Consider the following 57,671-nt stretch of genomic DNA (forward strand, 5'->3'; position numbering starts at 1 on the left):
ATCCATTCGGCAGCACTCTTAGCTGTCATTTCCCGCGGACCAACCAGATAACTGGCTCCCCATAGTCCTATGGTCATCTCCACGCCACAATAAAATAGAAAAGCGACTAGAGTAGGTTTCACACCTTTGATTTGTAGGATATTTACCTTCGTTACAGTTGAATCGACCAGCTCACGATCTGGTTTATTTGGAGTTCCACTCATTCTTGAACGTTCTTCATCACGCTTGGCAGCCACACGTTTCCAAAGAGGAAGCGTAACAAGCAATATAACAACGAGTGAAAACTGAACAATGGCTACCGCAACATATCCTCCCCTCCAGAAGTCGTTATCCCCTATATAGCCTGACATTACGATTGGACCCATTGTAGCCCCAACTCCCCAGAAACAATGGAGCCAATTCATATGATGAGCTTTGTAATTTTCAGCTACATAATGATTTAAAGCAGCATCAACAGATCCACCACCGAGTCCAAGAGGAATAGCAAAAATAATGAGCCACACCATTGAAGGTGAAATTGAAAATCCGAGTAACGCTCCTGCTGTTAATAAACAACTGATTAGAGTTACTTTTCCGGTACCAAGACGTTTCACTATAGCACCACTAGCTAAACTTGACACGATGGTCCCAGCGGCTATAGTCATTGACACAATTCCCGCCGATCCCATTGATGTCCCTAAGTCCTGCCACATTACAGGCCAAGCTGATCCAAGCAATGAATCTGGAAGACCAAGGCTGATAAAAGCAAGATATATAATGATTAAAAACCATGTAGCCATATTATTTCCCCTTAAATTGAAGCAATGTATAACTTGCCAATCATCGTTAAATGAATCTCTTTCATTACGTGTTTAGGACTCTAAATCCGGAATCACACGGCAATCTGCCAACACTTCCGGTTTAAACTCCATACTGTCCGCTTGTGTAATCTGGCGAATTACTCTGCATGGAACACCTGCAGCAAAGGAGCCTTCTGGGATATCTTGAGTCACCACACTACCCGCTCCTATAACGCATCCGTCTCCAATCGTAACACCGCCGCATACCGTTACATTCGCTGAGAGCCACACATCGTTTCCGATCGTCACAGGCTTGGCGTAGCATAGCGACTTAAGATCACCATTTTGATCAATCATCTGCCTGCGTTCAGAGGCGATGAACGGATGAATGGGTGTAACAATCGTTACATTAGGCCCAAAGCTGACATTATTCCCAATCGTAACCTTTGCATCGTCCTGTACGGTAAGATTGTAGTTGCCAAAGAAGTGATTTCCGATTTCTGTGTGAACCCCGTAATGAAAGAAGATAGGCCCCTGAATGAAGCTACGTTCCCCCAGCTTGCCAAGCAGCTGTTCAAGTATCTCTTTGCGTTCCTCTGTCTGTTCCTCAAAAGTGCGACTATATTGACTGCTAAGGTTATGTGCACGAAGCTTTATCGCCTTTAACTCAGGATTACCAGGACTAAATAAAATTCCCTTAAAAATCCGTTCTTCTTCAGTCATATTTTCATCTCCAATTTATTCGATCGAAACAATACTATTTTTACCATTCCACCTGATCAAAACGCATGTTTTTGTAATAAAAGATTTTGTCTTGATCCGTAATCTCTCGGAGGACTTTGCAGGGATTACCGACTGCTATTACATTGGCTGGAACATCTTTAGTTACTACACTTCCTCCCCCAATGACGCTTCCCTTTCCGATCGTAACACCCGGTAAAATGATTGCGCCGCCACCGATCCAAACGCCATCCTCTATAATGACCGGTAAGGCAAACATTCCACCTTCTTTGCGCTTTTCCGGGTGTACTGGATGGTTGGTCACAGCAATCGTTACATTTGGACCAAACATTACGTCATTTCCGATCGTAACCTTATAGTCATCAACAACCGTTAAATTAAAGTTGATATACACATTATTACCTACCGTAGTATTCGACCCGTAGGACATACGGATTGGGGGCTCCATCCATACATTTTCACCCATGCTCCCAAACAGCTGTTTCATCAGAATTTTCCGTCCATCCAGATCATCGGGATGCAATTGATTAATTTCGTAGCACAGAGTTTTGCCACGCTGGCGTGCACGAGATAGAGCAGCAGCTTCCTCTGGGTAATTAGAATCGTGATCGGTGAACAATTGACCGTTCTTCATTCGCTCTTGAATATTCATTCATTAGTCTCCTCTGGATATGACTTATACCAATTTCTTTAATGAGCTTGTTCAAAGTTTCTTGTAATATTGTTCAACCATTTGTATTGACGATATCTGATATAAGAAACAGGAAGCTTAACGACCTCATCCAAGCTAATTACGAGATACAACACGATGGGAGGTACTTGGTAAACAAAAGCACATAAGTAACCAAGTGGCAATATTATGCCCCACATCACAACCGTATCGCACCAAAACCCAAATTTAGAATCGCCGCCAGCAGTAAATATACCCGCAATGATCGTGGCATTCATCGATTTGGCAATACAATAAAAAGCACTGATATACAGCATGCCATCCAAGTAATTTTGTGCAGTAGTATTCAGGCTCACGATGGAGAAAACAAGTGGTTTTAGCGCCAAAATCGTGCAGCCAGCAATAAATCCAAAAACTAAAGCGTACAGGCTCATCCTGTTACCCGCATGCTTCGCTTTCTCAATCTCACCCTGCCCCAAGTATTTACCAATTAATACAGATCCACCGCTGGCAATACCTCCACATAGTACAACAGCCAGATTTTTGACCATAGATGCCACGGAGTTAGCTGCAACCATGTCAGAGCTTACATGACCGATAATGGCGGCTGTCGCAGTTAAAGCAATGCCCCAGACCATATAATTGCCTAGGATAGGCAAGGTGTATTTCCAGAAATCTTTTAACAAATTAATCTGGCTGCCTTTAGGTGTAGGAAGCCGGAAGCGAATCGTCCCTCTGGTAACGGAATGTACAATGCAGCAGGCAAGTTCAATGAAACGAGCTAAAACCGTTGAAAGGGCAACAGCCGCAACCGCGAGCTTAGGCATCGTCGGAAAGAGAAAAAAGATGCAGATTGCATTGAACAATATGTTCAAAATTAAGCATATTGAGCTAATTGAAGCACTCAGTCGTGCTTTTTCCATGCTTCTAATTACGGTGAGATACATCTGTGAAAGACCCATTGCAATATACGAGAAAGAAATCATTTGTAAAAACCTTGAACCATATTCTATTAATTCGTTATCCTTTGTAAAAAATCGCATTAGCGTTTCCGGAGCAAAGAACGTAACTGAAAAAAATATAACAGAGATACATAGCGAGAATGTGCAAGCTATACTGAGAACGCGCTGTATCGTTTCTAGATCTTTCTTGCCCCAATACTGCGCAGTAAGAACACCCGCTCCTGTTGCCATTCCCATGTAAAACAAGGTCAACGCAAAGGTAATTTGTCCTGCGAGCGATACAGCCGACATCGCAGTTTGGCTAATCATGCCCACCATGACCACATCTATTGAAATGACCAAAGCTGAGATCAGATTTTGCAATGCAATGGGAATAACGAGAGTCATAAGCTCCCGATTAAAATCACGGTTCATGGGTGCTGTTAGTTGCATAGGATTTTTCACCTTATTCTACCCTCTCTCCTTCCTGTCAAAAATTGAATGATATCAATATAGAACAAAATTTTTGTCCAATCTATTAAAATTGACTATATTATTATAAGAATCGTATATAGATCAAAGGAGTGTTCAACTTGATTAAAAACTTAGAGGTGTTTTCGGATTTATCGGAACGCTTGAATTATAATCTTCCTGATTTGCCCCTTTATGTTCGTAAAGGAAGCTTGAATCAATTTAATAATTATGCTGCTGCAGCGCATTGGCACTTAGATATAGAGTTCATTTATGTTCTGAAAGGAGCAATGGATTTTTCTGTTAACGGACATATTACTCGCATAGAACAAGGGCATGGAATTTTCGTGAATAGCCGCCGAATACATTTTGGTTTCTCCCATAATCATTTCGATTGTTTATTCATAGTTGTTGTCATTCACCCCGCCCTTCTTGGCGAAGGTGTATCCCCACTTCAAACCTATTGGAACGAAAAATTCAGTCAAACCACAGACGACTTTGTATTACTCACAAACCATGTTGCCTGGCAACAGAGCATATTGCTGTCTCTTCAAGCGATTTATGATGAAATGCACGATAGCCATTCCCCAAATCCGCTTAGCCTCGCTTCACAAGCTTTAGCTTTATGTGCCTTAACCGGAGATCACCTACAACGGAAGGTAGGGCAATCTGAAGACATAAATTTGTGGACAAATGTTCAGAAAATGACCCATTTCATCCGCCAGCACTACGAGAAAAAAATAACGCTAGAGGATATAGCATCGGCGGGAACTGTTTGCAAGAGTCGCTGCTGCACATTGTTTAATAAGTTTGTAGGTCAAACCCCTAACACGTATCTAACTAGATATCGAATTCAAAAAAGCTGTGAAATGCTGAAGGAAACAAAACGATCAATAAGCGAAATAGCACTGGCTTGTGGTTTCCAAAGCGGTAGTTACTTCACATCTATTTTCCGAAAACAGCTTGGTTTGGTGCCACAAGATTATCGAAAACAATCAAAATGAAGGTATTTAGTAAGTGCGCATGAGTTATTCAGTCATTCCTTCTTCTGAAACAATTAACAACTCAACGTTGTTCTGTTGAAGAATCTCTACAAAAGCCTGTTCAGGCTGTTTATCCGTTATCAGCAAGTCAATGGCTTCAAGCCCACAGACTCGATAGAACATTTGTGTCCCGAATTTCGTATGGTCGGCTAACACGACAATTTGCTTTGCTCGTTTAATCATCTCACGTTTAACAAACCCATCCTCTTCATTCAGGTAAAAGAGTCCATCAGGTGTAATGCCACAAGCCCCAAGAAACAATTTGTCTACTTGATAATCCCTTAGTTTGTCGATTGTCGATTGTCCAAATAAGAACCTATGCTGAGGATGCAATTCTCCCCCAAGAAGATACGTTCGAACAGCAGGCTTCTTGGAGAGTACATCCGCATTATCGATTGAATTTGTAACAACGACTACATTAGTAGAAGTAAGATGTTCGGCAGCAAATTGGACCGTCGTTGAAGCATCCATCAGAATGAAGTCGCCATCGTTAACAAGAGAGGCCGCAAAAACCCCGATCCTATGCTTCTCTTCTGATTCACGTACCAGACGTTCTCTGTATTCATGAACCTCATTCGCTTGTTTAGGGAGAATGGCTCCTCCATGCGTTCTGATGACTTGACCGATCTCTTCCATCCTTAAAAGGTCACGGCGAGCCGTGTCACGGGATACTCCGAAAAGATTGCAAATGTCCTGAATGCTAACACGCCCATGCTGCTTTATATAATCAACAATTTTGTTGAGACGTTCTTCCTGATACATTGTACCCTCACCACCAATTGCAGATATTTAAGTACTTATAAGCCATTATAAGTGTTTATCATGCAATTACAACTTGTTTTTTTAAGGCATCATCTGCTACACTGATCACAACTTCTTAAAAACTTGATAAGCATAGTGCTCTTTTTCCTTACAGTTCAATATGCATTGTGATGAAAGGTAGGAGAATACATTGGACATACCGAAAATAAAGGATGTTTCCAGTTGGGGGCAACACGGATTTGTTGTTTATCCCAAAGCTGTGACTCACTTTTATGTTCTCCGTTATCTGCAATGGCTGATAAGTGGCGGAACGAATGCCGCGTATTCCACTCATCATCAATCGTTATGGGATATTCGAATGTATGAGCCTGTCTATAATGCCTTCAGCGAAGTTCTAGGTGAGCAGGCATTAATGGTTAGTCTCGATCCGAGCGAGACTAATCAAATTCGAGGAAGGATATGTCTGCAAACAGAGATAATGATTCATAAAGGCAACAGTCCTCAGAGGATTAATAAGTGCGATCTCATTATTTTCGATGCGGAAAGATGTCATCTTGACCTTGATTTAGACTTCGATTCATTTTGGCTCCCCCTGACCATGATCCCCGCTAACAAATTCGATGACGTGACCAAACAAGAAAGAGTGCAGTATTGGCATGCGAAACCGTTTTGGACATACCTCTCCCCATTAGGATGCAAATTGTTAGGACTCGAATCTTGGGAAACTTGATAATGAAGTGGATTCAAAGCGCTTTAAAAAATACAGCGGCGTCTGGAACATTAAAAACAATGTTCTAGACGCCGCTGCCGTAATTGGGCTAAGATGCTTGGATCAATAGAAGGTCATAGCTAGCAGCAACACCTCCCTGTATGCTGAACTTCCCCTCGTATTCCTTATACATGCTGGCGAACAGTCGTCGCGAGCTGAGACCACGTATAGTAACAGCCTCAGAAGTACTGGCTCCCATCGCTTTTACCGTGTGAAGAAAATCTCTTGCTGAAGCATACTTTTCCGTATGAATCGAGCTTTCTGATTGGATACTTGAAAATCCCGATTCCTTGAGCACGCTGTTCCATTCATTTGGCGATAGAAACCGCAGTCCGTGCCGCTGCGGCTCCATTCCATTGGCTCGATAAACTTCATTGAAAGCCTTATGCATCTCGCAAAATGTATCAGGCCCGAATGTCGTGAATATGAGCGCGCCTCCAGGACGAAGCATCCGCCGAAGGTGACCAAGTGTTTGCTTAGGATTGCTCAGCCATTGAAAGCAGGCGTTGGAGACGATGAGATCAAACGAGGATGTCGGAGCATTTTCCGCCCACATTTCAACATCAGCATGAAGAAAACGTAAACGATCCGGAGTCATTTTTCTAATGCGATTAAAGTTCGCTTCATCTAATAGGACACGTTGTTCAGCCAATTGGATCATCGCGGGCGCAATATCAATTGCAGTAATGCTCGCACTGGGCCATTCCGTGACTAGAATCTCGGTCAGCGCCCCCGTGCCGCAGCCGATCTCAACAATGTGGGGCCCGGCTATGTTACTTTTGTTCTTCCACCCTAAGAAAGATTTTGCAAGCCGATCTGACATCAAACGCTGAACATGAGCGTGAGCGTCATACGAATTGGCACTACGGTTAAATTGACGTCGGATATCACTTATCCTGCTGCTCATGCCACCATCTCCTAAGTTCATTAGCTATTTGGTCTTCCCTTCCTAAGAACGGGGCATGCCCGCAGGCAGGTATCGTCAATAGCTTTGCTTTTGGTAACTGGGCGATAAGCTCCAATGCAGCGCCATAAGGACAAATACTATCCTCAGTCCCGTGCACAAGAAATACTGGACAAGTGATGCTCTTCAGCTGAGACAAGCATTCCTCGCTTCGCAAGACTTGAAGACCTGCGATTAGCGCTGGGTTTGTCCAGCTACCGATTGAGGGAAGACATTCGCCTAGATGAGTCTTCCATTCTGACTCAGTGAACATCAGCTGTCGGAACTTTGATTCAACGCCTTGCCGATCCTTAACGAGCCCTGTAATCATTTTCCTAACGTATATATCTGCCCAACCGAGGTCAGACTCCTCTTTGGACCTCGTAAATTGAGCAGTTGCCCCGAACAACACAAGGCCATCAGCGAACCCTTGGATCGCTAGTCTCAGTGCCAGTAAACCTCCGAGAGACCATCCTCCGATCAACAGTGGACCGTGGAAAGCCTTTGTCCTACAAGCCTCTCCATCCAAATACAGAAGTTTTTTTACTGCTCTTTCAGTCAAGAGCAGCATTTCCTCTGGAGAATCAGCATCACTGTAATCTACAGAAATATGATGGAAATCCGGAAGTAACTCACGAGTCCGATCGAATATCGTATCCGGCATACTCCATCCGCACAGCCATAAAATGGTGCCGCTTGTCTGTGGCTGAGTTTTCACTGAATCAAAATCCAATGTAATCATGGACTCAACACCCGTAGTCGAAGTCCGATGCTGTGGATGCGTTCGGCTGCATTGATCAACTCCTTATCAGTGTGAACGGCTGATAAGGAAAAGCGAATGCGCGCTGTGCCATCAGGCACAGTAGGTGGACGGATGGCAACTGCTATGATCCCCTCTTCTTCTAGCGCTCGGCTGAAGCGTAAGGCCGTATCGTTATCGCCGACGATTAAAGGTACGATTGGGGAGTTGCCTGCACCGATGTTAAACCCGGCGTCACAAAGCGAGGACCGAAATAACCCGGCTGCCGCATAAAGCCTTTCTCGACGCCAGTGTTCCTTTTGTACCAAATCTAACGACTTTGAAATGCCAGCTACGATAGAAGGTGGCAACGCAGTTGAATAGATGAGCGGTCTAGCCTTGTTCACCAGCCATCGAATTAGCGTGCGGCTACCACAAATATAAGCGCCATAGACACCGAAGGATTTGCTGAATGTTCCCATATGAATATCCACATCATTCTGCAGCCCGAGCTCATGACACAATCCCTCGCCTCGCCCCCCGTAGATTCCCCCACTATGTGCCTCATCCACCATCAGCATCGCTCCGTACTCGCGTTTAAGCTCAGCTAGCACACGCAATGGAGCCTGATCGCCATCCATGGAGAAAACAGAGTCTGTAACGATCAGCTTACGCCTTTTATCACGATACTTGTTTAATAGCGTACGCAAATGTTCCATATCGTTATGACGGTACCGAGCATGCTCCGCACGGCTCAATACAATGCCGTCCACCATACTCGCATGGTTCAACTTATCGCTGAAAACAACATCTCCTCGGTCTACTAGTGCACTAATAACACCTGAATTAGCCATATATCCATTAGCAAAAACTAGCGCAGCTTCGCAGTTTTGCCAATCGGTCAGTGCTTCTTCTAGTCGACGATAAGACATGTGGTTACCTGTTACATGGCGTGAAGCTCCTGAGCCAGCTCCTTCCGTAAGCAGAGCCTCACGCATCACTTCAAGTATCGCAGGATGCTGGGAGAGTCCAAGATAGTCATTGGACGACATGTTGAGTAACACTTGTTCTCCGCGCAACGTATAGCCAGGAGATCCCGACACTGAGTTACTTGTACGCAAGGAACGCTCCAACGAAGCATCAGCCATTAATTCAAGCTCTTTTTCCATCCAGTACATCGTTGGCACCGCCTTAAAGGGCATTTAATTCAATCTCAAAGCCCAAATCCTCAATAATTTGATGATCAGCGGTAACGTCTTGGCCTGCTGTCGTTAAATAATCACCCACAAAGAGTGAATTTGCGGCGAACAGCGATAAGGGCTGCAGCGTACGGAGGTTGACCTCTCGACCACCTGCCACGCGGATTTCTTTAGAAGGACAAATGAAACGAAATAGAGCTAGTACCTTCAACGCTTTCATAGATGGCGTGCGGCCTGCATGCTCCAGAGGTGTTCCAGGTATCGCGTTCAGAAAATTGATCGGAATCGAATCCGCATCTAGCTCGCGGAGTGCATATGCCATTTCAACAATTTCTTGATTTGTCTCACCCATGCCGATAATGACACCAGAGCAAGGGGACATGCCGTGTAACTTTACCTTCTCCACCGTTTCAACACGTTGATCATAGGTATGGGTCGTCGTGATGGAAGGATAGTTGGCCTTACTGGTGTTCAAATTGTGGTTATAGCGATGTACGCCAGCTTCAGCAAGACGTTCGGCTTGATCGTCCTTGAGAATACCCAAGCATGCACAAATTTTCAGTGGCATTGTTTGACGGATTTCTCTAACCGCTTCCACTACTTGATCCAGCTCCTTGTTTGTTGGACCTTTCCCAGCCGCTACAATGCAATAGGTTCCGGCTTTGCGTGCCATCGCTTCACGTGCGCCTGAAAGCAACGTGTCTTTATCAAGCAGGGTGTATTTTTTAACCGGGGCCGTCGAAACAATCGATTGCGAGCAGTAGCCACAGTCCTCCGGGCAAAGGCCGCTTTTGGCGTTGATGATCATGTTCAGCTTCACTTTTTTTCCGTAAAAATGTTTTCTCACCTTAAACGCAGCCTGCATGAGCAGTAGTACCTCATCATTGTCGGCGTCGAGCACAGCAAGCCCTTCCTCTAACGTTAAACATTGTCCGTCCAATGCTTTTTGGGCAAGTGACAGCCAATCCATCTCCGCTGCAATAGTATTCATCTCAATCATCCTCCTATAGTTTGAACTGCTAATGCCTCTCTGATAGGCTCGAATTTTATGGTTTTTCGTACGGTATGTATCAACATCTCAGGCGTAGCTTCGGCTTGTAAACGGGGAAACCGACCGAGAACCTTAAGGCTGCTGTATTGTTCAATGAGTTGTGCATTCGTAGCAACGCTTGGATCATCATGGGGTTCCATTGACTCACCATCATTCAATATGACGCCAACAATCGGGACTTCACGATCCCGAAGGAAGGAAGCAGTCAGGAGTGTGTGATTAATTGTTCCTAAGCTAGAACGCGCTACAATTAATGCAGGTATCCGAAGCTCTGAGATTAAGTCCACCATGAGGGTGTCATCGGTCAGTGGGACAGCGACGCCGCCCGCGCCTTCGATGAGTAATGCCTCGTAACGTTTAGTGAGTGGTAAACCTGCGGCGATAATTTCCTTTAGCGTAAGATTTACCCCAACTTGCTTGGCGGCGAGCATTGGCGTAAGTGGAGCTTCAAATGTAAATGGTGCGACTGCCTCCGGCCGTTCGATGATTCCCGTGCTTTTCAGCAGCCATTCAGCATCGGTAAGTCCGCTACCAAGAAGAGCACCGGACTGAACCGGCTTCCAAACACCGGCATTCAGCCCTTCAGCTCGGAGCATAGCAGTAATGGCTGCCGTTACAACAGTTTTCCCGACGTCAGTGTCCGTACCTGTCACAAATAATCCGCGTATCGTTTCCATGCTCACTTTGTTCATGTAACCGAGCCACCTTCAGTGACGTGAATTATTGATTCCTCCAAAATATCTGTCATTGCATCAAGTTCAGCTTCACTACTAACAAGTGGAGGGATGAAGACGATCACATTTCCGAGCGGTCTCGTTAGCATTCCGAGCTCTCTGGCCCGCAAGCTCGTGCGAACACCAATTCGCTCTGCCCAATCGAACGTCTCACGTGATATCTTATCGCGTACGAGCTCTATTCCGATCATCAGTCCTTTTTGTCGGATTTCACCAACATGCGGGCGTTCTTTAAGCGCTGCGAGCTTACGCTCAACAAATGATGCCTTAGCTCTTACTCCTTCGATCATGTTGCGCTCTTCCATTAGCTTCAAGCTAGCCAAAGCAACGGCACAGCCGAGTGGGTTTCCTGTGAAGGAATGACCGTGGAAAAATGTTTTCTGCTCTTGGTAATCGGCATAAAACGCTTCGTACACCTCGTCAGTCGCAAGCGTCGCTGCCACCGGCAAATAGCCGCCGGTCAGTCCTTTCCCGATCACCATCAAATCAGGTGAAACATCTTCGAGATCACAAGCGAACATAGCCCCCGTTCGACCGAAACCAGTCGCCACCTCGTCAGCGATGAGCAGTACGCCATACTTGCGGCACAGATTGGCCATCTGGCTTAAACAGCCTGGTGGCATGACTATGATGCCACTAGCCCCTTGCACTATGGGCTCCACAATGAGAGCCGCAATTTCATCCGCCCGAGTCTCTAGCAAATGACGTAGTGCGGTTAGCGTATCTTCCAATGCCCCCGCCTCACCGCCATCATGGCGATATGAGTAGGGATATGGAATGACGTGGGAAGGAAATAACATGGGGCGAAACACGTCATGATACAGAGGTATTGCACCGACACTCACTGCTCCAACTGTATCTCCGTGGTATGCTTGATTCATCGTGATAAACTTCGTTTTACCTCGTATTCCCTTGTTATGCCAGTATTGAAACGCCATTTTGATTGCGATCTCGACCCCGGTTGCTCCTGAATCTGAGTAAAACACTTTATTTAATCCTTCCGGACTTACCCCCACCAGCTTTTCTGCAAGCTCGATTGCGGGTACATTGGACATTCCGAGAAGAGTGGAATGGGCGACTCGCCCTAACTGCTCCGTAATTGCCTGATTTAGCTCCGGAACATTGTGTCCATGTACGTTCAGCCAAACGGATGAGAAACCATCATAATAAGCGCGTCCTTGCACGTCATACAGCATGATGCCTTCGCCACGTTCAATAATGAGTGGATCAGAGTTGTTGTAATCTTTCATTTGAGTAAAAGGATGCCATAAGTGATCCTTATTCATCGCAGCAAGCCGTTCGTAATCCGTTATCACAAATTATCACCATCCGTTAATCATTTAATTGTTAACCATAATATTTTATATAGGTTAACAATCGGATTTGGTCATTCTAGCAGACCCAGACGCCTCTGTAAAGAGAATTCAAAGTGAAAGATGGAGAATTGGCATCACCCGCTGGTAGGAGAATTCTGTACCGTTACCAGTAAGACGCTCAAAAATTTGGGTAAACGAGGTGTCCAAAAACTAAGAAATAAAACATCAAAAAACCCTTCTGCATGAATCACAAAAGGGTCAATCTGGAAATATTTAAATTATTGATTTACGAACTGATATTGCGCTAATCTAGCATTATTTATCGATTGATCAGCGTCTTCTCGGAACCATCAAGCTTCATTCTGTAGTCCCCAGCAGGAGAACCTTTTGAATATTTTACATATCTCATATAGTCACCGTAAGCTCCCAACGGTAAAGTCGGATAATCTGTAAGTTTTTTCTTCCCGCTTCCGTCTATGCGAATCCTTGACATGGACCCGTTAACTAAATCCCCTTGCTGAAAATATGCCCAGCCGTTAAGTACCATCACGATTGCTCCGCGGCCATCCCCGAGCTTGCGAAGATTCGTACCGTCCACTCCAACACGATACATGTCGCCTAAGGATGAGGTCTTGCCTTGTTTATTAATGGTATTAAAATAAACGATGTCCGAATCGATGATAAGACTACCCGCAACAGGCATGGAAGCCATTTTTTTCTTGCTTTTCCCGTCCAACGTAGATCGGTAAAGGTAAAAATTATCGGATGAATTTATATAATAAATGTATCCGTTCTTTATCGCTAATGGCTCGTTAGCGCTGAGGTAAAAAGCCGTGAACTTGATTTCTTTATAACTCTTAGGCTCTGCTCTGAGGTTAATTTCTTCATAACCCGTAATAATTTTTTCAACCTTTCCGCCTTTAGTTGATATGCGGTAAAGATCCGATAAAGGTACGCCTTTTGCATTTCTTCTACCAAAACCCTGAATGTACACCCAGTCGTCTTGTATAGCAAGAACTCCACCGTCTTTAAGTGGCTTTCCATCATTCAAGGCTGCCAATTTAGTCTCTTGAGTCCCATCCTTCTTTATTCGATAGAAGAAGAATTCCGATTGCTGCTGGCCCTGATCATCAGGCCATCGATAGTAGTAAACCCATTCGCCAACGATATCATATATTGTCGTTAAATTATCCTTCGATAGTTGATCTAAAAAACTACCTTCTTCAAACAACTCGACAATGCTTTTGTCACGATTGATATAATAAGGCTTATTTACCTTCTGTTTGCCAGTACCGTCCGTATGAATTCGATATAGACTGGTCTGGTCCTTAACACTTGGCAAATAATAAATCCAACCATCTTTAATAGTAATGGGCAACCAAAGCTCTGTCATGAGTTTGGACAACTTAGTAGATGCGCTATCAGCCGCAAATGAAGGTTGTGGGATTAATAGTACAGTTACTAGTAACAAAAGAATAAGCCGATTTCGTCTTTTCAAGTTATATTCCTCCGCAGTTGATCGACAATAATATCCCTAACTAGACAGGATTAATTTTCATCTTAACATAAGTTAACACCCTTATCTGTCCCTCTATCTATCTATTTAAGCTATTCATATCTCTTATTTTTTGATTAATGTCATCTAAGGATCTTTGAATTGATTCCATCCTTTTAATTCCCGAATATTGATTACCAATAATCCCAACAAGTCCAATAATAAGTACAATAGTAAGAAGTACAACCATTTAATCTTCCCGTCCTTTGAGTGCTTTTTAAGTTTTGGCGTATCTTTCAGATGATGCTATATTCAAAAAGTTCATAAGATTATCCAACTCAGAAAATATTCGAGAAACGATTGAACTATCCTACCAGTTAGTTGAGCAAAATGGGCCTGCACTCCATGAGATTCTTTTGCCATATCGACACGAGATGGTCTTCAATGATTAACTATTTACCTCTTTAACTCTAAATAATTCATATTATAATCTTCTCCTAAGAAGTTCATCACTCCAGAAAATCCATTTAATTCCCACTCTCCACTTTTGTTTGGAGTAAAAATGTATTCTCTTTTCCAATCCTTTAACTTCTCATCATCACCAACATATTCTTCCTTAACGCTTAATCTAGTTTGATTAAAAAACTCATTCTCGAAGTAACTCTTATAGATGACCGCATTTGTTATCGTTATTCCTTTATGAAAGACAGTTGGGTATAATGTTTTCTGTTGTACATACATATCTGACTCGGGATTAGAATCCATATTATTGTTAAATAATATAGATAGAATATCCTTAGCATGGACTCCAAACTCTTCGGTAAAAGATTTCTCTAATTCCTTATACTCCAGTTTTGACACCTTTTCTCTCAACGCTAAATCAATGATCATTTTTTCTTTCTTCTCAACCATTTCAATTGCAGTGTTTATGTCGAAATCAATTGTTTCTTCTTTTATCGGCTTTAATTGTTCAGATTTTTGACAAGCCGATAAAAACAAAATAACCATAACAAGTAAAAATAAGTAGAACTTCCTCATAACTAGATACTCCCCTACAATTACACTCTTTTTTAATGTATATATATTATATTTTATACCATCTAATAAATAGTTGAACAAACGTGTCCCGTTAATGTCCAACGTTTTAATTACCATTTCTTTGATTTAGTTCTTCTAACAATAATCTTGCTGTGTATAGCACATTACCCTTATATGCTTCTAGTTCATGTAGCCTTTCACTTAAAGCATCTTTGTTCCACAAATGATAATGGGCAGGTAAAGGAATTTGAGACAAATTGGTATAATGCTCACCGAAATCTATTCCAATAAATTCATGACCTTGATGCCATAAAGCGTCTAGTTCAAGGCATCCAAGAATGATATTTGTCGTTCCATTTATCATATCATTGAGAATCTGGATTACCTTTTTTTTGACGAAATCATCTATCATTTACATGCTTCCTCTTAAAAGACTTTATTCCATTATTTTATACCTTAACTTATATTACCAGGCTGCCGACTGCGTCGGTAGCCTCGTTCTGGTTGCACAATGAGCTCTTGTGCCCATTAGTTGAATCACTTTACAACAAATCGTTCGTTCAATAACCATTCTTCTAAAAGAGTCCGACCTAACGTTATGGAATATGAACTATTTTCTTCAAACACCGTTCCTTCGATAACGGCACGATGCCAGTCGACTGATTCCACAGGGCAATAACGTATCCAAAGATTCTATTCGATCTAGTCCATTACACTTACGGACAGTAGCTTGCCGTCTTCCTTAGATTCCTTATAAGTAATTGGAAGCATTCCGTCCGGGAACGGTACCTCGAACCGGTAAACACCGATCTTTTCATCGCTTTCGTCCAGTAGTTCTCTGCCTTCATAACCCCCTTGAACGCCAGCCTTGGTCATTAGCTCCAGGGTTCTCTGCAAGGTGGCACCTTTATACCGGCCATGCAAGTTGTCTGTCCACGTCAGTTCATCCCAATCGGGGGCTTTCACGTTTAAGCCGGCCTGCCGCATCGTCTCCAGTAGATTGACGACCATCCGCCCATCTCCTTCCTGCATGGCACAAGCAAGCGCCAAGTAAGATCGGTTAATCGTCGCAATGTAATTCGTTTTGTTTTTGGCGGCAAGCAATTTAAACAGATTCTCAGTACTCTGTTCTGTGGTGAACCAATAAGCGTGAAAATCCATTGGATTCATTTGGCTTGTTCCTGGGATCAAATACCGCCCGTCATCCGAAACACGGAATACCTGTGAGATATCAAAGCGCGTTGGGTATTGCATTATAAATATATGGCTGCCGTCCCCACTAATCATGATTTGAATGGACAATGGCTCACGCGGCCGCTCCCCTCCCGGTATGATTGAAGCAGAGCCACTCATACTTGAGTAGTAGAAGCTGCCATTGTTAGCTGTCTCCCGGACAAGTCGATATATTAACCGGCTCTTGTGCATGATCGGCTTCACGTCAATGAAGGTTGAATTCCCTTGTACAGTGCGAATTTCCTCATTCACCTGCCACGTAATGTCGGCTATTCCTCGCAGTTCGTCAGGCTTCCGCTCGCCGGACAAGTCCGGAAGCCTTATGGCAATGCTGTAATCTCTAGTCTGCCACTCGTAAGCGGTATACTTCTGCTCTGACGCATAGAATACGTCTGAGAAATTCGTATTGTAGGAGAAACCCTCGATCCGATTTTTACTACCGATTTCAAACGCACTTAAGTGCCTGCCAGAAGCTGCAAAAATACCCACCGAGACTAGTGCCGGTACGAGCAACACAATCATAGCGTTTACCATTCTACTAGCGCGATTCTCCCCGAATGGCAGATCCGGAGTCTGTTCACCGTCCAGCTTTAGTTTCACTGCTAGCTTTCTCATAAGCTCACCGATCAGTAAGGTTCCAATACATGCGTAAGCGAGCAACGGTACCGCGTATCCCCATGGAGATGTCAGTGACCGGAATAGGCTGACAACTAGCGTGCAAAGCATAGCTAGCAGCGCAAGTGGCAGCAATGTGCCGAAATAGCGCCGAAACATGCGTGGCGCCTTAGCCAATGCATCACTAAAAGTGATATTTTGGAGGACAATCAAATATGGTGTAAGCGAGTAGAACATTAAAGCAATCATCAATATAAGCCCAAACGGGAAAAAAGATAGAGCGAGGTAAACAACCAACGCGCCAATCACGTTTTGAAAGATAGACCATGCTATCATATCGCCGAAATACCTGCGCCCATACGTGATCAGAGGGACTGTCTTACGGTTCAGAACCCATCCTTTCAGACCGCCGAGGTACATGCCCCGGATAAAACTTTGCAATCCCATTACAGCCGCAGATACAATGAATGCCGTGATTCCCCATACTTGCGCCCCGGCCTGAAGATACGTGTATGGGATTTTTAGGTCCGTTAGTGACGGCATATATAATGGAATGGTCGCATTGAACCCGACTGTCTGCACAGCAGCACCAGTTGTAGTTACTAGGGACTGAGAATAAGGAAATATGGAAAATCCATAATAAATGCCAAGTCCGACTAGAGCTGTGATAAGCACTTCAAACACCATCACCAAAACAATCAAACGTGTATAGGCCATCTTTACCTCCTTGTATGATCAATTCCCATGTTCCCCTCAAGTTACTACTCCCAATATTTAACGCAATTGGAGAGTAATTGTTTCGCTTACCTGCCCGTGGGACTTGTCAGTATAACAAGCGATGCTAAGTAGCGACAAGATGAACTCATAGGGTTGCCGGAAAATCTATTTCAAGGAGAACTTGTATGAATCCTATTTTCGGTCTAGATATCTGTACCCACATAGATTTAATCTGCTTCATTGGTAATGTTGACAAGCTATTAGCTGGTATAGCTCAAAAGCTACCGATTATCGGTAGCCTTTTTTTGTTGTGCTATCGTTTCCCGTTAGGTCAACATGGGATCAGATTTTCGCCAGAGAGTTTAAAGCTTAATGGTGAACCTCTTCCCCTAGGGCTCCAACCCTGCTTGATTGCCTTTGTAATGATAGTTGCAACTTCTGCAGGTTTCACAATCTTATTATTCAATGACTCAACGTTCGGAAATTCAATCCAAAATTCATTAATATCTGATTCTATATTAACCCTAATTAATTGTCCCTTATATTCATCGTGTTGCACATTTAAAACAAGAATACCCTTCACTAAAGGAGTGATTACCCAATTAAATGTTTCTTGTCCGACACTGATCTTCCTTGATCCATTTTTACTAATTGTCATAATTCAACCCCATCTAATAGTTAGTTGAACTAACGTTCCCCGTTAGCGTAATGAGAATCGGAATTTATTGGTATAGCATTTCTCGTCCGCAGTTGAAGCTTTAGATGGCATCACGGAAGGGGAATGGCTTTGAAGAAAGGGGAAAGCCTGAGGTTTAATAAAGAGTCATGTCCTACTCGGTTCATGCAAAATTGGAGTATAGATCGAAGAGAACAAATTGTATTTTTTATTCTCTTTGAATCCTAATTTTTGTGCCATTCGAAATGAAGGCACGTTCTGAGTATCGCAAGTCCAATTCGGTATTACACCTCGATTCAAACAATCCCCAATGAAATTTCTCGCAAGTTGAAAGCCAAAACCCTGACCTCGCGCTGATTTATTCACATGGATGGAGAGCTCTGCCAATCCGCCCCCAATAAATGCAGCATGACACAGTCCTATCCCTTGTCCATCTGATGAGAAAGCGACCCATCCAACATCATGCTGTAGATATTTTTCTATACTTCCCCAAAGACCTTCTATCTCTCTACGTAGTGGTTCATACGACTGAAGCATCGCTGCATCCATTCTAAACATGCCTTCGTCATTTTCGACTAGTCCTAGACTTTCGAAAACATGACGGTCAAATTCAAATTGTGTCCTACTAATACAAAAAACCTTGTAACCGAATACGCGAAAAATGATTTCATCCCATGATTCGGAGGCGGTTGACCAGAATAATCTAAAGTCATTGGCAGAACCATCTACGAAAAAATGATCTTTCATCGTAGCAATAAATCCTTCGTTAAACGCTTTATTAACAGCATCACCAATCAAACGTCCCCCGATAAAATCGCTGGACATTACAGCGGCACACTGAGGATGATCTTGGTTATCTACATAAACGATTCCATCAATCGTTTCTTCTAAAATTGAGAGTGGAAAGGGCGTAAATGCCGATTCCGCCCCAGATAATAATCCCTTAACAACATGATACTGATCTCTTTCAATGCGAATAAAAGACATTTAGGCACTCCTCCGTTATGGTTAAAGTGACGCATACAAGAAGGTTTGTTTCGTTTCGAACAGGGGCCGTCTGCGGCAGCCCCAGCACTATAGTTCCCAGTTAGTTGAATGTCCGTACTGTTTATTGCTGTACGGCTTTTAGTGAATCTTCAGTAGGTTTTCTATTTTTCTTAGCCATTTAGGCTTATAAAAGTAACTTGTTGGTACACCATGATAACCTTCATACATCTTTTTTAAATGCTCTATGCGATTTCTTGGTGAAACTGTTGGTATTAATGCTACGTCATTAATAAAGAACATATCACAGGGCATACATTTCAAGTAATCTTCCGTTACACTTGAATCAAACCAATTCAATTCATTTCCACAGTGAGGGCAAGATATTGCGTACTTATTTTGTAGCCATCTTATTAACGCCATCACTTTCAACCTCAATTCTTGAACTTTCCCGTACTATAAGAATTCGTAAAATGATTAGACTATCCTGCCCGTTAGTTTAATGATGAGACCGGAGTATATTGGTTTACTCAGTCTTGCAACTCTGATATTAAAACTTTCTATGGCTACTTAATATGTAAAAGCCAGTTTAAATCGATATTAAACTGCTTTCTAAGTTGAATCAATGTGTCTGCAGCGGGTTTCGTTTTATCCTGCTCGATCTCACCCAATCTTCCTTGTGAAATCCCGATTGTCTCCATTCAATACACCTCACCAATAAAAATGGTCATTCTGAAAATGACTTTTCAGAACGACCCAGGATGTACTTGCTTATTCAATTGAAACAAAACTTTATTGTAATTTTATTGAGCTATCGTACCCGTTTAGTTTATTACTAATCGCCATTAATTTGAACTCGTTGGACCTTATTATCAGATAAAGCTTCAAGCAACATATGGAATGCTTTTTGATGTTCGACAATCATGAGGGACTTATAGTTTTTCAAGTCAGTTACGAGTCCTTCCAGTCCTTCTCCGCTGAACTCCGCATTGGTACTATAATTGTCACTGAGCTTTCTCAAGCTCTTCCAACGTTTATGGGATGCAAATATCGCTTCATGTAATTCTGCTTTTATTTCAAGTATCGAAACAAGACTGTTTTTATTATCGTACAATAAAATATCTAAGCCCATAAGGTTCCTCTCTCGTAACTAAAATTACTTTACCAAATCCCATTGTATCACTACATAATCTGCCCAATGATTAAAAGTTGGCCACAACGCTCTGCTGACCTTTAGCTTAATTAAGCACCGTCAGTCTAATACTTTATTTTACTCTAACACATTATTTTCTTCTGACAATTAACTCATATATTATTTAAATCAAGGATTGCTTACTAAGTTGTCGATTGTGCTGGGAACGAAAGTTAATCCGCGTTAATAGTTGATTTTCAAAGTGAGGTTATTTTTATGGCAATTTGCTTGAACTTCGAGTTAGTAACTGTAAGAGGAACTATTGCAGTATATCGATTTGGTGAATGTCTAAAGGAACTTAATGGTGAATTTGAGGTTGATCTACCAGGGTTGATACATGGCGATATTTCAATGAAGGCCCCCATCTGTAAAGTAGTAATATTAAAGAATAGGAACCAGTCACAAGCAGCTGCGAACAAAGTGTTTGGTAAGATCTATAAGTACTTTCTTGAACATTACGAGTACCCAACAAAGGGCGGATACTATGCATAATTAACCAATACTACTCTATTATGCAGCAGGCCTTAGCATGAGCTCAACTGTCTACTACATATGTAAGATAGAATTAAGGTTAAGTTTAATAGCACGTAAGACTGGACTGCTAGAATGACGGTAAGAAAGGAGAATCAGTACGGGCTAGAAATGAATCATGGAAATTCGTAATCATTCAAAATAAGAGACATAAGGATGTGTATGACATGAAAAAAGGATTCACATTGACGCTTGCAGCGGCCTTAGTTCTTACCCCACTTATTCCTACGAACGTAATGGCATCTAGCATCGCGGCTTCGGTTTCTTCTAAGACGCTAGAGAAGATTGCTTCTGAGAAAGCGGCGCTTCTAACTGAACAATATGGAATACCCAGCGTGCAGTATGCCTTGATCGATAATGGAGTGATTACAGTATCGGGACAATCAGGAATTAACGACATAGAAGGAAAAATCCCTTTAACGAAGGAAACCATCTATGGTATTGGCTCTACGAGCAAAATGTTTACCGCGTCAGCAGTCATGAAATTAGTGGATGAAGGTAAAATCAATCTCGATACCCCAGTCGTACAATATATTACGGACTTTAAGATGGAAGATGAGCGTTATAAAAAAATTACTCCGCGCATGCTATTGAATCATTCATCCGGTATTCAGGGTTCGAGTTTAAACAGTGCATTTTTATTCAATGATCCAGATACTTACGTACACGATTCGCTGCTAAAGAACTTGTCTACACAGAAATTAAAGGCAGAACCGGGAGCTTTTTCAGTGTATTGTAATGATGGATTCACGCTCGCAGAAATTCTTGTAGAAAGAGTCAGTAATAAGACATTTACTGCATTCATTCATGACAATTTTGCTGTACCTTTGGGTATGAACCATACTATGACGCCACAAGACATGGTAGAGACGAGCAAATTTGCCGGCCTTTACTCTCCTGCATATGAGGGCCAGCTTCCAACGGAGACGACTAATGCGATCGGTACAGGCGGAATCTACTCTACTGCGGAGGATTTGGTCCGATTCTCGCAAATCTTTACTGGGAAGAGAGCGGACGTACTCTCTATTAAATCAGCACAGGCTATGGAGCAAGAAGAGTATAGGAAGGGATTATGGCCCAAAGACGCTGATAACTCGATGGACTTCGGACTTGGTTGGGACAGCGTACGCTTATTCCCGTTCAATAATTATGGTATAAAAGCCCTCGTCAAAGGAGGAGACACACAGATGTATCATTCCTCCCTCGTCGTGCTTCCCGAGCAGAACATGGCGGCAGCAGTTATTACCTCAGGCGGTAGCTCCTCAATAAATCAGCTGCTAGCGAGTGAATTGCTCCTTCAGGCGATGAAAGAGAAGGGCACAATTAAAGAGATCAAGCCGGATAAATCATTTGGCAAGCCGGTTAAGGCTGACATGCCAAAAGATCTTGTGAAGTACGCAGGTTATTACAGCACTCAAGGCGATCAGTGGAATGTAGCTATAAAAGACGGGGAACTTTCATTGTCAGGAACGTTTGCTCCAGATCAGAAATTTATATATACAAAGGATGAAACCTTTGTCGATGAAGATGGAAACACAAAGGTTAGTTTTGTAAAAGAAAGCAACGGACGGACTTATTTGTGGATGAGCCAGTATATTTCGGTGCCTGAATTAGGCCAGCTTGCGTTTTCTGAATACAAGGCGGAGAAAGTGGAAGGTGTAGTACTGAATAAAGAAACGGCAGATGCGTGGGCCAAAAGAGAAGGGAAATCCTACTATCCAGTCAACGAGAAATTCAGTTCCGTTGCCAATATGAGCATTATTAGGCCAACAATAAAGACAAGCGAAGGCTATTTCAATGATATAAAAATAACAGGTGCCAATACGGCTGAGAGCCTGCATCAGATTCCTGGCACAGCAGGCCGAGATACACTGAGTATTCTTTTTTATGCTAAAGAGGGCGTAGAGTACCTTAATGCGGCTGCAACCGTGTATATGAGCGAGGACGGAGTGAAGCCACTGTATAAAGGCAAATCGTCGATAACTACGATTCAAGCGGATGGTTATGCCAGATGGTTCAGCGTTCCCGAATCAGCAGCTGGAAAGAAAATGATAGTCAAGATGCCAGCTAAAGGTGGTTTTATGGTATACGATGAAACGGGAGCACTAGTGAATAATACAGTCATTAGCGGTAAGAATGAAGTCGTACTGCCTGCGAATGGATATATCGTATTTGCTGGAAATGCCGGTTCTTCCTTCGGTATTACGTTAGTGAAATAGAGTGTAGATAAACATGGACTAAACTTATATACAAATTTGGTACTGTCCCAAAAGTCATCATGACAGAGTAACGTCCCTTTGTCCGTATTGTCAAAAAAAGAAACCGTTTCTTCGTAAAATGGGAGTACGACCTACCATTTACGAAAGGAACGGTTTCTTTGCAAGTTCTGCATCTCCTAGCCAAGTTCAACGAGAATATAATTACTCATGCTCTTGGTATACGACAAGCCGAGTTCCTCAAATCCTTGATTTTAGGGAGTGATCCTATGAAAATTCCAAATCTGACAAATTAACATAGTATAATCTTGGCACAAGTCCCTCTCCTGTGTCGGGGTTCTTATATCTCATTGTAATTAAGAGATTGTCATTCGTATTTCTCGAAATGTTGATGATATTGTACCTTTCGTCATCAACATTAAACGTTGTTTTTCTCAGCGTGCCGTCTTTGTAGTTTAGTAGATATAAGTCATTGTTTTTGTCGAACGATTGATAAAATAAACCCGAAAATTTGCTTTTTACAGCTTCTGAAGACATTTCAAATTCTGGATTAACATCCATAATAGAGCGTAGGGAGCCATTTTCAATTTTCCCTAAAAACCTTGTAATGCTAAAATTCGCATAGTAGATATAATCATTTGCAACGAGAAAATTTGATACTCCTTGACGTAATTCATTTTCGGGCGAGTCGGTAGAATGAGATGGAATCGTTGACACATCAACAGAACGCAGGAAATTCATATCATGGTCGTATACATCCAGGTACAACCTTGATTTACCACCTGATTCCATTTTCAACCGTAATAATGAAATTGTATTTTCGTCAGATGTTATCTGTCGGATAGCTTCTCCTATATTTGCTTTGTCATCAAAATCAAATTTCTTTAGAATCTTTCTCTCGTTCGTTTCTGTGTTAAATTCTTCTAACTCAGAACCGCCGGTAGCAATTAATCTATCCATTAACAGTTTATTTCCCACAGCTGTCATGGTGCTGAAGGGAAATCCACCTTTTTGAGAAAAAATAACGGACATCGTGTTACTGATTAAGTCCACTTTATAAAGATGGAGCGTTCTGTTTTTAATTTCCGCAAATTCACCAGTTGTGATAAACATGTATAAAGAGTTACCAATGACTGTTGTTTCATACTTTGCTTCGTATGAAAAATCTTTAACTGTACCCAATTTTATATTTTCTTTTGTTTTTAAAATGTAACGATAGTAATCCATATCGGTTATTGAGTCAACAGACCCATTCGGAATCTTATTGTAAATAATGCTGTCATCGGTTAGCACTAAGATTCCATAACGTTCAATTTGTCCGATTTTTGCATTGTTAATGTCATAAATTGAAATTTTTTCATTTGAAATCGAAGTGCTTGCGGTAATTGTTTGTTTAGAATCGCGTATTTTTTCGTTTTCGGAATTGTCATCACAACTACATAGAATCAATATACAAGCCAAGCCAAGCAAACCTATTATTTTTTTCAAACTACCTCTTCCTTTCGCAAAGCCATCAACTTGAATTCAAGAGGTGTTTTCTTAACAAATACCTCTTGATTGAGCCAAAGCCTGTTTATAAACGGTTTTTTTATTTATCATATCAAACATTTTTTGTAAAAAAATAATTCAAAACTTTGAAACTTCTTGATTATTCATAATGTTCATGCCTACAAAGAACAACATACATTTAAATCCATTTTTTGGCAATATAAAAATTGATATAATGTAGTGTAGTGCTTAATTACCTGAATTTTTTCAGACAAACTTATAGTGATGAAAATAAGGGCTCAACTTCAAAATGAGTGCTCAGTTAATCGACAGCCTCCGAGCGTTTCACTATGGGGCGCCAATCCAGACTTTTAGCCGAAATAAGGTACGGAGCGTTCACTATGAGCCGCCCATCCACGCTTTCTTCCGGAATAAGGTACGGAGCGTTCACTATGAGCCACCAATCCACTCTTTCTTCCGAAATAAGGTACGGAGCGTTCACTATGAGCCACCAATCTAGGCTTTCTTCCGAAATAAGGTACGGAGCGTTCACTATGAGCCACCAATCCAGGCTTTCTTCCGGAATAAGGTACGGAGCGTTCACTATGATCCACCAATCCAGGCTTTCTTCCGAAATAAGGTACGGAACGTTCACTATGAGCCACCAATCCACACATTCAGCCGCAATAAGGTACAGAGTACGAATCTGATCCCACAGATGTGACGAAAAAAGCAATCGTTCCATTGAGGAGCGATCGCTTTACTGTTTGAAAGCTTCAACCTTTATTTCTTGGATCACTCACGTCTCTTAGGCCATCGCCTAACAGATTGAATCCGATAACTGTGAGCATGATGGACAAGCCTGGAGCTAGCACTGTCCAAGGAGCCTTAAGTAGATAATCCTTGGAATCTGCTAGCATCTTGCCCCACTCTGGCTCCGGTGGCTGGGCACCCATACCGAGAAATCCTAGCGCGGCAGCTTCTAGTATAGCCGTACCGATAGACATCGTACCGTTAACTATGATCGGAGTCCAACAGTTAGGCAGAATATGCAGGAACAAAATCCGCCTGTCCTTCATCCCGATTGATCTGGCCGCCAGTACGAAATCTTCTTCCTTAAGACTAACGACCTTGGAGCGAATCAGACGACCGAACGTTGGCACATTAATGATAGCGATAGACAGCAGCGCGTTTTGCAAGGACGGCCCCAGCATGGCCACAATGGCGATCGCCAGCAGGATGCTTGGAAAAGCCAGCATAATATCAAACAGACGGGAGACGAGCATGTCGATCCATCTGCCATAATATCCGGCTAGCAGGCCCAGAATTGAGCCGACCACAACGGAGACAAGCACGGACGAAAGTCCAACCCAGAGCGAGAGACGTGCTCCATAGACGATACGCGTGTAGATGTCCCTTCCGCCATAATCCGTTCCGAACCAGTGCTTATAAGAGGGTGGCTGATTCGTATTGAGAAGATCCCCTTGATCGAAGGCGTACGGAGTAATCAGAGGCGCGAAAATCGCAGCAACGACAAAAATGACAAGCACGGTCAATCCAGCCATAGCTAGCTTATGGGCTCTCAGCACCCGCCACATCGTTAGTAGCGGCAGGTCCGGACCCTCCTTCAACACTTGAACTTGGTTGGCACTCTTTAGATTTCCCATAATCGGCCTATATTCTCCTTATTTGTTCTTGATCCGCGGATCGAAATATGCGTACAGAAGATCCACTATGAGATTAATGAACACAAAGATGACGGCTATAATTAGAATCCCAGACTGAATGACAGGATAATCACGGTTAGAAATTGCCGAGTAAATATAACGCCCAATGCCCGGCCAGCCGAAAATAGTTTCCGTGAGTACAGCCCCACCCAGAAGCATCCCCGTCTGTAGCCCAATCACGGTGAGCACTGGAATGAACGCATTTTTCAACGCATGCTTATATACCACGAAAAATTCGCTAACTCCTTTGGAGCGTGCCGTTCGAATATAGTCGGAGGTCATGGCCTCCAGCATCCCAGATCTGGTAATCCGAGCGATCATGGCCATGGGAATGGTTCCCATCGCGATACCCGGCAACACAAGATGCTTTAACACATCTACAAACTGATCATATCGTTGAGCAATCAGTGTATCCAGCATATAAAAGCCCGTAATGGCATCCACCGGATCGCGTACGTTAACTCTGCCAATCGACGGAAGCCAATGGAGCTTTTGGGCGAAAATCCATTGTTCCATCAGTCCCAGCCAGAACACGGGCATTGATACACCGATTAGGGCGATTAACATGGCGGTATAATCGAACCATGAATTTTGGCGCCAAGCAGATATGATACCTGCATTAACTCCAATAAAGACTGCGAAGAGCATACTGAATCCAGTCAGCTCGAAGGTAGCCGTCAGATACGGCCTTATTTCGCTTGAAATCGCCGTCTTGGTCTGTATAGATGTGCCCAAATCGCCGGTTGCGAGCTGCTTTAAATAGCTGAAGTACTGAACGTACCAGGGCTTGTCCAGCCCCAGGCTGGCATGGAGCGCAGCAACCGCTTCTGGATTGGCTTTTTGGCCAAGGATAATGACAGCCGGATCGCCGGGGATGGCATGAATGATCATAAAGACGATTATGGTCATGCCAAAAAGAACAGGAACGAGCATGGCAATACGACGCAAGGAGTAGGCTAGCAAGACGGAGTCCCCTCGCTTTCGGCTGGATCTAGATGGCAGGCGACCACGTGTCCGCATTCTCTCTCTATTAATGGAGGACTAACATTCGAGCAAAGCTCCATTGCATAAGGACAACGGGTGTGAAAAGCACAGCCGGAAGGAGCATGTGCGGCGCTAGGCATGTCGCCACCAAGCAAAACTCTCTCTCGCTTGGCGTCTGGATCGGAATTTGGAACGGCTGATAACAAAGCTTGGGTATAGGGATGCAGAGGTCGGTTGAACAGATCCTTCTTATCCGCCACTTCCACAAGCCGCCCCAAGTACATCACACCAACTCTGTCGCTTATATGTCGAACAACCCCAAGGTCATGGGAGATGAACAAATAGGTCAATCCAAAATCCCGCTGCAAATCCTTCATCAGGTTGATGACTTGCGATTGAATCGATACATCGAGCGCTGATACCGGCTCATCTGCTACAATTAGCTTCGGTCTTACGATTAGCGCCCGAGCGATGCCAATCCGTTGGCGTTGTCCTCCACTGAATTGATGCGGATAACGCCACGCTGCTTCAGCGGGTAAGCCGACGATTTCAAGCATCTCTCGCACGCTGCGCTTTCGCTCGCTAGAATTGCCCAAGCCATGAACGATCAGCGGCTCTTCTAATATTTTTCCCACCGTATGGCGGGGATTGAGTGAGGAAAGAGGATCTTGAAAAACCATCTGCATATCTCGTCGCAGCTTACGTAGCTCTTCCTTGCCAAGCTTCAGAATGTCCTGACCCTGGAAATAAACAGATCCTTCAGAAGGCTCGGTCAGCCGCAAAATAGATCGACCTGTCGTGGATTTGCCACATCCGCTCTCGCCGACAAGACTGAACGTCTCCCCTTGCCTAATGGTAAAAGAAACTCCGTCCACGGCTTTGACCATCCCGACCGTTCTTCCGAGCAGTCCCTTTTTGATAGGGTAATAGGATTTTAGACTTTTAACTTCAAGCCACTCGCCCAAATTCATTCCTCCTCCCCATTCTTCTGATTTAGCCAGCAGCGCGACAAATGGCCATCAGCTACTTGGAACAGCGGTGGATTCTGCTCCCTACACAGATTCATCGTATAGGAGCAACGGGAAGCAAATCGGCAGCCTTGCGTCACCGTTCCGAGAGCAGGCATGCTTCCAGGAATGGATGCAAGCGTGTCCCGATCATCACGACCTGGAGCAGACTCTAGTAAAGCTGTTGTATAAGGATGCTTGGGATGCTTCAGAATCGTACGAACATCCCCCTCCTCCACCACATGGCCAGCGTACATAACGAGAACTCTATTGCAGAACTCCGCAACGACTCCGAGATCGTGGGTAATGAGCATGATCGCAGTACCTGACTCTTCATTAAGGGAGCGAAGTAGATCCAGGATTTGTGCTTGAATTGTGACATCCAGCGCCGTTGTCGGTTCATCGGCAATGAGCAGACTTGGATTGCAAACCGTGGCAATGGCGATCATGACCCTCTGGCGCATGCCTCCAGATAGCTGATGCGGGTACTCGCGAGCCGCCTCCTCCGCACGGGGAATGCCTACCCTTTTTAAAGCTTCCACCGCAAGTCTCTTTGCCTCTTTCTTCCCCACACGGGTATGGATGCGAATCGCTTCTCCAATTTGGTCGCCAATCGTAAATACCGGATTAAGGGACGTCATCGGCTCCTGGAATATCATCGCCAGCTCATTTCCACGGAGTTGTCTCATTCGTTTGGAGGCGGTCTTCGTCAATTCCTCTCCTTTGAAGTGGATTTCCCCTTCTACGGCGATTTTACCTGGAGGTCCTTGCAAAAGCCCCATCACCGCAAGCGAGGTTATACTTTTGCCAGAACCAGATTCGCCAACAATCCCTACCCGCTCCCCTTCATGTATCGTCAAATCCAAATCTTCGATAGCCGATAGGAAGCCGTGTTTGGAGCCGAAAGCAATTCTCAAACGTTTAACTTCAAGAACAGGAGGATTCATGGGATCTTCCCTTTCTTTGAAAATTTTATAAAAAAATAAAGAGGTAGCCTCCAAGTCTGCATGGCAGCGAATTGGAGGCTCCTTTGGATGTTAGCTTTTATCTATCATTCTGCTATTGTAAGTCTACGTTGGCAAAACTCTCATTGGCACCGGTAGGAGAGATAACGAAACCGGAAACCTTTTTGGCAGCTGCAACGAAATAGTTCGCATGTGCAATCGGCACGAGTGGTGCGTCTTGGAACAGCAGCTCCTGAATTTTCTTGTATTGTTGCTCTCTCTTGGTGCTATCAGTCTCGACCTGTCCCTGTTGCAACAAATTGTTCACTTCATCGTTCTTGTAGCTGGTGAAATTATAAGTACTGTCTTTGTTGAATAAAGGGAACAAGAAGTTGTCCGGATCGGCTGTATCACTGATCCAGCCCGATAGGAACATATCGGTGTCTTTGTGAGAGCTTAGCTTCTCAATGTAACTTGCCCACTCCAATGTTTGAATCTTAGCGTCGATATTGATTTTTTTCAATTGCTCTTGTAACGCCTGCGCTACTTTCTCTCCGTTCGGCATATAAATCCGTGATACGGAGGTTGCCCAGATTGTGGTCTTGAAGCCGTCCGGATAACCTGCTTCGGCGAGCAATTGCTTCGACTTGTCCAAATCGACCGTTCTGTCCGTGATATCGCTGTTGTAGCCCATAAATACTGGAGGTATTGGGTTGATTGCCGGTGTAGCCTTACCTGCCCAGAAAGCGTTAATCAAAGCTTGTTTATCGACAATACCGGCGATAGCTTCACGCACCTTCACGTTGTCGAACGGCGCTTTACCAGTATCAAAGCCCAGATAGCCAACATTTAATGAAGGTGTTTCGAACAATTGAAGGTCACCGTTCTGTTGAACCGTATTCGCATCCTCCGGGTTGACGCCGTCGATCATGTCGACTTCCCCAGTCTGCAACGCCGTTAGACGAGCATTTTGGTCAGGAACGACTTTGAAAACAAGTTTATCAAGCTTTGGAAGCCCTTGCTGCCAGTAGCTCGCATTTTTCTCCAGTGTGATCGTGTCGTTTGCTTTCCAATCTACCACTTTGAACGGTCCTGTACCAACAGGATTTTTATTGAAATTGCTGGAAGTGTTATTCAGCGCATCCGGCGAAGCAATGCCAAAGTTCGGAATCGCTAGATTACTAAGGAACGAAGAGATCGGCTTAGTCAGCTTAAATTCCACCGAGTAAGGATCTACAACTGATACGCCTGCAATGACATGGTTGGCATCGCCCGAGTAACCGCCGAAGATGCTCTCGTAGTAGGGGAATCCTTCTTCGTTATGCAATGGATTGCTCTTGTCCATCCAACGCTTGAAGTTGAATGCGACCGCCTCGGCATTGAAGTCCGTTCCATCCTGGAACTTAACACCCTCGCGAAGCTTGAATGTGTAAGTCAATCCGTCTTCAGAAATGATCCAGCTCTCCGCAAGCTTAGGGGAGATTTTCTTGTTGTTTGGATCGTAGACGACCAGTGTTTCCAGAATGTTAACCGCTACGCGATAAGACTCGCCATCTGTCGTAGTTGAAAGATCCAAGCCCACCGAATCTGAAGAACGACCAAAAATCAAAGTTTTGCTGCCCTGAGAAGCTGCCGGGGAGCTAGGGTTGACACTTTCGCTAGGATTGCTACTTTCACTTGCATTTTTATTCGCTCCACTGCAGCCGCTTATAATAATCGCCAATGCGATAAGTCCAATAAATGTTTGTAAAATCCGTTGTTTTTTCATCTCTATCTCCAGTCTCCTCTTTTATCTTATGGGGGTCAATACATAAACGGTGTTATCGTCTACGTTAACCTTGTAAGTTCGAATTTTAACCTTCTCCAAGGCGAAAATATTTTGCCCGCTCTCCAACGAATATTCCCAGCCATGCAGGGGGCATTTGATAATCATATTATGACAACCGTAGACATGAGAGCCCGGTTCGCTAGGAACCATTGTTCCGCATACCGCGCCGTATTCAAGCGGCACTCCCATATGGGGACACCGATTCTGGATTGCGTACAGTTGGCCGTCCACGTTCAGAACGACAACCTCCTGCTTTCGGATCGTTATGACCTTACGCATCCCGGGAAGCAGTTCCCCCTCGGCGCAAACCTCATGCCGATTCCATTGTTCACTCATCCTTCTTCACCTCATCCCCATATCGGGCTTCCCTTACAGACCGAAAAGCTTTTTTCCGTTTGTGGAAAATATTTTCTCCTTCAACTCGGGGGAGAAGCTGCGGAATACCTGGTCCACGGGATCTCCATCCCAGTGTGGATAATCACTGCAATAAATCAGTATATCCTCTGCCTTGCTCATCTTAATGATTTCGTTCAAGTCACCAGGATGGAACGGTTCCTCAGAGGGCTGCGTACCAATTCTGATATTTTGCAAAATATACTCGCTTGGAAGACGCTTCAGCCAAGGCACTTCCTCACGCAAAGCTTTCCAGTTCTTATCGATCCGCCATAACAGCGAAGGTAGCCATGAGAAGCCATATTCGATAAAAGCAACCTTCAGCTTCGGGAATCTTTCGAACACACCTTCGCATACGAGGCTGATGATTTGCCTTTGTGCGACGAGTCCAAGCGTTGTATGCCACTCCATATACGTGGAGGCCGGTCCAACAGCTTGCGCAGGAGCGTACTCGCCCGAAGTTTCCGCATCCGGGTGCAAGATAATCGGCAGTCCGTAAGCCTCCGCGATCTCGTAGATCGGATAGAAATGGCGCTTGCCGAGCGGAATGTTGATATTTTGCAAATTAATGCCCACTACACCCGGTTTCTTCCCGATTCGTTCTATTTCCCGAACGGTAGCTTGCGGATCAAGAGGAGTTGCCATCATCGTCATTCCGAATCGGGAATCGTATTTAACCCATTCCTCGTAAAGGTAGTCATTGTATGTTCGATTAAATTCTACCGCCAAGTCCACGTCGTGATAGGCAGCCATGACGCCGCCACCGGCGTTCAGTACGGCGAATTTCGTATCATAGCGGTCCAGCAGATCCTTCACCAGAAACTCCTTGTCGGCACCCGGAATTCTCCCACTTGGAGGCACAGCGTCCGTGCGTAATCCATGCAGGGGGCCGATATTGTCGTATCTTTGAAAAGGTAGCTTGAACGAATCGCTAGTAAAGGTATTCTCTCCGAACGAGCTATTCTTGAACTCTCCGATTCGAAGTCTCTTACGCAACGTCTTGTCCGAATAGGGAACCAATTCCTCCAGAGAGCTCATGAAAGGGTGAACATCTGCGTCAATGAGTCCTCCTGTAGTTAACACTTCTTTGTCTTGATCCAACATATCTGCTAACCTCGCTTCGATACTAGATGCATGATCAACCCTCTGTTCGTTCTGAAAGGATTCAAAACTCGCCGATGAAGCGAACCATATATTGGAGTGCTTCTTCGAAATCACGAATGCGAATTGATTCATTCGGAGCATGAATGCGGTCATCCCACCAACCGGTTCCAATGGCGACTATCGGCATATCCTTACCTAAATACTGCGCAAACAAGTGCATCGGCCCAGTTCCCGGGTAATTAGGCAATAGCGCATATTTACCCTCGCCGTATACGGCTGCAGCTGTTTCCTTCACAACGCCGAGGAAAGGATGATCCATATCTGACCGGAAGGGATGACTCGAGCTCAACATCTCTACACTGATATCCGCAAACCCGTGTGCGTCCAAATGGAGTCGAATCTTCCGAGCGATATCCTCAGGGTTCTGACGTGGAACAAGACGACAATCGAGCTTGGCCTTTGCCCTTCTCGGGATGACCGTCTTCACTCCAGCAGCGGTATAACCGGATTCAATCCCGCAGATGGTCATCGTCGGCTCGAAAAGAAGAGCTGCTCTGGCATCCTCTGTTTCAACCGGCGACGTCGTCTTCATACCATAAAGACTGGAAGCAGCCGCAGTATCATAAGGATAGCTCCGCGCGATGTCCTTCAACGATTCGGACGGTTTCTCCACATCGTCATAGAAGCCCTCCACGAGGATTCGGTGATCGGCAGACTTCAGCGACGCAAGGGCTTGGACTAAGCGCCAAGCGGCATTGTCCGTTACAGGTGCGTAAGCCGAATGAATATCGATGTCGGCTGTCTCGCTCGTAAGCTCGAGATAACACAAGCCTTTGGCTCCCGCCACCATCTCCAGCTTCTCTTCGGCGTTCTTCTGCGCCCATTCCCACACACAGGCATCCGCTCGGAACAACGTAGCGTACTTGTCAAGATATCGGGGAAGCGTCGGCGAGCCGATCTCCTCTTCTCCTTCAATCAGAAACTTGATGCGGATAGGCAGACCTTTTTGCTGCAGAACGGAGATCGCTTGCAGACGAACAATGAGATCCGCCTTGTTGTCTGACACTCCCCGAGCGAATATTTTGCCATCATGAATCTCCGCTCCGAATGGCGGATAGATCCATTCTTCCAAAGGCTCCGGGGGCTGGACGTCATAATGATTGTAGAATAGCAGCGTTTTGTCTGGATTGCCTTGCGGACCCGGTTCAAATTCAGCATAGATGACCGGATTGCCACCCAGATCGTCAAGCACCTTAACCTGCCCACCTGCATCTGCTACCATTTCCTTGATAAGGTCAATCGTCTCAGAGATTCCTACTCCCTGGGCGCTAATGCCCGGCTGCCGACAGTATCGTTGCAACGTCTCAATAGCTTGCGAGAGTCGGCTTGACACCTGATTTTCATTCTCCACCATGACAGAGACTTCCTTTATAACAATAGTACATTTAACACACCTGCTAACTCGGATATATTCCGTGGTTATTTCATTGAGATAAATAATACTATTTTCGTTTAAAAGAAAACACCCCCGAAATGGAGGTATTTACCCCCCAAATGGGGGGTGTCAGACAATAAATTGGTTTCGAATCGCCTTGGCTACTGCTTCCGTCCTATTCTTGCAATCGAGCTTGCGCATAATATTGGCTACATACTCTTTGATCGTATCTGCACCTAAGATCAGTTCACTGGAAATTTCCCGGTTTGTTTTTCCGCGTGCAAGCAGCCTTAGAACGTCCAGTTCCCTGTCCGTTAACATCATGTCATTGTTGTCTTTCTTATCCAGGCTGTTGATATACGATTGCTGCAACAATTTGTGATCGATGAATTTTTCTCCTCGAACCACGCTTTCCATTCCGGAAATCAACTCGTTCTTGCGTATAAGCTTCGTCACGTAGCCGTCAGCTCCGCATTGGATGGCTTCCTGCAGAAACTTCTCCTCAAGGTAAACCGTCAGAATGATCACCTTTATATTCGGATCCCGTTCCTTGATCATCCGAGTTACCTCGATGCCGTCCAGCTTGGGCATATTCAGATCAAGGAGCGCTATATCCGGCTTCAGCTCCCTGATTTTCAATAGCGCCTCTTCACCGTCCGAAGCCTCTCCGATCACCTCGAACGCGGTCGATTGCAGCAGCAGGAGCATCCCTTCGCGAACGATATGATGGTCATCAGCGAGAAAAACTTTATATCTGCTCATCGTGTATTCTCCTTGTAGACCTCATCTTCTAGACTTCCTGATGAATGCGAAGTCCGCTTATGTCCAACTTGATATCGATACGGGTTCCAGGTGCGGCATTTTCATCAATGTTGAAGCTCCCCTTCAGTTGCTCCACCCGTCTTCTCATTCCAATCAATCCATAAGTAGTACCCTGCGACGCTTGGCTGTCCGAATCGAAGCCTTGGCCGAAGTCCCGAATAACAATTGTAAGATCATCCTTCCCGAAATGAATAGCAAACTCCGCACGGGAAGCCTTGGCATGCTTGACGATATTGTTGATGCTCTCCTGAAATATCCGATAAAGAGAAATTTCAACCTCCTGGCGGAAACGAACCGGTTCACCTGTTACGATCATATCGACGCGAAGCGCTTTCTGAGTGGAATAGGAGGAGACCAGCTCCTCCACCGCCCCGAGAAATCCAAATTTCTGAATCGCTACTGGATGCAGATCGTGAATAATTAAGCGGAACTCAGTCATGCTCTTCTCGGTCATTTGAAGCAGCTTTTCCAGAATCGGCCTTACCTGCTCTGGGGCGCTTTGCAGCTCTTCCAGACAATATTGAAGATGAAAATGAATGCCTACCATCGATTGGTTGATAGAATCGTGAATGTCACTGGCGATTCTCTCTCGTTCCTTTTCCTGGGCGGCAATTTGGGCAGCCAGCAATTGCGCGTTTAATTGGCGGCTCTTATCTAGCTCCTGAAACAAATGCGCTTTATACAAAGCCAAATCTACAATCTTGCTGACAGCTTCGAAAAGGTTCTGTTCGGTCTCGCTCCAGGAATCATTCGTTGATCTGCCGACAATGAGACAATGAGAGATACCCGTAAATTGAAAATGGACGAACATCGCTGTACCCTTGCCCCATGAGCGGAAAAAGGGTTCTTCGTCCGTCGAGCCAGCTTCGTCAGAATAATGATGTACAAGGTTAGGAGGATACTTGAATAGTGTAATTAAAGAGCGAGCGGCTGTCCTGTCTACGTCCAATGGTTTCGCCGAATGTATGATCGGCTGATCTCCATTGTTCAGGTTTAACAAGATCGTCTGCGCTCCGATCAAGGAATCCAGTTCATGAACGAGCAATTCACCGATCTCCTGCAGATTCATGCAGGTAGAGAGCTTCCTATTGAACTCGACTAGCTCGTGGAGCTGCCCCGTCATTTTTTGCATCGATTCAAACATACGGGCATTCTCGCTTGCAACTCCGATTTGCAGGCCGATCGATTCAATTAGCATAATCTCGTCTTTCTTGAATTGTCGGGTAGCCTTGGAATGAAGGAGGAACACCCCTACCGTTTCTTTTCTGACCTTGACAGGCACGATAATGATAGATTTAAACGCGGATAAATAAGGTCGCTGCTCATGGTAGGGCTCCACGTTGGGCACGACAATACTTTCCCCCGTTTTCACAACACGCGCAGTAAGTCCGAATATGGGGAAAACCTTAATAGATTGCTCTACATGCTCTGGAAAACCGTACAGATATTCCGCTATGAACGTATTCTTTTCTTTACCTAGCAAATACAAGGCTGCTGCGTCATACTTTAAGATTTCCACACACTTGTTGACTGCCTTATAGAGCAATTCATCTAAATTAAGCGTTTCGCTTAGCGCAATGGCTATACTGCTTAACGCCAGAATACGGGAAGGTTCTTGCGAATCGTATGCCTGTGACATTCAATCATCCTGTCTATTATGCTTTTGCCTATCCTGTTACTTATCATACCATTTTAATAGGATTAATATGAAATTCTGCATGCGGCACGTACTATCCATTTAATCCCTTTCGCTTAGGTTCAATTGTACTGCCTTTTTATCGATTGTACAGTTTGCGTACGGACTCTAACTTGTCAAATCAGTTAATCGATCTTCAATCGTCACACAAACCATTACATCGCTTCACTTGGGATCGACCTTTTGTAATTATATCGAACTTAATGAAGCAAGAAATAATGCAATGTCTTTTGTGGGATTGGATATCTAGATTTAATTAATATCTTAAAAATAAAAGAGCCAAGTGCAGCATACACTTGGTCCCTTTTGTTCGGAGAAGAAATGGTATTAGCTAAGTGAATCCAACAACGTCTTCACCTGCGTGTTGAGCTTCAGCACATTCAGGATGATCTACAGAACTTCTGCATGTGTGGAGTTGCTCCTGAATTTCTTATAGTCTATTGGATTCCCTTTAATGCATTCCACTTCCCTGTAATCTGAACTACTCCAGTCGAATCCGCTTCAACTTCTGCCCGGACCGAGGGCCGAATGGCCCGATGCATGAATAGGGTGTTAACTGATGTCACCGACTTCTCCGATTTCGCTATGCTCGATTTCTTTGTCCTTGCCTTTCAACTGCCTTTGATCTGAATCTTCAAATAGCTTTGGATCTGGACCTTCCAAAACAGTCTTTGACTTTGGTCGTCACAACAGCTTTTGATCTATACTTTAAAAGATAGCCTTTGACTTTGACCTTCAAGCAGCCTTTGATCTTGATCTTCAAAACAGCTTTTTACTTTGATCTTCAAGCTTTTGATCTTCATCTTCCAGTCAGCCTTTAACCTTTGTCATTGATAAAACTCTATTCAATATCACTTAATTCGCTCACGGAGATTTCAGTTAACGTTCTATTAGTGCACTTCGCAAATACCTCAACATATAAGTTGTATCGCGCATCCATTAAATACCGATTGCCTCCATACTATATACCTCACTAATAAAAATGGTCGTCCTGAAAATGACTTTTCAGAACGACCCATGATGTACTTGCTTATTCAATTAAAACAAGACTTTATTGTAATTACTTTTCGAAGAACAATACTTTATTGTTTAGAACAACACTTTATTGTATTGAATCACACCTAGATGGTGGCGGCTCTTCCCAATTGCGCTACAAACGTCAAGTTCCAGGCGGCTCCTTCCTGATTGATGAATCTTATCAACCGGACCCAGATCCCAACACTCCCCGTCCAGTGTACAGCATGGTACGGGTTAACCCTACTACATGGTACAATGGCAGTGGTTTTTAAGATTTAATAAAAATGCGCTTTATCACAATTTGTGATAAAGCGCATTTTTCAATCTTAAAACCGCAAATAATCAGCTAAGTACAGTAATTTCCAGGTATCATCTTCGAAAACAAATGTAAACAGTTGCTTGTCTTTCTCTATTCCCCCTCTTCCATAAACCCTCTCTGTATATTCTATCCAAACAGGTATAGCACCATCAGGAGGTGTAGGTTCAGGTTTCACTGTGAAGTCTAATGTGTCGAAACTTACAAAGTACCCATTAAAATCTGACTCTACTTTAACTGGAGTCCCATCTACTGCAACGAGTGAGTTATATGCTTCAACGTCCTTTTCGTATAACGCTTTCTGCATATTGTTTAATGTCTTGACGATCCCTAATTCATCGCCTTCATATTTACTTTCATCTATGTACTGAGGCTGTTGATCATTTGTCGTCTCTGTAGGTATTGGATTTTCAGGCTGGCTAGAACCCTTATCAATACTAACGGAATGATCAATCGGTAAATCCGATTGTTCTTCAGTTGTTGATTGAGTCAAATCCTCAGATGACTTACATCCGGATAGAATCATAAAGATACAAACTAGGCATAAAAAAACAATCGCAGTTTTGGTCTTCTTCATCGTATTTCCTCCTTAGGTTAGATCATTCATTTAATTATGATGTATATATCTGAACCATACTGGAATTCGAAGGGACCAACTTAATAACTCAATGGTTTTTTATCATAGAGAGCATCCTAGAGCATGTTAACATCCCCTCTCTTTATAAAACGCACACTGTGCCTTATTTGTTTCGTCTATATAACGTTTTTCATAATTTATGGTATTCAAACCTTTTCACAAAGGACAGAAGAATTTATAATTAAATAGGAACATTTGTTCCTAAGTGGTTGTACTTTTTGATGGTTATGACACTGTATTAAGTAGGAATCTAAAATCAATTTTAGTCGAAAGGAATGACTTCTTATGCGAAAAAGTAATCATACTCCTTCCCCTCTTTTTGATGTCGAGGTAGCACTTCAACATCCTGTTCTCAGAGGATTTTGCTCACACCCTACGAACGTAAATTTGGTTCGCAAATACTTTGACGATACCACTCCAGAAAACCTGGAAAAACTTAATCTCTCGTTTAAAAAACATTTCTTTGCTCTTCGTTTCACCAAATATCTTAATTCACTGATTACCAACGGGAGAATAGATTTCGTCAGAAAAGTTAAACGTTCGGAGGAAAGGGAACTTACTATTTATAATAAACAAGTTTCGGATGAGGAAGAGGCAGAGATTGGTGAAATGCTGTCTTTTGTTTACAGTGGTGATGATTTACCGCAGGTTACCGTAGATCCTACTGTTTTTCAAGAGCAGTTAAACAATGAATGCTTGTATGAGGGCTTTTCTAACCTTACTTCCAAACAAAAAATCGTTGTTACGCTCGCATACTCAGCGCTTTCAAAGGATAGTGAGATAGCTGTGATGCTTCATGTTACTCAGCAAGCAGTATCTAAAACGAGGAAAACAGCTCTACTAAAAATTCGACAGTATTTCCCGCTTTATCACAGCCAAGTCCCATAGAGCACTTTCGTCTTGATCCTTAATCATAAAAACACCTTCTATGCTTGTTTATTTAGATTAACATTAAGCTAAAAGAACCATGATTTGATTATCACTAGACTAACCGAACACAATATTGGATATACCTATTTAAGAACATCCATTTCAAAACAATATTTTTAATCTAAATCGCTTAAAAGCTTGTTCAAATCAACCCCAAATTTCTTCCTCAATGCAATTAATGTATCTGCTGATGGCTTTGTTATATCTTTTTCAATTTCACTTAGTCGTCACTTGTGAAATACCTAATGATGAAGAGAAATCAACTTGAGTCATCTGGTTTAATTTACGGATCCTTTTTACACGCTCACCTATAGTGCCCGACATTTAATAGCTCCTTCATAAAAATACCCGATGATCTAGTAAAGCATCATCGGGTATTTTCTAATTATTCAATAATTCTTGTTCGAGATCAGAACAATACTTTATTGTAATACTCTCATCAAGAACATAACTTTATTGTTCAGAACAAAACTTTATTGTAATGAGTCACAAATAATTCTAATGCTATAATATCCCCTACTCCACAGTAACACTCTTAGCCAAATTCCTTGGCTTATCAACGTCATGTCTAAGTGCGAGAGAAGCGTAGTAGGAAAGAAGCTGCAATGGAATAACAGACAGGGCTGGAGTCAATAGCGGCAATGTGCGAGGAATCGCAAAATGGCGATCGACTGACTTCGCTACCTCTACCTCGTTTCCTTCATTCACAATGCCTAGGACGTTGGCTCCGCGAGCTTTGGTCTCTTTAATGTTGCTAATCATTTTCTCGTAGAGATCCTCTTGTGTGAGCAGTGCAATGACTGGAGTGCCTTCCTCAATCAACGCTAGCGTACCGTGCTTAAGTTCACCAGCGGCGTAAGCCTCGGAGTGGATATACGAGATTTCCTTCAGCTTAAGGGAGCCTTCCATTGCTATCGCGTAATCGATGCCCCTGCCGATGAAGAACAGGCTGCTATGATGAGAGATCGATTCAGCAACGGATTTAATAGTTTCCGCTTGAGCCAGGATATGCTCCACCTGCTCTGGTAACGACTGCATGGCTGCCAGTAAATAAGCAACATTCTCTTCGTCCTGCGAACCAACCGTCTGTGCCCAGTACGTACCGAACAGGAAGAAAGCAATCAGTTGAGAAGAGTAAGCTTTGGTAGAAGCTACAGCAATCTCAGGTCCAGCAAGCGTGATGATCACATCATCGGCTTCCCGAGCAACAGAGCTACCTACAACGTTCGTAATGGCGAGCACGCGTGCTCCACAACGCTGTGCTTCACGTAGAGCAGCTAACGTATCCGCTGTTTCTCCCGACTGACTAACCACGATAACAAGTGTCTCTGGCGTAATAATCGGAGAACGATAGCGGTACTCAGACGCAACATCCGTTTCAACCGGAACCCTTACTAGGCTCTCGATGACATTTTTACCGACTAACCCTGCATGCAGCGCTGTACCACAAGCTACAATATGAACACGGTTAATCTTCTTAAGCTGCTCTGGAGTAATCTTGAGCTCAGGCAATTGGACCGAACGGCCGTCTTCGCTAATACGACCACGCATCGTGTCTCGGTACGCCTTAGGCTGCTCATGAATCTCCTTAAGCATAAAATGATCATAGCCGCCCTTCTCAGCGGTCATCAGATCCCAATCCACATGAAAAATATCTTTAGCCACAGAGCCGCCTTCGATTGTCAGCAGTTCAACGCCATCTCTCGTTAATACAGCCATTTCGCCATCCTCGAGAATGTAAATATCGCGCGTATGCTCCAGAATCGCTGGAATATCAGACGCAATATATTTCTCCCCATCACCAACGCCGATGATAAGTGGGCTAGCATAACGCACCGCGACCAAACGATCCGGCTCATATTCAGTCAGTACGCCAAGCGCGAACGCACCACGCATTTTTTTAACAGCCCGCTGAACAGCCTTTACGATATCACCGTTATACTCAGCAGAGATCAAATGTGAGATGACTTCGGTATCCGTCTCCGACAAGAAACGGTGCCCTTGATGAATCAACTCTTCTTTAAGCTCCAGATAATTCTCAATAATCCCGTTGTGCACAACGGAAAACTTCAAAGTATTATCTGTGTGCGGGTGCGAATTCACATCCGAAGGTTTACCATGTGTTGCCCAGCGTGTGTGTCCAATACCAACTGTTCCACGTAATGGCTCTCCACTTAACCGATTCTCAAGATTCATCAGTCGTCCTACTGTTTTCGTTACTTCCAAGCCCTGCTCTGTAAAAACAGCGATACCCGCAGAGTCGTACCCGCGGTATTCCAGCTTCTTAAGGCCCTCCAGCAAGATGGGCTGCGACTCTCTAAATCCTATATATCCAACGATTCCGCACATATTTATATAAGCCTCCGTTTTGGTTTCTCAGGTTAATCCGAGAGACCGCAACCAAGCCGAGCGAGCGGCATAAGCCGTATAATGGAAACTCCAAATAAGCATTTTCCAAATACAGAAAGCTATCGAGACGATCCCTAATGGATATTCGTACTCCAGCAATCCGTAGCGTTTAAACTTCAGGCTTTCACCTTGATATAAACATCTCACGCTATGCCACTCAAGCGACCGGTTACAGGTCGCCGGACATCTTCTATCCCATGCAATCTTGTCATTTTCAACATCGTATCGGATTTTTGTACGTCCGGTTGCCCTGAACGTTTTGTTTTCCGATTGTCGGCTCCGATGAAAGCCGGGAAGGTCCCCGCCGAATATTTCGAACACCCCCACCTCGTCAACTTGTCGGCCACATGATTCGCAATGCTGAAGTTTATCGCTCAGATCAGCTTTCCCGTCCCTGATCCTTTGCCCTTCGTCAATACGTCATGCTTCGACAAGTTCTGGCGCTTTTCTTGCTTTTCCTCACTACCCTGCCCTTCCATTCTAGAATATATTCTCCTTATCTTATTCGTTTTGTATGAGGGTTGCAACCTCTCCGTCATTATTTCCTCGGAAATGACATGATTCAACAAGTAAAATTCTGAATATCTAAGTGGACTTCCTACGAAAATGGAAACAATTGAATACCTTCCTCGAAAAACCGCACCTTACGAAAAAAACCCCCGAGTCAAATGACCGAGGGCTTTTTATACAATATGAATAATAGCTATAGCCTCTAACTTTTCCCTTAAACTAATTCTGCTTTCACGACTTCTACGATAGCCGCTACATGACGTTCAATTTCTTCCCGCTCCGGTCCTTCAGCCATGACACGAATCAATGCTTCCGTTCCAGAAGGACGCACTAGAATACGTCCATTATCACCAAGCGCCGTTTCCGCAGTTGCAACTGCCTCGGCGATCGCCGTATTACCCGGATAACGCGACTTATCAGCAACACGAACATTTACAAGCACCTGCGGATACTTTCGCATCATTTGCTTGAGCTCGCCTAGCTTCCTGCCAGAGCCAACAACCGTGTCAACCAGCTGCAAGCCAGTAAGTATGCCATCTCCAGTCGTACTATGATCAAGGAAGATTACATGTCCGGATTGCTCTCCACCCAGATTGTATCCACCGTTAACCATTTCCTCCATCACGTAACGATCCCCAACAGCTGTCTTAGCCGTCTGTAAGCCAAGCGTCTCCGCCGCTTTGAAGAAACCGATATTCGCCATAACCGTCGTCACTACCGTATCGTGAGCCAGCTTCCCAGAGCGTCTTAGCGCATCCCCACAAATACAAAGAATGTAGTCGCCATCTACTTCCTCACCATTTTCATCAATAGCAATCAATCGATCGGCATCTCCGTCGAATGCAAGCCCAAGATCAGCCCCATGCTCCTTCACCTTGGAAGCAAGCAGCTCGGGATGAGTTGAGCCTACTCCTTCGTTGATGTTAAGTCCATTAGGTTCTGCTCCGTAAGTGATAACCTCTGCTCCAAGAGCACGGAAAACCTCAGGCGCAAGCTCATAAGCCGAACCATGGGCACAATCTAATACTAACTTCACGCCTTCGAAGGAGTTTTCAACTGTTGATTTCAAATACTCGAGGTACTGAGATTTAGCATTTAAATCTGTCGTTACTGAACCTATATTACCCCCAACTGGGCGGGGCAGCGTATCTTCGACCTCATCCATAAGACGCTCAATCTCTGCTTCCGTCTCATCCAGAAGCTTAAATCCGTCGCCGCCAAAAAACTTAATCCCATTATCTTGAACCGGATTGTGTGATGCGGAAATCATAACTCCTGCATCTGCTCCCCAAATCCGAGTTAAATAAGCTACTGCTGGAGTGCTCACAACTCCTAAACGGATAACGTCTGCTCCAATGGATAACAAGCCTGCAGTTAGTGCGCTTTCGAGCATAGGACCGGAAATTCGCGTATCACTGCCAATTAGAACCTTAGGACGTACGGAATTCCCTGCTAAAACAACACCACCGCAACGACCAATTTTATAAGCCAATTCTGGCGTTAACTCTTCATTTGCGATTCCTCTTACACCATCTGTTCCGAAATATTTCCCCATAGGTAGCTTTACTCCTTCATCCTCTTACTTGCTGATCTTGCTTAACTATAGCCTGTTTGACCTTACCTATTCAAATATTACAGTTATTATGGGGATGGTTGACCGTCGACAGGACCTTCTGTACCTGTTCCGCCAGCAGCTCCTTCATCAACAACACCGTCTCCAGGTACTTCTTCACCCGGATTGGCGCTCGCTGGAACATCCCCAATGATTTCTACGGTAATGCTATTCGTTCCTCCGACCTGTTCCATGAATCGTTCCAGATTAACAATGAGAGGTATCCTGTAGATGCCCGGTCCCCTGCCGCTTAGATCGGCAATAACGTCGACATCCCCCGGCTTAAGTCGGTCTAATATTGCCGGAGCACCTTGAATCGTAATGTCTGCTTTTCCATTCGAAGGCTCGGTTATTTTCACGGTCAAACCGTCTCCCAGCCCCGTCCAAGTAATCGGCAATCCCTCAAGCGACCTTGTTCCTGACAATAGCACCTCAATATTAATATCAATCTGTTTCGGCGATATTTCTATGATTGGGGCTGAAAACTCCAGCGGAATGGACACCTTACCAGAGCTTTTCACCTCATCGAGCTTGATATCAACATTAATAAACTCGATCTTATCAAGCGCATCCTGAGGTCCGTATACTGTTACTTGCTCCACATCAGGCTTAAAGCTTGAGATACTACTCCCCGGAGGCATATGTCCCAGTAGCTTAAATTTCAATGGCACCGTCTTGAACGGGTTAGTAATCGGTATCTCAACTTCTAGGACAGCCGGATCAATTACCGCGTTCTCGATAACCTTCCCGTTCTTGTCGTACGCAGCGAGCTTAACGCTCTTGTCCTTAATCGTCGACTTCTCCCCTTCAACAGAAATGGACGCACCAATTCTATCGACCTTATCAATATCGAGCTCTGGCAAAGTGACATGAACACGATTGCTCGGCTTGACGATTGGTGTCCCGACCTTGAATCCTTTTGCCGGATTACCCGAAGTAAGAATACTAACCTCGAATTCCTTCGTCAGCAATGCTTCTATCGTTACTGTAACTGTTCGCGGTGATACTTCGATCTCTTCAAGTCCCCGCGGTAGCTCCACCTTTAGTTCCATCGTATGCTTACCTTCAGTTACCGTTCTTAAATCAACCTGTACAACAAAATCCTCTGGCTTAGACAATATAAAATCTCTCCGAGTACCTTTTACCTTCAGGTTAACGGATTGCGGTGATATATCGAGTAGCTTATAGTTTCGCTCATCTAAACCTAATGTCTGAACCTTGACCGTATACTTGCTTGTTTCCAATAAGGAAGACACACTGTTCGGCGATGAGTCCGCAGGATCAAAGTGTACGACTGCCCATATGAGAATAGCGAGAAAGAGAGCAGCTAGCTTGGCGGCTGTTGGGTGATTTAACCACTTATCCACGTTTGCCACCTTCTTTCCGCTTCCAGAAAGCTTTCCACTCCGTGTTCTTCGCCTTAAACTGTGGACGCAATTCTTCGAACAGCTTGGAAATCAAGGATTCTTCCTTGATATCACGCACAATCTGACCGTTAATGGAGAGCGACACCTGTCCCGTTTCTTCAGATACCGTTACCGATATCGCATCGCATACCTCAGTAACTCCAATAGCCGCCCGGTGACGCGTTCCTAGCTCCTTGCTTATAAAAGGATTTTCCGATAAAGGTAAGTAACAGCCAGCAGCCATAATCATACTGCCTCGAATAATAACTGCCCCATCATGCAGCGGCGTATTCGGAACAAACACATTGCTAAGAAGCTCTGAGCTAAGCTTTGACTCCATCTTAACGCCAGATTCAATATAATCGTTGAGACCTGTAACTCGTTCAAATACGATTAACGCCCCAATTTTTCGTTGTGCAAGGTAGTTAACAGACTTAATGACCTCATTAATCTGTTGACTAACATCCTGCTCCTCCGGTGAGGAACGAGTAAATAGCTTTCCACGACCAAGCTGCTCAAGTGCTCTTCTAAGCTCAGGCTGAAAAATAATGAGCACAGTGACGACGCCGAAAGTAAATATCTGATTCATTAGCCATTTCAGCGTATACAAATTAAGCCATGTGCTTAAAGCCCATGTTATAACTAGGAGAAAGATACCCCGAAGCAATGAAACTGCTCGAGTACCTCTTATCATTACAATTACTCTGTAGATGATATAGCTTACGATTAATACGTCTACGATATCTTTAACGGAATTCTTAAGTGTCAGCCCGGCAAAATAGTCCAAGACGCGACCCCCCGTCCCGGCGCTGGAATAGTTGTGACGATAAATGTCGAAATTGTCTATAGCTTCTATCTTAATATCTTTCTCTACTCTTGCCAAGAAATCCTGTCTTTAATACAAAAAAAACCTCTCCAAAGTCCAGAGAGGTTTTTCTGCTCAATCCTGAACGCGAGTTGTGTACAGATGCTGTCGGACTTGATCAGGAACCATAAGTAAGCGTTCCGAAGAAGGAGCTCACCTTATACCATAACCAATCCACCGCTCGGTCAATCGTTTTGATCTCTCCAGCGATATGAGCAGTTGATGCCAAAGGAATAAGTCTCCCATCAATTACCGTCAAGTTCCCTTCCAAGTCCCCAAGCACCTGTACGTCCCCATTAACGACTGTCAAATCACCGGAAACCTTCTGACCCGCAGGCACGATGACCTTCTTACCTTCTATAATGACGTGATCTAGATCCGGACCGGTTACAGACAGCTCCTGACCCTGATTCCACATCGATACGAAGCTCGATAACATAACTATCATGAAAATCGCTGCAGCGGACACAGCAGGATGCCGGCGAACCCAAGAGGTCCAGGCCGCTGGACGTCGCGAGCTAGGCAACGACTTCATAATGCGTTCGCTTAACTGGTCAGATGCTTTCTCTTTAGGCGAAGCTTTTACGAGTGCATCGGTGCGTTCCAATGCTTCATAGCGGGCATAGCACGAAGGACAACCGGACAGATGCTCTTGCAGCTGCTTGATTTCCTCTCGAGACAAGTCACCATCTAGATGATCATGCATAGACACGACGGCGACGTTACAATTCATATCAGCCATCCCTTTCTCTCAGTGAAGATGAGGCTCCACATACAATGCTTCTATACTTTACGTAAGGCTAACTGTACGGTTTCACTTATTTGTAATTTTAAAATTACAGCTTGTGCTCCAGTTTTTTCCGTAAAAACTCGCGCCCGCGATGTACACGGGTTTTTACTGTTGTCACTGGCAGCTCGAGCACTTCCGATATTTCCTGCAGCGATAAGTCTTGCAAATATCGTAATATCATTACGGACTTATATTTCACTGGTAAAGTTGCAATCGCTTCATGAATGATTTTCTGCGTCTCTGACTGAAGCATCTCCGTCTCCGGCGTACGGTCATCGCTTGGCAGCATGGCATACCCGTCTAAACCTTCATGATCCGATGATTCGGCATCCAGTGAATATATGGCCTTTCGCTTCCTCAGTCTATCTATACATAAATTCGTTGTAATCCTGTATATCCACGTGGAAAACTTCTGGTTTTCGTCGTAGCGGTCAAGGTTTTTATATACTCTGAGAAAGGCCTCCTGCACAACATCCTCAGCTTCCTGCCGGTTTCCCGTCATCCGATAAGCGAGGTGGTACAGCTTGTCCTTATACATCTCCACGATCTCCGCGAAAGAGCGCTGATCTCCCCTAAGGGCTAGTCGCACCAGTCGCGTCTCCAATGGCTTCAAAGTTACTCTTCACCTTCCTTAACGACTGTGACGTTCACTTTATGTTGCACTTGCGAATACTTTCTAGCAGAATCGTAATCCACGTAAAATGAAAAAGCAAGAGAATACCCAAGGAAATAACTAAACGCGACAAAATTTATTATAAAAGACTATCCTAAGCCACAATTGCTCCGCTCTGAGTAGGGTAGCAGACGCATTCGGCACCTCGTGGGCGGCTCACTGTGATGCTCCCAGTGCGGCAACCCTGCTTGAGGTGTCACTGAGAGGTTAGTGAGGTGCGATTGTGAGAGAAGGTTTGTCTGTCGTGTGTAATAGCTTGTGTCGGTGTTCGTTAGTGTGGGTCGGTGTTCGTTAGTGTGTATCGGGGTTCGTTAGTGTGTATCGGTGTTCGTTAGTGTGTCAGTGTTGGATAGTGTGTGTCGGTGTTCGATTGTGTGTCGGTGTTCGATTGTGTGTCGGTGTTCGATTGTGTGTCGGTGTTCGATTGTGTGTCGGTGTTCGATTGTGTGCGTCTGCTGTCACCTCTTAGTGTTGAGCTATAGTCCGCCTATAGTATTTGTCACTCCCAACAGCACCTGCTGATGCCGACATCCCTAGGCATTCAAGAATACCCTCTATACCCGTTTCAAGTTGCTTAGACAATGCCGTAGCTCGTTGTACCAATGATTACGAGTATTAGCAGCACACCTACCGACGGGTAGGATTATCAGCTTCATATAAACCAACGGTTTGTTTTCTGTCCCCACCATACTCTGCTTCTCCAAGTAACAGCGGCGGATTGGGGACACTAATAGACTAGTCAAACCACAGTTTCTCCACAGATAACGTACCGTGAGTTCACTATCGCCCACCAATCCACAATTTCACCCACAATAACGTACCGTCCGTTCACTATCGCCCGCTAATCCACAATTTCACCCACAATAACGTACCGTCCGTTCACTATCTCCCGCTAATCCACAATTTCACCCACAATAACGTACCGTCCGTTCACTATCTCCCACTAATCCACAGTTTCTTCCCCGATAGCGTACCATCCGTTCACTATCGCCCTCTAATCCACAGTTTCTCCCCAGATAACGTACCGTCCGTTCACTATCGCCATCTAATCCACAATTTCTCCCCTGATAACGTACCATCCGTTCACTATCGCCAACTAATCCACAATTTCACCCACAATAACGTACCGTCCGTTCATTATCGCCCGCTAATCCACAGTTTCTTCCCCGATAACGTACAGTGAAATCAACTATTAACCACATACCCACAAAATTTCCGCCCGATAACGAACGGTGAAATCAACTATTAGCCACATACCCACAAATATTCGCCTGATAACCAACCGTGAAATCAACTATTAGCCACATATCCACAAATTCTGCCGCAATAACACTTTACTCTTACCAATCACCGCACAAAGGGGGCCCGGGTCTCAGCCCGGGCCCCCTCCATTTAGAACGGTAACTCTATATTCCGCATCAGCCCGTATTACGTAGACCTGCTGCAATTCCGTTGATCGTCAGAAGCACTTCACGAAGTAGCTCTGCATCATCGCCGTTCTCTGCGCGCAAGCTGCGTAATTCCGTCAGCAATTGAACCTGCATGTAGCTTAGTGGATCAACATAAGGATTACGCAAACGGATCGACTCTTGAATAACAGGTACATTATCCAGAATGTCCTCTTGGCCTGTAATCGTTAGTATCATCTCTTTGGTTTTCGCGTACTCTTCCTCAATCTGAGTAAAAATACGATCTTTAATCGTGCCGTCTTCTATCATCCCTGCATACTGGTTCGCAATCTTCAAATCCGCTTTAGCAAGCGCCATCTGGAGATTATCCACTAGTGAGCGGAAGAATGAATACTCACGGTACATCGTACGCAATGTTTCAAGACGATCAGCATCACCATTCACATAGGTATGGAATGCTGTTCCCGCCGCATACCATGCCGGTAGCAGGTAGCGACTTTGCGTCCAAGCGAATACCCAAGGAATCGCTCTAAGATCTTCAAAACGATCGCTCCCCTTACGTTTCGAAGGGCGAGAGCCAATGTTCAGCTCCCCTACTTCCGGAAGCGGAGTTGACTCCTTGAAGAAGGTCATAAAGTCTGGATCACGGAAAATCAGATCCTGATACTTCGTCTGCGCATCAACAGAAATTCCGCGCATGATCTCTTCCCATTGGGACTCAATAGATTTCTCCTGTGCCGGATTACGTGCTAAGTAAGCACCCGTAATCAAAGCTCCAGTCGCTTGCTCCAGACTGCGGTAAGCAATCCCCTTCATCGAGTAACGAGAGGACAGGACCTCACCTTGCTCGGTGATCTTAATGCCTCCACCTATCGTGTGAGGCGGCTGTGCCAGAATACTGCGATTGAGCGGCATTCCGCCACGACCGAGCGCACCACCACGACCATGGAAAAACTTCAAGCGAATGTTATGAGCTTTAGCCGTTTGAGTCAAATCATTCAACGCTACCCGTAGCTCCCAGTTAGCTGTAACCATTCCGCCATCCTTGTTGCTATCTGAGTAACCCAGCATGATTTCATGCAAATCACCCATTGAAGTCAGGCATTCCCGGTAAATCGGCAGGTTAAACAGAGTTTCCATAATAGCAGGTGCAGCATGCAAGTCATCGATTGTTTCGAATAGTGGAGCTGCCTGTATTGTGCTAACGACTACACCATCTTCGTTACGACGGAAGAGCCCTGCTTCCTTAGCGAATACCATAACCTCTAAAATATCACTGGCCGCTTCAGACATACTGATAAGATAACTAGTAATACAGCCAGAACCGAATTCTTGTTGCGCTTTGTACACCGTATGATACACATCTAAGCACTCTTTGCTGGAGTCAGTTAGCTCAATCTTTTCGCTCGACAGAGTATTCGTGCTCTCAAGCAAACCGTTCAACAGATCGATTTTCTCCTGCTCGGCCAGTCCTGCATAGTTGTCCGTTACTCCTGCTTTCGCAAGAAGCTCCGTCATTGTGTTCTCATGCTCTTTACTGTGCTGTCTGATGTCCAGTGCAGAAAGATGGAAGCCAAACAATTCTACCTGACGAATAAACTTCTTCAGGTGGGTATTAGCGACATAGTCTGCATAGTGATGACGTAAGCTACGGTCAATAAGCTCAATGTCCGCAGTCAAGTCTGCAACTGTATGGTAACGTTGCTGCGTGCCCTTGAATTCATCTTCTCTCATGTTCTGCAGCTTCTGAAGCATATACCTCAATTTCACGCGGTAAGGCTCTTTATCGTTCGTCCATGGCTCTACCGTGCGTAGCTCAACATTGTTCGTATCTGCACTAATCGAATTGAGAAGCTCATCCGTCACATCAACGATAGTCGTGCTAAAGCTTAGCTGGCGGCTGAGTGCACGAATAGTGTTCTCATATTTATAAATAACAAGGTTACGCTGCATATTAAGTGTCTTCCAAGTGATATCCGCCGTTACCGAAGGATTTCCGTCACGGTCGCCGCCGATCCACGAGCCGAAGCGCAAATAAGTAGGCACATGCCATGCTTCCTCCGGATAGTACTTCTGCAGGCAACGCTCGAGCTCTTCATATACTTCAGGCAGAACCTCGAATAATGTTTCGTGGAAAAAGTACATCCCATTACGCACTTCATCGAGTACTGTAGGCTTACGATCTCTAAGCTCGTCAGTTTGCCATAAGGTCAACACTTCATTAAGCAGCTTCTCCCGAAGCTTTTCCCGTTCACGATAAGTAAGCGACGGATTATCAAGCTCCATAACCTCGTCAGCTATCCGCTTGTGAATATCCAAGACATCGCGACGTGTTGCTTCTGTAGGGTGAGCTGTCATAACAAGCTCAAGCGAAATATCAGCAAGCATGTCCTGAACTTCACTAATTGACAGGTTCTTTTCCTTGAGGTCTTGAATTACACTCTCGATGGACCCTGGCTGTACCGCTTCTCCAGCTGAACGCTCATAATCACGTTTACGTCGAATACGATGGTTCTGCTCAGCGATATTGACCAATTGAAAATAGATAGCGAAAGCACGAATAACCTGATGCCTAATTTCAGGCTCTAAAGTTTTAACCGTGCTAATAAAGCCTTCGTACAATTCAGGTAAATATTCAGCTCTTAGAGCCTTGCTCATTTCCCGAATTTTCTCAACATGTTCCAGCAGTTCCCGACCACCCTGATGCACCAGTACTTCACCTAGAATGTTACCTAGAAAACGCACATCCCTGCGCAGCAGATGATTGGACGGTGAACGCTGACTAGTAGCCAATTCCGTCATCTTTTTCACTCCAAATCATGCATTTCGTCAAAAAAACCTTCCCTTTATCATACTACAATGATCGTCGAAAATCTCCTTTTAATTCATCATTTAGTCATAAATCTTAGGTTTCAACATATTGGAAAATAGGGAAAGTGCCAGAAGACCTAACCGTTGTCTGCATATCGGGGCTGAGCGAGGTACCTTTTGTGGAATCCACCACTATAAAAACATACAAAAAAAGCCCTCAATATGAGAAGCTAATTAAAGTACTATGGAGCGGGTAAGGGGAATCGAACCCCTGCTATCAGCTTGGAAGGCTGAAGTTCTACCATTGAACTACACCCGCATGGAGAAAATAGATGGTCGGGACGACACGATTCGAACATGCGACCCCCTGGTCCCAAACCAGGTGCTCTACCAAGCTGAGCTACGTCCCGACAATAATAACTTATTTACTTTTTAAAAAAAGCCCTTATGTAGCAAGGCTTAGATAAAATGATGGAGCGGGTAAGGGGAATCGAACCCCTGCTATCAGCTTGGAAGGCTGAAGTTCTACCATTGAACTACACCCGCATGGGGAAAATAGATGGTCGGGACGACACGATTCGAACATGCGACCCCCTGGTCCCAAACCAGGTGCTCTACCAAGCTGAGCTACGTCCCGACAATAATAACTATTCTTTTGTAAAAATGGCGCGCCCTGAGAGATTCGAACTCCCGGCCTTTTGATTCGTAGTCAAACGCTCTATCCAGCTGAGCTAAGGGCGCAAATGATGGAGCGGAAAACGGGGCTCGAACCCGCGACCTTCTCGTTGGCAACGAGATGCTCTACCACTGAGCTATTTCCGCATTTTGAGTGTAACACCAGCGCTTCCGGCACATCGTAGTGCTTTTGGCGACAAGGAATAATATATCAAAGATACGAACCGATTGCAAGTGTTTATTTGCAAAAAAAGATCTTTTTCTTTATTTACCCCTTTTCGAAGCCTATTAGAGAAGCCGGAACCCCCATTTTAGCAAGGATTTCGGCTCTTCCCCCAAGCATAATTATTTGATTGCTCCAGCAACGATTCCTTCATTAATTCGCCTTTGGAAGATGACGTATATAATGAGGATTGGAATTGTCGAAATCATCAATCCCGCGAACAGTGGACCGAATTCGATCCGATATTGCATCTCCCCCTGCATAAAAGCAAGGCCAACCGGCAACGTATATTTGAGTGCATCACTCAATAAAACCAATGCATACTGATACTCGTTCCAGAAGCTCAATACATTGATAATGCTTATAGTGATTAGCCCTGGCATGGCAAGTGGAAGCATAATCTTGAAAAATACGCCATAGTACGATGCACCATCTATAACCGCCGATTCTTCCAGCTCACGTGGTAGTGTTTTGAAAAATCCTATTAAAATGAACATCCCCATCGGTACCGCCGTAACAGAATAGAGCATGATGATCCCAGCGTACGTATTGTTGACGTGTAGATCACTAAAGAGAAAGAACATAGGTACGACAAGCATAAGGGTCGGAATCGTTAATGCTGATAAATATAAATAATACAAAATACTGCTACCTCTGAAGGAATATCTAGCTAGAATATATGCTGTTGTAGCTGTTAACAGAAGTGCAAGCAGCATGCTACCGGTCGTAACTAGTATCGTATTCATGAAATAATTGCCGAAGTGATATTTCTGCCATGTATAAGTAAAGTTAGACCACAAGAGCGGAAAATTAGGAAGATCCCACGATTTCCCATTATAAAACTGCTGATTATCCTTTAAGGAGTCGAACAAGGAAAACACTAGCGGATAAACGCAGCAAACGGTCCAAAGTAAAAGTAACAACGTTGAAATCCACCGGGTTAGCGGATTTATTTCCTTGAATTTCAAGTGGATTCCCCCTTCATGAAACCTCAACCACTTCTCTTTTCATTAATCTCTGCAAGATGACGGTTGTTATAAGCGAAAGCACCAAGATTAGAACGCCTATTGAGGACGCGTAGCCCATATGATATTGTTTGAAGCCCATTTGGTACAAATAGTAGCCCAGCACTTGAGTGGAGTTATCCGGGCCGCCCTCTGTCATGACGCTAACAATGGCAAAGGAGCCGTTTAACGATGTAATTACGATTAAAACCACAGACACCTTTACCTGCTCCCAGATGAGAGGCAAAGTGATGTTAGTGAATTGCTTCCATTGTCTAGCCCCATCCATCTCAGCTGACTCATATAACGCTGCTGGGATACTCTTAATGGCAGCAATCATTAGGATCATAAAGAAGCCGATACCTGACCAGATCGCCGGTGGTAACAACGCCCACAGGGAATACTGGGAATCTCCTAGCCATGGAATTTCCACTTTTCGATTAAGAATGAATGACAGGAACCCGTTTAAGAAACCAAGCGATGGATTATAAATAAACCGCCAAAGCACCGCAATGACAACGATTGAGAGCACGTTCGGGAAAAAAAACACAACTCGGTAGAAGTTGGCCCCTCTCATCTTAAACCGCGTAAGGGCTACAGCGAAAAAGATGGCCATGATCATAATTCCGATTACTTTCCAGAAAATAAGGAAATAGTCGTTCGATATCGATTTGTATATGATCGGATCTGCATACATTTCGCGGAAATTAGCGAGTCCGACAAAATCCATATTCTCAGAAGAGCCTGACCAATCGAATAGACTGATATATAGAGCTTTAACGATCGGATACAACGTGAAAATACAATACAGGACTAGAGTCGGTAAAATAAAAGAGGCAATAAATAATCCGCGCTTCTGTTTAGCTGTCACAGTTTACCCCTTCTTTATTGTGATTTATTTGAGATAAGGATAAGGGATTAATTCCCTTATCCTCATGGCTTCAAATTCTTAATTTATGATTTCCCGCGCGCTTTCTCCGATGCTTTGTCTACACGCTCCACCCACTGCTCAGGCGTAATCTTACCGTCTGATAATGCAAGAGTAGCATTCTCCATCTCTTTCTGAAGATCCGCGTTGAAGGTCACAGCAGGTAAAACAACCAGATCCGGGCTGCTATAGTACTTGCTGGCGCTCATGGAGAGCCCACTCGCTTTCGTTCCGTTGAGATCAACCTTGACGTTTAGTAAAGCTCCTGTAAGCTCCGCCCATTCAATCGCTGATTTCTTAGTAAACATAAATTGAATGAATGCCTTTGCTGCCTCTGGATTTTTCGCCTTTTGAGCTACTGCGACCGGGGTAGTGTAAGGATTAGCGATATACTTACCACCGGATGCTTGTGTAATAGAAGGAATCACTCCAAATTCAAAGCCTGCCGGTGTATCTTTGTTCATTTCATTTTCAACCCATAATCCATTCGGGATAAACGCGTCTTTGTGCTGAACGAACTGGATTTGCGAGTCAGTATGGTTCAGCGCTACAGCTGCTTTATCAATGAAGCCTTTGTCGCGCATAGTAACAACCTGCTGCAACGCCTTCATGACAGGCTCGCTCTTGAATATTCCTGGCTTCATTGCAGCCATATCTTGCATGATAGAAGGATCATCACCATTAGCCGATACGATGCCTGGGAACAAGAACCCGCCTAAGAAGTAACCCATGTGCACGCCAGTATGAATATACGGGGTCATGCCAGAAGCTTTTATTTTATCGCTTACGGCTAGGAAGCTATCGAAATCAGTCGGTACTTCCCAGCTATTTTTCTTGAAGAGAGCTTGATCATAGAACGTTCCCCAAGATCCGAATACATAAGGGATGGCATACGTTTTGCCGTCATACGATTGTGGCGGCGCGATTAAGGAGTCAGAAATTAACTCTCCGTCAGTATTCTGAGCTGTCTTGAACCACTCCGTTAAATCCATGAGCTGGTTGTCTTTGATGGCCTGAAGCACATCTAGTCCACCCGCACAATCAATGAATATAAGATCTGGTGGATCGCCCTGAATCCAACGGGGCTTCATTTGATCATTTATTTTGGGACCTGCTGATTCTTTAATGTTCACATCCGGATATTTTGCCTTAAACTGTGCGAGCATTGATTTCTGCCACGCATCCCCGTACCCGCCGACGCAGTATTGAACCTCGAAATCTCCTGCGATGACGGGCCCGGAATCTTCTGTGCCGCTTGGGCTACTCCCCGGTGTTGATGCTGATGGTGACGATTTTTCCGGTTCTGTCGATTTGTTGGAGCCTCCACAACCAGTCAGTCCAATCGTGAGTATGAGTAGTACGACCAAGCTTAGAAACGATAATTTCTTTTTGTTCATGCTCTTTGATCCCCTCCTGTTTTTGACTGCAAATTAAATATAGAGGAATTGAAAAGGCTTTCATATGACCTAAACTCCATGTTTGTGCCACATTCTCCAGAGGATTTAAATCCCGTTAATTATCGTTGTTTCCGAAAAACCTGTATTGAATTTTGGCATAGAAAATAGGGAAGGAGCTGTCTCTTGGCCTTCTCAGACCTTAGAGATCAGCTCCTTCCCTTACATCAAGAGGGGCTACTCACTCCGCTTCTAGCTCAATCGTGAGCTCAGCACGATTACGATATTCGGATGGCGTCATTCCATAATGCTGTCGAAATAGCTTACAGAAGTATTTCGCAGAAGAGTAGCCCGTTTTATCACTAATCTCATAGTTTTTCAAATGGGTTTCCCTTAGCAGCTTCTTCGCATGATTCATTCGCACCGATGTTAAAAACACCAAGTAATTTTCTCCGGTTACCTCCTTAAACAAATCACTTAAATAGTTGGGGTTCAAGTGTACGATTTTAGACAAGGCTTCTAGCTTGAGAGATTTATCTCCATAGTATTTGTGGATATAGTCTTTAACGATTTCGATGACTTTGTTTTTTTCCACAGTGCCCGTAAGGTTTAGCGACATTATCCTAATACGACCTTCCAGCTCTGATAGAATAGTCAGCAGATGGATCGTAGATCCCGGCAATGCTAGGCGGGAAAGCGCATTAGCTACTATTTCTCGCAGACTTAAGCTCAGCTTGGATTCTGTCTGGTTTAGTACGGGTAGCAGCATTATAAGCAAGAAATGGATGAGCCTCAGCTGCAGGATAGAATGATGATCTTGAGCCTGTTGTTTAATCACTTTTAACTCACCATCGAGATAGTCCGAAAGTGATTCGGAATCATTCGTTTCTAATGCAATCCGAATTTGGTTTTGCTGATCATTCCGCTCCTTATCTCCATAGATCGAATCCAGCTTCTTCTGTCCTGTCTCCGAGCTATAAATCTCATGAATGGTATCTCCAAATACCTCTGGCAAATTCCCCAGAGATGCGAACGAAGCACCTGCAGCTGCTATATGCTGGTTTCCCGTATTATTATGACCTAGCTCCCCAGATTCGGCAGCCCATGCCTCTAACCACCATTGCCTAATGACATCTATTCCTAGATTCCTACCTGAGCTTAATACGAAGAAATGTCGGGAATCCGCAAAGAACGCATAACTATTTTCCACTTCTTCAAAATTCGCTAGAAAGCTCTCCCTTAACTTGGGGACAATTTCATCATACTGTGGGAAGCCATCTTCGTCCCGAATGAGCATCAGAAAGGAATATTCCACTTCGTTTAGACTCCAACCGTTATCCAACAACAGCTGTTTCAATTGCTCTTCCGAATGCAGATCTCCACTCAGAAGCTCTAACAGCGCTTGTTCCAGCCTTTTGGTTCTTGCTAACTCCACCTCCTGCTGCACCTGAGCACGCTCGTTAAATAGTCGCTCGGCTTTCTCCAGAGCCTCTACTAGCTCCTCGCGAATGATTGGCTTTAACAGATAATCAACAACATCAGCCCGCATCGCATTTTGAACATAGGCGAATTTATCATGTCCAGTAAGCACAATCTTCAGAATAGCTGGGTGATGCTCCTTAAGGAAATGGGCCAGTTCTAACCCGTCCATACCCGGCATAGAAATATCGATAAGCATAAGGTCTGGTTTATCCAGAGGTATGTTTCTCATCGCGCTCTGAGCATCCTTACACTCGCTAACAGTCCATTGAGGAGCAAGCCGCCTAATAATAGAAACGA

Annotated in this window: 49 protein-coding genes and 6 tRNA genes (2 of these 55 running past the window's edge); 5 read left to right on the top strand and 50 right to left on the bottom strand. The window is 44.3% G+C overall.

The genetic code is table 11. The features are described from left to right. The 4 genes from KCTCHS21_RS26385 to KCTCHS21_RS26400 all read right to left on the bottom strand — a co-directional run. Positions 1-779 carry the 5' portion of an MFS transporter gene (locus KCTCHS21_RS26385; protein WP_130615032.1) on the bottom strand. It extends 442 nt beyond the left edge of the window, so only the first 779 of its 1,221 coding nucleotides appear in the window; its start codon is at positions 777-779; the stop codon falls past the left edge of the window. A gap of 72 nt (positions 780-851) precedes the next feature. After that, complete coding sequence (locus KCTCHS21_RS26390) at positions 852-1,502, bottom strand: sugar O-acetyltransferase (protein ID WP_130615034.1); 651 nt, start codon at positions 1,500-1,502, stop codon at positions 852-854. A gap of 40 nt (positions 1,503-1,542) precedes the next feature. Then, the gene (locus KCTCHS21_RS26395; RefSeq protein ID WP_130615036.1) at positions 1,543-2,172 is read right to left on the bottom strand and encodes a sugar O-acetyltransferase; all 630 of its coding nucleotides are present in this window, start codon (positions 2,170-2,172) and stop codon (positions 1,543-1,545) included. Positions 2,173-2,210: 38 nt separating this feature from the next. After that, positions 2,211-3,584: an MATE family efflux transporter gene (locus KCTCHS21_RS26400; RefSeq protein ID WP_232057969.1), complete on the bottom strand. Its 1,374-nt coding sequence runs from the start codon at positions 3,582-3,584 to the stop codon at positions 2,211-2,213. A gap of 182 nt (positions 3,585-3,766) precedes the next feature. On the opposite strand from KCTCHS21_RS26400, the gene KCTCHS21_RS26405 reads away from it, so the two are divergent. After that, positions 3,767-4,606, top strand: coding sequence for a helix-turn-helix transcriptional regulator (locus KCTCHS21_RS26405; protein ID WP_232057970.1), 840 nt, complete (start codon positions 3,767-3,769; stop codon positions 4,604-4,606). 24 nt (positions 4,607-4,630) lie between these two features. Here the strand turns inward: KCTCHS21_RS26405 and KCTCHS21_RS26410 are convergent, their stop codons facing one another. Then, entirely contained in the window at positions 4,631-5,407 is a 777-nt protein-coding gene (locus tag KCTCHS21_RS26410) for a DeoR/GlpR family DNA-binding transcription regulator (RefSeq protein ID WP_130615038.1), read from the bottom strand. 190 nt (positions 5,408-5,597) lie between these two features. Between KCTCHS21_RS26410 and KCTCHS21_RS26415 the strand changes: the two genes are divergently transcribed. Then, on the top strand, positions 5,598-6,137 hold the full coding sequence (locus tag KCTCHS21_RS26415) for a hypothetical protein (protein ID WP_130615041.1): 540 nt from the start codon (positions 5,598-5,600) through the stop codon (positions 6,135-6,137). A gap of 88 nt (positions 6,138-6,225) precedes the next feature. Here the strand turns inward: KCTCHS21_RS26415 and bioC are convergent, their stop codons facing one another. The 14 genes from bioC to KCTCHS21_RS26485 all read right to left on the bottom strand — a co-directional run bounded on the left by bioC (position 6,226) and on the right by KCTCHS21_RS26485 (position 20,048). Beyond that, complete coding sequence (gene bioC, locus KCTCHS21_RS26420) at positions 6,226-7,083, bottom strand: malonyl-ACP O-methyltransferase BioC (RefSeq protein ID WP_130615043.1); 858 nt, start codon at positions 7,081-7,083, stop codon at positions 6,226-6,228. Then, positions 7,064-7,861, bottom strand: coding sequence for an alpha/beta hydrolase (locus KCTCHS21_RS26425; protein WP_130615045.1), 798 nt, complete (start codon positions 7,859-7,861; stop codon positions 7,064-7,066). The genes bioC and KCTCHS21_RS26425 overlap by 20 nt, the downstream gene beginning before the upstream one ends. Further along, on the bottom strand, positions 7,858-9,036 hold the full coding sequence (gene bioF / locus KCTCHS21_RS26430) for an 8-amino-7-oxononanoate synthase (RefSeq protein ID WP_179952642.1): 1,179 nt from the start codon (positions 9,034-9,036) through the stop codon (positions 7,858-7,860). The genes KCTCHS21_RS26425 and bioF overlap by 4 nt, the downstream gene beginning before the upstream one ends. 13 nt (positions 9,037-9,049) lie before the next feature. Then, positions 9,050-10,048, bottom strand: coding sequence for a biotin synthase BioB (gene bioB, locus KCTCHS21_RS26435; RefSeq protein WP_130615051.1), 999 nt, complete (start codon positions 10,046-10,048; stop codon positions 9,050-9,052). 5 nt (positions 10,049-10,053) lie between these two features. After that, on the bottom strand, positions 10,054-10,800 hold the full coding sequence (gene bioD, locus KCTCHS21_RS26440) for a dethiobiotin synthase (RefSeq protein ID WP_232057971.1): 747 nt from the start codon (positions 10,798-10,800) through the stop codon (positions 10,054-10,056). Then, a complete protein-coding gene (gene bioA, locus KCTCHS21_RS26445) occupies positions 10,797-12,128 on the bottom strand; it encodes an adenosylmethionine--8-amino-7-oxononanoate transaminase (RefSeq protein ID WP_232058271.1) in 1,332 nt (443 codons plus the stop codon). The genes bioD and bioA overlap by 4 nt, the downstream gene beginning before the upstream one ends. A 349-nt stretch (positions 12,129-12,477) precedes the next feature. Beyond that, entirely contained in the window at positions 12,478-13,656 is a 1,179-nt protein-coding gene (locus KCTCHS21_RS26450) for a DUF5050 domain-containing protein (RefSeq protein ID WP_130615055.1), read from the bottom strand. 453 nt (positions 13,657-14,109) lie between these two features. Further along, a complete protein-coding gene (locus tag KCTCHS21_RS26455; protein WP_130615057.1) occupies positions 14,110-14,691 on the bottom strand; it encodes a hypothetical protein in 582 nt (193 codons plus the stop codon). A gap of 106 nt (positions 14,692-14,797) precedes the next feature. Beyond that, a complete protein-coding gene (locus KCTCHS21_RS26460; RefSeq protein ID WP_130615059.1) occupies positions 14,798-15,103 on the bottom strand; it encodes a hypothetical protein in 306 nt (101 codons plus the stop codon). 290 nt (positions 15,104-15,393) lie between these two features. Further along, entirely contained in the window at positions 15,394-17,256 is a 1,863-nt protein-coding gene (locus tag KCTCHS21_RS26465) for a hypothetical protein (RefSeq protein WP_130615061.1), read from the bottom strand. Positions 17,257-17,587: 331 nt separating this feature from the next. Then, the gene (locus KCTCHS21_RS26470) at positions 17,588-17,914 is read right to left on the bottom strand and encodes a hypothetical protein (RefSeq protein WP_130615063.1); all 327 of its coding nucleotides are present in this window, start codon (positions 17,912-17,914) and stop codon (positions 17,588-17,590) included. Between the two features lie 165 nt (positions 17,915-18,079). Next, positions 18,080-18,919: a GNAT family N-acetyltransferase gene (locus KCTCHS21_RS26475; protein ID WP_130615065.1), complete on the bottom strand. Its 840-nt coding sequence runs from the start codon at positions 18,917-18,919 to the stop codon at positions 18,080-18,082. Positions 18,920-19,482: 563 nt separating this feature from the next. Then, positions 19,483-19,617, bottom strand: coding sequence for a helix-turn-helix domain-containing protein (locus tag KCTCHS21_RS32140; protein ID WP_130615067.1), 135 nt, complete (start codon positions 19,615-19,617; stop codon positions 19,483-19,485). Between the two features lie 134 nt (positions 19,618-19,751). Continuing rightward, complete coding sequence (locus KCTCHS21_RS26485) at positions 19,752-20,048, bottom strand: hypothetical protein (RefSeq protein WP_130615069.1); 297 nt, start codon at positions 20,046-20,048, stop codon at positions 19,752-19,754. A gap of 288 nt (positions 20,049-20,336) precedes the next feature. On the opposite strand from KCTCHS21_RS26485, the gene KCTCHS21_RS31290 reads away from it, so the two are divergent. Both KCTCHS21_RS31290 and KCTCHS21_RS26495 read left to right on the top strand, forming a co-directional pair. Next, positions 20,337-20,600 (top strand): hypothetical protein, encoded by a 264-nt coding sequence (locus tag KCTCHS21_RS31290; protein ID WP_232057972.1) that lies wholly within the window; start codon positions 20,337-20,339, stop codon positions 20,598-20,600. A gap of 206 nt (positions 20,601-20,806) precedes the next feature. Further along, complete coding sequence (locus KCTCHS21_RS26495) at positions 20,807-22,858, top strand: serine hydrolase domain-containing protein (protein WP_130615074.1); 2,052 nt, start codon at positions 20,807-20,809, stop codon at positions 22,856-22,858. A gap of 264 nt (positions 22,859-23,122) precedes the next feature. On the opposite strand, the gene KCTCHS21_RS26500 is transcribed toward KCTCHS21_RS26495, so the two are convergent. From KCTCHS21_RS26500 to KCTCHS21_RS26560, 13 genes are all read right to left on the bottom strand, one after another. Further along, entirely contained in the window at positions 23,123-24,343 is a 1,221-nt protein-coding gene (locus KCTCHS21_RS26500) for a hypothetical protein (RefSeq protein WP_130615076.1), read from the bottom strand. A 322-nt stretch (positions 24,344-24,665) separates the two neighbouring features. Continuing rightward, complete coding sequence (locus tag KCTCHS21_RS26505) at positions 24,666-25,088, bottom strand: hypothetical protein (protein ID WP_130615078.1); 423 nt, start codon at positions 25,086-25,088, stop codon at positions 24,666-24,668. A gap of 31 nt (positions 25,089-25,119) precedes the next feature. Beyond that, positions 25,120-26,010, bottom strand: a complete 891-nt coding sequence (locus KCTCHS21_RS26510; RefSeq protein ID WP_130615080.1) for an ABC transporter permease — start codon at positions 26,008-26,010, stop codon at positions 25,120-25,122. A gap of 18 nt (positions 26,011-26,028) precedes the next feature. Beyond that, the gene (locus KCTCHS21_RS26515; RefSeq protein ID WP_179952643.1) at positions 26,029-27,033 is read right to left on the bottom strand and encodes an ABC transporter permease; all 1,005 of its coding nucleotides are present in this window, start codon (positions 27,031-27,033) and stop codon (positions 26,029-26,031) included. Then, the gene (locus KCTCHS21_RS26520) at positions 27,027-28,019 is read right to left on the bottom strand and encodes an ABC transporter ATP-binding protein (RefSeq protein WP_269472733.1); all 993 of its coding nucleotides are present in this window, start codon (positions 28,017-28,019) and stop codon (positions 27,027-27,029) included. The genes KCTCHS21_RS26515 and KCTCHS21_RS26520 overlap by 7 nt, the downstream gene beginning before the upstream one ends. Before the next feature lie 2 nt (positions 28,020-28,021). Continuing rightward, complete coding sequence (locus tag KCTCHS21_RS26525) at positions 28,022-29,008, bottom strand: ABC transporter ATP-binding protein (protein WP_130615084.1); 987 nt, start codon at positions 29,006-29,008, stop codon at positions 28,022-28,024. A gap of 112 nt (positions 29,009-29,120) precedes the next feature. After that, on the bottom strand, positions 29,121-30,773 hold the full coding sequence (locus KCTCHS21_RS26530) for an ABC transporter substrate-binding protein (protein WP_130615086.1): 1,653 nt from the start codon (positions 30,771-30,773) through the stop codon (positions 29,121-29,123). A gap of 21 nt (positions 30,774-30,794) precedes the next feature. Then, complete coding sequence (locus KCTCHS21_RS26535; RefSeq protein ID WP_130615088.1) at positions 30,795-31,169, bottom strand: Rieske (2Fe-2S) protein; 375 nt, start codon at positions 31,167-31,169, stop codon at positions 30,795-30,797. Positions 31,170-31,202: 33 nt separating this feature from the next. Next, positions 31,203-32,462 (bottom strand): amidohydrolase family protein, encoded by a 1,260-nt coding sequence (locus tag KCTCHS21_RS26540; protein WP_162309389.1) that lies wholly within the window; start codon positions 32,460-32,462, stop codon positions 31,203-31,205. Continuing rightward, on the bottom strand, positions 32,392-33,744 hold the full coding sequence (locus KCTCHS21_RS26545) for a M20/M25/M40 family metallo-hydrolase (protein WP_130615092.1): 1,353 nt from the start codon (positions 33,742-33,744) through the stop codon (positions 32,392-32,394). The genes KCTCHS21_RS26540 and KCTCHS21_RS26545 overlap by 71 nt, the downstream gene beginning before the upstream one ends. A gap of 150 nt (positions 33,745-33,894) precedes the next feature. After that, on the bottom strand, positions 33,895-34,527 hold the full coding sequence (locus KCTCHS21_RS26550; protein WP_130615094.1) for a response regulator transcription factor: 633 nt from the start codon (positions 34,525-34,527) through the stop codon (positions 33,895-33,897). Positions 34,528-34,555: 28 nt separating this feature from the next. Continuing rightward, positions 34,556-36,226 (bottom strand): GAF domain-containing sensor histidine kinase, encoded by a 1,671-nt coding sequence (locus KCTCHS21_RS26555; protein ID WP_130615096.1) that lies wholly within the window; start codon positions 36,224-36,226, stop codon positions 34,556-34,558. A 1,400-nt stretch (positions 36,227-37,626) separates the two neighbouring features. After that, positions 37,627-38,193: a hypothetical protein gene (locus KCTCHS21_RS26560; RefSeq protein WP_130615098.1), complete on the bottom strand. Its 567-nt coding sequence runs from the start codon at positions 38,191-38,193 to the stop codon at positions 37,627-37,629. A gap of 345 nt (positions 38,194-38,538) precedes the next feature. On the opposite strand from KCTCHS21_RS26560, the gene KCTCHS21_RS26565 reads away from it, so the two are divergent. Next, entirely contained in the window at positions 38,539-39,141 is a 603-nt protein-coding gene (locus tag KCTCHS21_RS26565) for a sigma-70 RNA polymerase sigma factor region 4 domain-containing protein (RefSeq protein WP_130615100.1), read from the top strand. 158 nt (positions 39,142-39,299) lie between these two features. Here the strand turns inward: KCTCHS21_RS26565 and KCTCHS21_RS32060 are convergent, their stop codons facing one another. The 18 genes from KCTCHS21_RS32060 to KCTCHS21_RS26655 all read right to left on the bottom strand — a co-directional run. Continuing rightward, on the bottom strand, positions 39,300-39,398 hold the full coding sequence (locus tag KCTCHS21_RS32060) for a hypothetical protein (protein ID WP_331872396.1): 99 nt from the start codon (positions 39,396-39,398) through the stop codon (positions 39,300-39,302). Between the two features lie 301 nt (positions 39,399-39,699). After that, positions 39,700-41,532 (bottom strand): glutamine--fructose-6-phosphate transaminase (isomerizing), encoded by a 1,833-nt coding sequence (gene glmS / locus KCTCHS21_RS26575; RefSeq protein ID WP_130615102.1) that lies wholly within the window; start codon positions 41,530-41,532, stop codon positions 39,700-39,702. A 784-nt stretch (positions 41,533-42,316) separates the two neighbouring features. Then, on the bottom strand, positions 42,317-43,657 hold the full coding sequence (gene glmM, locus KCTCHS21_RS26580; RefSeq protein ID WP_130615104.1) for a phosphoglucosamine mutase: 1,341 nt from the start codon (positions 43,655-43,657) through the stop codon (positions 42,317-42,319). A gap of 86 nt (positions 43,658-43,743) precedes the next feature. Beyond that, positions 43,744-45,081: a CdaR family protein gene (locus KCTCHS21_RS26585; RefSeq protein WP_162309390.1), complete on the bottom strand. Its 1,338-nt coding sequence runs from the start codon at positions 45,079-45,081 to the stop codon at positions 43,744-43,746. Further along, positions 45,074-45,907 (bottom strand): diadenylate cyclase CdaA, encoded by an 834-nt coding sequence (cdaA, locus tag KCTCHS21_RS26590; protein ID WP_130616715.1) that lies wholly within the window; start codon positions 45,905-45,907, stop codon positions 45,074-45,076. Before cdaA ends, KCTCHS21_RS26585 begins: the two co-directional genes overlap by 8 nt. Before the next feature lie 196 nt (positions 45,908-46,103). Beyond that, the gene (locus KCTCHS21_RS26595; RefSeq protein ID WP_331871437.1) at positions 46,104-46,727 is read right to left on the bottom strand and encodes a zf-HC2 domain-containing protein; all 624 of its coding nucleotides are present in this window, start codon (positions 46,725-46,727) and stop codon (positions 46,104-46,106) included. Between the two features lie 94 nt (positions 46,728-46,821). Then, on the bottom strand, positions 46,822-47,388 hold the full coding sequence (gene sigW, locus KCTCHS21_RS26600) for an RNA polymerase sigma factor SigW (protein ID WP_130615108.1): 567 nt from the start codon (positions 47,386-47,388) through the stop codon (positions 46,822-46,824). Between the two features lie 1,478 nt (positions 47,389-48,866). Then, on the bottom strand, positions 48,867-51,659 hold the full coding sequence (gene ppc / locus KCTCHS21_RS26605) for a phosphoenolpyruvate carboxylase (protein WP_130616717.1): 2,793 nt from the start codon (positions 51,657-51,659) through the stop codon (positions 48,867-48,869). Positions 51,660-51,913: 254 nt separating this feature from the next. After that, positions 51,914-51,987, bottom strand: a tRNA-Gly gene (locus tag KCTCHS21_RS26610). 14 nt (positions 51,988-52,001) lie between these two features. Next, positions 52,002-52,078: transfer RNA gene (locus KCTCHS21_RS26615), tRNA-Pro, on the bottom strand. Positions 52,079-52,140: 62 nt separating this feature from the next. Then, positions 52,141-52,214: transfer RNA gene (locus KCTCHS21_RS26620), tRNA-Gly, on the bottom strand. Between the two features lie 14 nt (positions 52,215-52,228). Beyond that, a tRNA-Pro gene (locus KCTCHS21_RS26625) sits at positions 52,229-52,305 on the bottom strand. Between the two features lie 27 nt (positions 52,306-52,332). Then, positions 52,333-52,409 (bottom strand) — tRNA-Arg (locus tag KCTCHS21_RS26630). A gap of 6 nt (positions 52,410-52,415) precedes the next feature. Further along, positions 52,416-52,490: transfer RNA gene (locus KCTCHS21_RS26635), tRNA-Gly, on the bottom strand. A 198-nt stretch (positions 52,491-52,688) separates the two neighbouring features. Next, on the bottom strand, positions 52,689-53,534 hold the full coding sequence (locus tag KCTCHS21_RS26640) for a carbohydrate ABC transporter permease (RefSeq protein WP_130615110.1): 846 nt from the start codon (positions 53,532-53,534) through the stop codon (positions 52,689-52,691). Positions 53,535-53,547: 13 nt separating this feature from the next. Continuing rightward, a complete protein-coding gene (locus KCTCHS21_RS26645; RefSeq protein ID WP_130615112.1) occupies positions 53,548-54,441 on the bottom strand; it encodes a carbohydrate ABC transporter permease in 894 nt (297 codons plus the stop codon). Between the two features lie 83 nt (positions 54,442-54,524). Then, positions 54,525-55,895, bottom strand: a complete 1,371-nt coding sequence (locus KCTCHS21_RS26650) for an ABC transporter substrate-binding protein (RefSeq protein ID WP_130615114.1) — start codon at positions 55,893-55,895, stop codon at positions 54,525-54,527. A gap of 238 nt (positions 55,896-56,133) precedes the next feature. Beyond that, positions 56,134-57,671, bottom strand: the 3' portion of a protein-coding gene (locus tag KCTCHS21_RS26655) for a response regulator transcription factor (RefSeq protein WP_130615116.1). It continues 49 nt past the right edge of the window; 1,538 of the gene's 1,587 nt are visible here — the last part of the coding sequence; its start codon lies beyond the right edge, outside the window; the stop codon is at positions 56,134-56,136.

It is taken from the genome of Cohnella abietis (assembly GCF_004295585.1).
Classification (GTDB): domain Bacteria; phylum Bacillota; class Bacilli; order Paenibacillales; family Paenibacillaceae; genus Cohnella; species Cohnella abietis.

Excerpts from the sequence above, each read along its gene's own strand:
- KCTCHS21_RS26390 (WP_130615034.1), bottom strand. The coding sequence starts at position 1,502 with ATGACTGAAGAAGAACGGATTTTTAAGGGAATTTTATTTAGTCCTGGT.
- KCTCHS21_RS26395 (WP_130615036.1), bottom strand. The coding sequence starts at position 2,172 with ATGAATATTCAAGAGCGAATGAAGAACGGTCAATTGTTCACCGATCAC.
- KCTCHS21_RS26400 (WP_232057969.1), bottom strand. The coding sequence starts at position 3,584 with ATGCAACTAACAGCACCCATGAACCGTGATTTTAATCGGGAGCTTATG.
- KCTCHS21_RS26410 (WP_130615038.1), bottom strand. The coding sequence starts at position 5,407 with ATGTATCAGGAAGAACGTCTCAACAAAATTGTTGATTATATAAAGCAG.
- bioC (WP_130615043.1), bottom strand. The coding sequence starts at position 7,083 with ATGAGCAGCAGGATAAGTGATATCCGACGTCAATTTAACCGTAGTGCC.
- KCTCHS21_RS26425 (WP_130615045.1), bottom strand. The coding sequence starts at position 7,861 with ATGATTACATTGGATTTTGATTCAGTGAAAACTCAGCCACAGACAAGC.
- bioF (WP_179952642.1), bottom strand. The coding sequence starts at position 9,036 with ATGTACTGGATGGAAAAAGAGCTTGAATTAATGGCTGATGCTTCGTTG.
- bioB (WP_130615051.1), bottom strand. The coding sequence starts at position 10,048 with ATGAATACTATTGCAGCGGAGATGGATTGGCTGTCACTTGCCCAAAAA.
- bioD (WP_232057971.1), bottom strand. The coding sequence starts at position 10,800 with ATGAACAAAGTGAGCATGGAAACGATACGCGGATTATTTGTGACAGGT.
- bioA (WP_232058271.1), bottom strand. The coding sequence starts at position 12,128 with ATGAATAAGGATCACTTATGGCATCCTTTTACTCAAATGAAAGATTAC.
- KCTCHS21_RS26455 (WP_130615057.1), bottom strand. The coding sequence starts at position 14,691 with ATGAGGAAGTTCTACTTATTTTTACTTGTTATGGTTATTTTGTTTTTA.
- KCTCHS21_RS26460 (WP_130615059.1), bottom strand. The coding sequence starts at position 15,103 with ATGATAGATGATTTCGTCAAAAAAAAGGTAATCCAGATTCTCAATGAT.
- KCTCHS21_RS26465 (WP_130615061.1), bottom strand. The coding sequence starts at position 17,256 with ATGGCCTATACACGTTTGATTGTTTTGGTGATGGTGTTTGAAGTGCTT.
- KCTCHS21_RS26470 (WP_130615063.1), bottom strand. The coding sequence starts at position 17,914 with ATGACAATTAGTAAAAATGGATCAAGGAAGATCAGTGTCGGACAAGAA.
- KCTCHS21_RS26475 (WP_130615065.1), bottom strand. The coding sequence starts at position 18,919 with ATGTCTTTTATTCGCATTGAAAGAGATCAGTATCATGTTGTTAAGGGA.
- KCTCHS21_RS32140 (WP_130615067.1), bottom strand. The coding sequence starts at position 19,617 with ATGGAGACAATCGGGATTTCACAAGGAAGATTGGGTGAGATCGAGCAG.
- KCTCHS21_RS26485 (WP_130615069.1), bottom strand. The coding sequence starts at position 20,048 with ATGGGCTTAGATATTTTATTGTACGATAATAAAAACAGTCTTGTTTCG.
- KCTCHS21_RS26495 (WP_130615074.1), top strand. The coding sequence starts at position 20,807 with ATGAAAAAAGGATTCACATTGACGCTTGCAGCGGCCTTAGTTCTTACC.
- KCTCHS21_RS26505 (WP_130615078.1), bottom strand. The coding sequence starts at position 25,088 with ATGGAACGATTGCTTTTTTCGTCACATCTGTGGGATCAGATTCGTACT.
- KCTCHS21_RS26510 (WP_130615080.1), bottom strand. The coding sequence starts at position 26,010 with ATGGGAAATCTAAAGAGTGCCAACCAAGTTCAAGTGTTGAAGGAGGGT.
- KCTCHS21_RS26525 (WP_130615084.1), bottom strand. The coding sequence starts at position 29,008 with ATGAATCCTCCTGTTCTTGAAGTTAAACGTTTGAGAATTGCTTTCGGC.
- KCTCHS21_RS26530 (WP_130615086.1), bottom strand. The coding sequence starts at position 30,773 with ATGAAAAAACAACGGATTTTACAAACATTTATTGGACTTATCGCATTG.
- KCTCHS21_RS26535 (WP_130615088.1), bottom strand. The coding sequence starts at position 31,169 with ATGAGTGAACAATGGAATCGGCATGAGGTTTGCGCCGAGGGGGAACTG.
- KCTCHS21_RS26540 (WP_162309389.1), bottom strand. The coding sequence starts at position 32,462 with ATGAATCAATTCGCATTCGTGATTTCGAAGAAGCACTCCAATATATGG.
- KCTCHS21_RS26545 (WP_130615092.1), bottom strand. The coding sequence starts at position 33,744 with ATGGTGGAGAATGAAAATCAGGTGTCAAGCCGACTCTCGCAAGCTATT.
- KCTCHS21_RS26550 (WP_130615094.1), bottom strand. The coding sequence starts at position 34,527 with ATGAGCAGATATAAAGTTTTTCTCGCTGATGACCATCATATCGTTCGC.
- KCTCHS21_RS26555 (WP_130615096.1), bottom strand. The coding sequence starts at position 36,226 with ATGTCACAGGCATACGATTCGCAAGAACCTTCCCGTATTCTGGCGTTA.
- KCTCHS21_RS26560 (WP_130615098.1), bottom strand. The coding sequence starts at position 38,193 with ATGAAGAAGACCAAAACTGCGATTGTTTTTTTATGCCTAGTTTGTATC.
- KCTCHS21_RS26565 (WP_130615100.1), top strand. The coding sequence starts at position 38,539 with ATGCGAAAAAGTAATCATACTCCTTCCCCTCTTTTTGATGTCGAGGTA.
- glmS (WP_130615102.1), bottom strand. The coding sequence starts at position 41,532 with ATGTGCGGAATCGTTGGATATATAGGATTTAGAGAGTCGCAGCCCATC.
- glmM (WP_130615104.1), bottom strand. The coding sequence starts at position 43,657 with ATGGGGAAATATTTCGGAACAGATGGTGTAAGAGGAATCGCAAATGAA.
- KCTCHS21_RS26595 (WP_331871437.1), bottom strand. The coding sequence starts at position 46,727 with ATGGCTGATATGAATTGTAACGTCGCCGTCGTGTCTATGCATGATCAT.
- ppc (WP_130616717.1), bottom strand. The coding sequence starts at position 51,659 with ATGACGGAATTGGCTACTAGTCAGCGTTCACCGTCCAATCATCTGCTG.
- KCTCHS21_RS26650 (WP_130615114.1), bottom strand. The coding sequence starts at position 55,895 with ATGAACAAAAAGAAATTATCGTTTCTAAGCTTGGTCGTACTACTCATA.